The organism is Pseudoalteromonas sp. T1lg122 (genome assembly GCF_002964825.1).
In the GTDB taxonomy this organism is placed as follows: domain Bacteria; phylum Pseudomonadota; class Gammaproteobacteria; order Enterobacterales; family Alteromonadaceae; genus Pseudoalteromonas; species Pseudoalteromonas gelatinilytica.
Genome location: NZ_PQCG01000005.1, coordinates 1 through 57671 on the forward strand (window position 1 = coordinate 1; position 57671 = coordinate 57671).

Below are 57671 nucleotides of genomic sequence, written 5' to 3' on the forward strand. Positions count from 1 at the left end.
TGGCATTTGCCATGTGAAAGTAGGACATCGCCAGGCTCCAAATTAAAGAAAGCCCGATTCGAAAGAGTCGGGCTTTTTTGCGTTTTAGCTGTCAGCTTTCAGCCGTCAGACGTCAGCTGAAATACAGAGATATCAGAGGTCAGATATTAGATGTCAGAGTTAGCGAGTTGCTAGTTAGCAAGGGTAAAGTTGAACTGTGGGGTTGTTTAGTACAGAGTCACCCTCAGCAACAAACCCCGTAGGAGGCACTTCAGTGCCGAATCAGACCATAACAAACACATTCATGGCTAAAGCCATTCCTACGTGATGAGAATGTCAGGCGTCAGATAATAGATGTCAGTTGATCTACCGGGTTGTTAGGTAACAGAGTCACCTTCAGCAACAAAACCCCGTAGGAGGCACTTCAGTGCCGAATTCAGACCATAACAAACACATTCATGGCTAAAGCCATTTCTACAAGTACACTTTGCCTAGAACCTAGAACCTAGAACCTAGAACCTAGAACCTAGAACCTAGAACCTAGAACCTAGAGCCTCCGGCAGAGGAAGACGCAGCACCAAACACCCACACCGCGCGGCTGATCGCTGACGGCTGATAGCTCTGTGTCACTCACACTGCTGTATTTCTTTCACATCACCGCGGCCATCGCTTAAATAGCATTGTTCTAGTAAAGAGCAATAGCAGATCTCGGTTTTGATGCTATTACGTTGCTTGTTTACTTTGTCCCATTGAGTTTCATTAAATCCCGTTCGCTTGAAACCAAAAAGTTTAAGTTTGCTGCCAGATGCCAGTAACCGGTTATCACTGGCACTCGTCATAATCCAGCCAAATGCTTCGAAAATATTTATGTCGGGAGAATCATCTTGCAGAGTTTGTAGCTGTGTTTCATATGCTTGTGTATCAAAACAGCATGCAGAAATTACTTTATAGATATCTAAATATGATTGGTCGTTATAATGATACTTCACATACTTTACTATCGCAGGTCCTGAGCCTGAATTAGTGAGTACAAAGGTGATTTCAGATTGATTTTTTTCTTCATTAAAATTCCCCGTCATTACTTCGAGCCATGGCCAGGTTGCGGCTTTTACTTGTCGTTCTGCGGCGTTGGCTTGCAAGTAAGTGGCATAAAAGGAGGCTGCTGAAATTATAATGGCGCAGAGTGCGAGAAATAGGTTTAGCCGCTCGTTGGTAAACCATGCCTTGCGCTGGTTGCTAGCAGGCTGAGTGTTTTGCTGGGTGGTCTTTGTTTGCTCTTCAACGTTAGAGTTTTGCTCTGTTTTAACGGTTGAACAGCTTGCGTCCTGTTGCTGATTATCCATAATTTTTAATTGTTGTTTTTATAGACTAATAAAGATACAACTTTAATTGGATAGATAAAAGAGACAGGGAGCAAAACTCCCTGATTTGGTATTAACTATTTGAGATAAATACGGTGAGCTTTTCACCCACTCTTAAGCTATCTCTTGAAAGGTTATTCCATTGTTTGAGCTTAGTGATACTGACTTTGTATTGCTTTGCTATCTTCCAAAGGCTATCGCCAGATTTAACCTTATACTCGATTTGTTGATCAGCCAATTGCGGCAATATCAGTTTTTGACCAATACGAATGGTGTTTGTTTTTAGGTTATTGAAGGTTTTTAGTTGGCTAACTGTTACTTTATAGTTCTTTGCAATCACACTTAAGCTATCACCGCGTTTAACAGTGTAATGTTGCCACTGGCTATAATCATTGCTTTTTTGATTAGCTAATAGAGTTTGATAACTTGCCTGCTGATCTTTTGGGACCACAATATGTGGCGCATCAATCACCGCGGGATATCGGATAACGCCATGGTTCAGCTCTTCTAGCTCTTGCCATTTCGCTTTGTCTGCCAAGATCACTGCACCTCTCACTGGTAAGGTCGCAATAGCCTGCTCATTCTTAATGGCAGGGAATATCATTTTTTGGTGCTTTAATAATTGTGCTGCGGCCAGTAACTTAGGCACGTATTGTTTGGTTTGCGATGGTAGTTTTAAGCTAAAGAAGTCCGTCGACTTACCTTGTTTTTTATTACGAGCAATTGCCTGTAATACACGCCCTTCACCAATATTGTAGGCAGCAATAGCATGATACCAATCGCCATCAAAGCGTTTATAAAGGTATTCCATAAAATCCAAAGCTGCGCGGGTGCTGTCGATCACATCTTGGCGACCATCATACCAAGGGGTAATTTTTACTTTAAAGTATTTGGCGATTGAGGGGGTGAGTTGCCATAAACCCGATGCATGTTTGTGCGAATAGGCACTGGCATCAAAATCGCTCTCTATAAGCGGCATTAGAGCGAGTTCTATTGGTAAGTCACGGTTTTCTACTTCTGTGACGATATGATACAAATACGGCGCTGCACGGCGGCTTATTTCTTCCATGTAATTTGGATGAGTAAGGTACCAAGCAATGCGCTTTTGCACATCTGGGTGACTTGAATCGCTAAACTGTAGTTGAATGCGAATACGCTGCCATACGTCATCAAGTTCACTTGGTTTGAGCGGTGTCACCGCGTCTACTTGTGCTGTTTTAGCTTCTGCAACCACAGTGCCTGGATTGGCTTTGATGATGGGCTTCTTTTCGGGAAGTGACTCAGGGGCAGTCTGACAGCCTGTTACAATAAAAGAAACAACAACAAGGCCTAAAAATCGATTTAAAAACACGTATTAAAATACTCCGTTAACTTAGGTGCGGGTAAACTAAAGCGCCTAAGCTTAACATAGGGTGAGCTAAAAATGACCATTAGATTAACAGCTCGCTAACTTACTCACCCAATTGAAATTAAAACGAAATACTAACTTGTAACCCAGCATAACCATGGTTTTGCGCTTCCCAATAGCGGCTGTCTATTTCTCGGGCTCTGGCATAGATCTCTATTCTGAATGGCTTTGAGTCCACGCCCATACCCACACCAACATAGCCATCAATATTATTGTGGTCGTCATCATAGCGGTCTCTGTAGTCGTGGTCATCGCGGTCGTCGTATACAGCAAGCTCAATTAAATCTAAGCCCACTTCGCCATAGACAAAAAAGTTGCTGAAATAACCAAATTTGATGCCGCTATCTAAGGTGAGAAATGTCTCCCGATCACCTTTTTTAGTAAATACTTCTGCTGAGCCTAGTGCCGTTGTAAATGCTGCGCCGAAATTACTGTAGTTATTTTTAGCCATAACTTCGATGCCGGCTGAGGTGATTGAATCAGTACTATTATGCTCTGATTTAACAAACAGGTTCATATTAGGGCTGTCATAAATACCAGCAAAGCTTGTAGCAGGAATGAAGGCAAGTGATGAAAAGAGTGCTAAGGCAAGGTTTCGCATATTGGTTAGTCCATTAAACTTAATGGGTACATGATACCAAACGGCGCCTTAGCAAATTGTAAGTAAGTGTTCTAACTATGTAAGTTAGCCGAACACGCAGCGGAAGCAGGCTCCTTGTTGGCGTTTGATATATACCAGATCGCCGCCATGATTGAGCATGATCTGGCGCGATAAACTTAAGCCTATTCCTGAGCCTTGTTGCTTGGTGGTAAAAAATGGCACAAAAATCATCTCAATCACATGATCGCTGATACCTGTACCATTGTCGCTGACCTCTAAATACAGTTGTTGATTAGCATTTTGTGCAATGCTTACTTCAATGCACTTTGCTGACTCTGGACTATTTAACTGCTTAAGGACATCAAGGGCATTGGTAAGCAGGTTTATTATTACTTGTTCAACTTGGCCTCTATCTATCATTACTAACTGTTGGCTTTGCACCGATAAATTCAACGTAATATTAAGTTGCTTAGCTTGTTGTGAGTGCAGAGCAACAACTTGCTTGGCAAGATCTGCCAGAATATGTGGCTGTAAGTGTGGGGCGGGTAAGCTACTAACCTTTTTAAATTGCGCTATAAATTCCCCTAAATGCTCGGTTCGTGATGCGAGTGTTGTTAGGGCGAGTTGCAAGTCTTGTTTATCTTCCTGATCATCAAAACTAAGCTCAGTTGGCAGCAGTGCCGTACAAGTTTGTGCTAAAGAAGAAAGTGGCGTAATCGAATTAGCGATTTCATGGGTTAGTACTTTTGTAAGGCGCTTATAAGCTTGTTGCTCTTTTAATTGCAGCTGATCATGAATCGATTGCAAACTGATCACTTTACGAACTTTACCTTGGATTTCGGCAATACTGATCTGCACAGATAACGTATCGTGCTGCTCACCATTTTGCCATGGCACGGTATTACGGCTATTTTGCTTTGCGTCTTGGACTAGGTTGGCTATTACACCTAAATCATCGATGTGCTTTACAGCTTGTCCAAGTAAACGGCTGACCGCCGGATTGCTTTCAATAATAGTGCCTTGTTCGTCACATACTAATACTGCTAAATCGATATGAATTAATAGCGCTTGTAAGAACTGGGCTTGTTGCTCTGCATTAAAACGCGCAGCCTGAATTTGTTGTTTAACCTGCTCAAATTGCTGCTGCATAGGGTGTTGGTCGCCAAAGCCTAATGTGCTGTCTCCATTCGCTAAAGCGCGAAACACTATATCTGCACGCCTTGTTTGGCGTTTAAATAAATTAAAAATTTGCGCGGCACATACCAAATTTAAAATTACTAAAAGTGCCGAAATTGCAGAAAACCCGCTTTGTTCTATTTGCCAAAACAAAGTAATTGATAAACCTATTAATGCAGCTAATAGGCTGGCTAAGATAATAAAATTTCGCATAGATTAAAGTCCGTATTTTTCTAAACGACGATACATGGCTCCGCGTGTTAGGCCGAGCGCTTTTGCTGCATGACTCACGTTCCCTTGAAAATGCTTTAAAGCTGCACGAACGGTTCTCTGCTCGATGATTTCAAGATCAAAAGTGTCGTAGTCAGCGGCGCTTGAAGAGAGCTCATTTGTGCTAGTAGCAGCACTTGGTGAGCTTATCACTGAGCTTATATCGAGCTCTGAGCCTTCTGAGAGGATGACTGCTCGCTCAATTGCATGGGCAAGTTCACGGACATTGCCTGGCCAATGATACTGGCTTAAACGTGCCATATCAGATGCTGCAATCGAGAGCTCACGTTTGTATTTATGTGCAAAGTGCTGCAAGTAGTAGTTACACAGTAATGGAATGTCTTCACTGCGCTCACGCAGAGCTGGCAAACGGATCTCTACGGTATTAACACGGTACAGTAAGTCTTGCCTAAACTTGCCTTCAGTAACTGCTTGTTCGAGGTTTTCATTCGTTGCACAGATCAAGCGAATATCAATATCGATGACTTTAGAACCACCAACCGGTGTTATTTGCCTATTTTGTAGTGCCGCAAGTAGCTTAACTTGTTGGTTAAGCGGTAAATTACCTAGCTCGTCTAAAAATAAACTGCCACCATGGGCCAGCTCAAATCGGCCAATGCGATCTTCTTTCGCGCCAGTAAACGCCCCTTTTTTATGGCCAAATAGTTCGCTTTCAAACAGGCTTTCGGCCAGTGAGCCCATATCTAGACTAATGAAAGGCTGGTTTTGGCGCTGGCTTGCATTGTGGATTGCATGTGCAGTGAGCTCTTTACCTGTGCCACTTTCGCCACTGATCAATATGTTGGCATCGGTGTTGGCTGCTTTGTCGATTACCGAAAAAACCTGCTGCATGGCATCACTTTGGCCTAAAAATTCAAATGGTTGGTTGCCGATTGATTGCTGCAAGGCTTGTTTTTGTTTTGTGAGTTTACCAACTTGCTGTTTGTCTTTAGCGTGTGAAAATGCCGCCGCTACAGCACCGAGTAATTGCTCATTTTGCCAAGGCTTGGCAATAAAATCAGAGGCACCGGCCTTAATTGCTTCGACAGCTAGCTGAATATCGCTGTAGGCCGTCATAAGCAGTACCGCAATGTTAGCGTCTTGGCTCATGATCTTTTTTAGCCAGTAGAATCCTTCTTTGCCACTAATTGAGTCTTGCGTGAAGTTCATATCGAGTAACACAACATCTATAGCCTGATCCGCTTCATGCTGTGCGTTAATGATACCTTCGATATCAAAGGGGTTATCTGTGGTTTTTACAACCTGATAATGCTGCTTTAAAAGTAATCGTGCGGCGATGAGTACGTCGGGGTTATCATCGACGATAAGAATTGATCCTGCTTGTTTCATAGCTATTTATTATTATTCCTTTATGGGAACACTAAGACTAATTGAAAATAGTAAGAGTGTCCATTTATGGACGATATATGGGTTTTGAAGTGTTCTATAAGCGGACACTTGATTATATGCACTCGTATTGATTTTTGTATAAGTCCTTGTAATTTAATAAAAATAAAAGTTGGCACAAGAGTTGTTTTATCTATAGGTAATTAGCACCTAGATAACTTAAAGGCGTCAACATGGATAAGAAAATTACACGCTCAAATAACAAAGCATTTTTTAAGAAATCAGTCATTGCAGCGGCATGCTTAGCTGTTGCGGCTGCAGCTTATGGTTTCACGCAAACTGAGCAAACAGGTCGTAGTCAGCAAGTAACCGCGACAAGCTTAACGATTAGCACAGTACAACAAGGTGAGTTTGTTGATGCTTTAAGTCTTCGTGGTCAGGTTATGCCTCGCACTACTATTTACCTCGACACCATTGCCGGAGGCCAAGTCGAAGAGCGACTTGTTGAGCAGGGTGAGTTTGTTAAAAAAGGCCAACCACTTGTGCGTTTAAGCAATACCAATTTGCAGCTTGATGTAATGAGTCGTGAAGCACAGGTGACTGAGCAGCTTAACTTTTTACGTAACACGCAAATGAATATGGAAACCAGCCGTTTAAACTTACGTCGTGATTTGCTTGAAATCGATCTTAAAATTACGCATTTATCGCGTCGCTTAAAACAAACTCAGCCGCTAGTGAAAACGGGTGTGTTAGCACAAGAGCAATTATCTGAAATTCAAGAAGACTTAGCGTATTACAAAGCTCGAAAAGAACTAACCCTTGAGCGTCAAAAGCAAGAAAACAGCATTCGTGAAGTTCAAGTAGCCCAGTTAAAAGACAGTGCCGACATGTTAGAGAAAAACCTTCAGTTTGCGCGTAAGAACCTTGAAAACTTACTCGTAACAGCACCTGCCGATGGTTATTTAAGTGAACTTGATGTTGAAATTGGTGAATCAAAAGGCCGTGGTGCTCGCCTAGGGCAGATTGATATTCCTAATGAATATAAGCTAGTTGTGCGACTAGATGAGTTTTACCTGAGCCAAGTTCAAACAGGTATGCAAGTGCTTATTGAACACGAGCAAGGCGAAATTGCGGCAACAGTTAGCAAAATTGATAGCCGTGTTCAGCAATCACAGTTTCAGGTTGAAGTCGATTTACCCAATGGCACGAGCAACATAAAACGTGGGCAAAGCCTTGATGTACAGCTGATGCTAGGTGATAGCAAAGGCACTGCTTTATTACTTGAACGCGGCGCATTTTTTACCAGCTCAGGGGGTAACTGGGTTTATGTCATGGAAAAAGATGGCAATCGTGCAGTACGAAAAGACATTCGTCTTGGCAAAAAGAATCAAAACTATTATGAAGTGTTAAGTGGCCTAAGCGCCGGAGATCGCGTGATCACCTCTAGCTACAGCAACTTTGATAAAGCACAACAACTACAATTTTAAGGATAATAACAATGATTAAATTAACTAACTTATCACGCGTGTTCCGTACTCAAGATGTTGAAACAACAGCGCTTAATAACATTAACTTACATGTAAACGAAGGCGAGTTTCTTGCCATTATGGGGCCATCTGGCTGTGGTAAATCAACATTACTCTCTATTTTAGGTATGTTGGATTCGCCATCAGTAGGTAGTTTTGAATTTTTAGGTGCAGACATCGCAGGGTTTGGTGAAAAGCAATTAGCGGCACTTAGAAAAGCGTCGATTGGTTTTGTTTTCCAAAGCTTTAACTTAATTGATGAATTAACAGTATTTGAAAACGTTGAGCTGCCATTACAGTATCAAAATATCTCAAAAAGTGAACGTAAACAGCGAGTAGAAGAAATTTTAAAACGTGTTGCAATCGACCATAGAGCAGATCACTTACCGCAGCAGCTATCGGGTGGTCAGCAGCAACGTGTAGCAGTAGCCAGAGCTCTGGTGATTAATCCAAAACTAATCTTAGCGGATGAGCCTACGGGTAACCTTGATTCAAAAAATGGTGATGAAGTCATGGCGATGCTACGTGAGCTAAATCGTGAAGGTACCACGGTAATTGTGGTTACCCACTCAGAAAAAGAAGGCAATTATGCTGACCGTTTAGTGCGCTTACTTGATGGCCAAGTGATGGTTGATAAAGCTAACCGTGTTCAACAAACAGCAGAGGTGGCATAACATGATTTTAAGTTATTTGATCACCGCGTTGCGTGCGTTTAAAAACCAAAAGCAGCATTTTATTTTAAATGTTCTGGGTTTAAGTGTGGGCTTAGCTGCGGCAATTCTAGTTGCTTTGTTTGCAAAAAATGAGCTTTCGTACGATAGCCAACAGCCTCATGCTGAGCGTGTTTATCGCGTTGGCCAAGACTTCTCAAAACTCGGTTTATCTGTGGTGCCTATTTTTAATTATGTGCAGTCAAAGCAGGCCGAAGATTACAGCCAAGTTGAAGAAGTATTCGGATTAACGATGGTCGAGCTGACCCGTGAAGCCATGGTGGATGTGAGTTACCGCAACCAAGGCTATAAGTTAAATGCCTTATATGGTGCTACAGCAAATATTGAAAATTTCATTGATCTGAAAACGCTGGCGGGTGACTTAACAACAGCAATGAGTACACCAGATAGTCTTGCTTTAAGTGAATCAGAAGCACTGCGCATTTTTGGTCGCACCGATGTGATTGGTGAAACACTTACGCATGAACAAGGACAGTACACAGTGCGTGCCGTGTTTGCAGACTTAACAGACAACACTCACTTTGCCTTTAAAAACCTTGTTTATGTTAAGCATGATCCAAGCGATATAAACATCAACAGTAGTTATGTTTATATGCGTTTAGCAGAGGGCACCGATACAGATGCATTAGCTAAAACCTTAACAGAGCGCTTTTTTAGCGGTTCGATGCTGGAGCAAGTTAGTTTAGAGCTGCATCCATTACTTGATTTGCACTTAACGGCTAAATCACCGTTTGAGATGAAAGCAGGTGGTGCTAAACAAGTGGTGATGATCTGTGTTGGTTTAAGCGTGTTACTAATTCTTATTGCAGGTTTTAACTTCATCAATATGACCGTCGCTCAATCGACTAAACGTGCAAAAGAAGTGGGTGTGCGTAAAGCGCTTGGCGCAAGTAAAGGTCAGTTAGTAACGCAGTTTTTATCTGAATCTGTATTGGTATCAATGCTTTCAATGGTGATTGCATGTGCTTTAGTGGAGCTATTTTTACCAAGCTTTAACCAACTAGTAGACCGCGAATTGGGCGTGAATTATGCCTCTGAATTTGGCATTGCCATTATTGTGGTCGCAATTGCTGTGGGCATATTAGCTGGGCTTTATCCTGCATTCTTTATTTCGTCATTCAGTGCAAAACGCGTTTTAAGTGGAGACTTACAGCGTGGTAATACAGCAATATGGGTTCGTAAGAGCTTACTAACCTTACAGGCTTCGCTAGCAATAGGTTTAATCATTGCCTCTATTACCTTGTTAAAGCAATTAACATACTTACAAAGCTTACCTTTAGGCTATGAAACAACACAAAGATTGGTTATTTCAGAGCTACCTGTAGGCGAAGTATTCACAAAAGAAAAAAATGCCTTAGTTAACCGTATTAGTGCAATTCAAGGCGTACAGCAAACAACAGTCATTGATACCCGTTTAACCGTTTCAATCAATAATACACTTATGCCAACGTGGCCAAATGGTGAAGCGTCTGGCAGCTTAACGCCTGTAGTAGGTGCAAGCTACGATGTTGTAAAAACACTAGGATTAAAACTGGTTGCTGGTCGTGACTTTAGTCGTGAATTTGCTGGTGATTGGGCAAGCCGTGCAAATGAAGTAACAAGTACGGGTACTATTGTGACTGAATCTGTCGCAAGGCAAGCGGGTTACACTAACATGAGTGACATTATTGGTAAGGTAATTAAAGACTCGGGTCGTGGCGTAGATATGCGTGTTGTGGGTGTGGTTGAAGATGTAAAAGTAGGTAATGCTAAAGATGCCAACTCAAATATTATGTTCTTATGTGGCTTTAACTTTTTATCACCAGTATCAGAACTAATTTTAACGATTGATCAGCAAAACTTGCCTTACATTAAAGCTCAGATCGCTGAAGTATTAGCAAGCTCAGCCAATATCTATGAGCCAAAAATTAACTTACTCGCAGACAACTACAAAACTCTGTTAAAAGGTGATGAGCGAATTTCGAATGTGGTTTTAATCTTTACCGGTCTTGCTGTGTTCTTAACTTGTTTAGGTACCTTTGGTTTGGCTTCGTTTGCAACAGTGCGTCGTCAAAAAGAAGTGGCTGTTCGAAAAGTGCTAGGTGCATCTCGCATCAGTATCGTAAATATCATTGCTAAAGAGTTCTTAGTGCTGGTGGCGCTCAGTATTGCTATTGCGTATCCAGTGACTTACTTGTTGGTAGGTGATTGGTTAGCAAACTTTAATGACCGCATTGAACAAGCTGTATGGGTGTATTTAGTTGCCGCCGTCGCGGTGGCCGCCATTACTTGGGTTACCGTTGCAAGCTTAGCCTTTAAGGCCGCAAGCACCAGACCATCACTTATCTTAAGATATGAATAACAGTTAACTAACTCCCAACTATAAGCCCAGCAATACAGCTGGGCTTTTTTAGTTTTAAATGTGTCGCCATAAATGACAACCTACGTAGGACGTGCTTTAGCGCGTCGGTATGAGAGTTAAAGGTCTTTGACTTTCACCGCAGGGTTACCTGCTACTAGGGTATTTGCCGCGACATCTTTGGTAACTATTGCCCCTGCGCCAATCACGGCATTATCAGCAACTTTAATACCCGCAAGTATAATAGCGCCTGCACCAATCCATACATTGTTGCCGATGCTAATCGGCGCTGCAAAATTAGCTTTTGCTAAACGCTCGGTTGGGTTTACTGCATGCGATACCGCGAGTATTTGCACATTAGGGCCTATTAAGCAGTCATCACCTATCGTAATTTGCGCATCAGATAGCGGCGCATCGAGCATAGTACAGTTGATATTTATGAAGGTTCGATCACCTATTTTAATACCACTGCCATAATCACAATGAAAACCCGCTTCTATAACAACCAGCTCGCCACAGTGAGCAAACATGCCTTTTAGTCGTTTTAAATTGCCTTTACTTGGGCTTTTGGCAAATAAACGACAAACTTCATGGGCATTTTTTCGTTGTTCGAGTAAGGACTTGTCGAGGCTATTAAACTCTTTCATGGGGCATGTTCATGGTTATATTTGCCAATAGCTTAGCGTGTTGGTGATGAAGATCAAAATTAAACCTGTGTAGGTTAACGATCATTCACTTGCCATTTATATTGTTTCGTTTAAAATCTCAAAACTTTCGAAACGAAACTTATGTGGTTCACTTTATGACAAAACGAAACACTCAACAACGTCGCCATACTATCTTAAGCCAAGTGAATGAACTCGGTGAAGTTGCTGTTGAAGCGTTAGCAGAGCAGTTTCAAACCTCTGAAGTGACGATACGCAAAGATCTGACAGCCCTTGAAAAAAGTGGCTTGTTACTACGCCGTTACGGTGGCGCTATTGCATTGCCGCAAGAAATCGTTGCAAATAGCAACGAGAAAAGCGACTCGCTTCGCAAAATGGCAATCGCACAGGCAGCTGCAAAGCTTATTAAAGATCATAACCGCATCATCATTGATAGCGGCCGAACTACAGCGGCGATGATCCCTGAGCTTGCAAGTAAGCGCGGTTTAGTGGTGATGACAAATGCTATTAATGTCGCTAACCGACTGCTTTCATTAGAAAATGAGCCAACACTTTTGATGACCGGCGGAACTTGGGATCCACACTCAGAATCGTTTCAGGGCCAAGTTGCTGAGAATGTTCTACGCTCTTACGACTTTGACCAACTTTTTATTGGTGCCGATGGCATTGATATTGATAGAGGTACTACAACCTTCAATGAATTAGTTGGGCTTAGCCAGGTGATGGCTGAAGCTGCCCGAGAGGTAGTGGTGCTGGTTGAGTCAGAAAAAATTGGCCGAAGAATACCGAATTTAGAACTGCCTTGGCAGCGTGTAACCACAGTTATCACAGACAACAACCTAAGCGCAGATAAGCGCGAGGCGATAACAGCATGTGGTGTACAGCTGATCTGTGCAGAAATTGAATAACCCGTAATAAGACCGACAACACCTTATTACGCATCATTTTATGACAACACATCTCGCCCAAAGTAAAACACTTTGGCATGTGCAAAAGGAGAGATTATGTGTGGAATCGTTGGGGCTGTTGCAGAACGCCCAGTAAATAAAATTCTTGTTGAAGGCCTAAAACGCCTTGAATACCGTGGTTATGATTCGGCAGGTGTGGCTTTACTTAAAGGTACTGAGCTTAACACTGTAAAAGCAGTGGGTAAGGTTGCTAACCTTGAAGCGGCACTGAATGAAGCTGCTGTTAAAGGCACTACTGGTATTGCACATACTCGTTGGGCTACCCATGGTAGTGTAACCGAAGCGAATGCACACCCTCATATTTCGAACAGCGAAATTGCCCTCGTTCATAACGGTATTATCGAAAACCATGCCAGCCTACGCGATGCGCTTAAAGGCGACGGTTATGAGTTTTTATCAGAAACAGACACTGAAGTTATGGTGCACCTTATTCACCAACTTCGCCAACAACACGATACGCTTTTAGCTGCAGTACAGGCTGCTGTGAAGCAGTTTGAAGGTGCATTTGGTACGGTTGTATTTGATAAAGCGAACGACAACGAAATCATCGTAGCGCGCTCAGGTAGCCCACTGGTGATAGGTTTAGGTCTTGGCGAAAACTTTATTGCCTCTGACCAACTTGCTCTATTACCTGTTACACGTACCTTTATTTACCTTGAAGAAGGTGATGTTGCTCGTATTACCCGTGACAGTGTAGAAATCTTTGATGCAAATGGTGATGCAGTTGAGCGCGAAGTGATTGAATCAAACATTACGCAAGATGCATCAGGTAAAGGCGAATATCGTCACTACATGCTGAAAGAAATTTACGAGCAGCCACTTGCTGTACGTAACACCCTTGATGGCCGCCTAGTTAATGACACTGTCGCGATCGATGCCTTTGGCGAAAGCGCTCAGCAAATCTTTAAAGACGTAAAACACGTGCAAATTATTGCCTGTGGTACTTCATACCACTCAGGTATGGTTGCTCGTTACTGGCTTGAACAGTTTGCTGGTGTGAGCTGTAACGTTGAGATTGCTTCTGAGTTCCGTTACCGCGAATCATTTGTACATGAAAATAGCTTACTTGTGACCATTTCACAGTCTGGTGAAACAGCTGATACGCTTGCTGCACTGCGTCTTGCAAAACAGCAAGGTTACATGGCGTCAATGACCATTTGTAACGTGCCGGGTTCATCATTAGTACGTGAATCTGATTTAGCCTTTATGACTAAAGCGGGTGCTGAAATTGGTGTTGCATCAACTAAAGCCTTCACCACACAGCTTGTTGGCTTATTAATGCTTACGGCATCTATTGCCCAAGAAAAAGGCCTAGATCAAAGTGCGATTGTGAATGCAATCAAAACACTTCCTAACAAGTTAGAAGAAGCACTACTGCTTGCAGAGGGCATTGAAGATTTAGCTGAAGAGTTTGCTGATAAGCACCACTCACTATTCTTAGGTCGTGGTTCACAATACCCAATCGCGATGGAAGGTGCGCTTAAGCTGAAAGAGATTTCATACATTCACGCCGAAGCATATGCAGCGGGTGAGCTTAAGCATGGTCCTCTTGCGTTGATTGATGCAGACATGCCAATCATTGTTGTAGCACCAAACAACGAGTTACTTGAAAAGCTTAAATCAAACGTAGAAGAAGTACGTGCCCGTGGCGGTATTATCTATGTATTCGCAGACAAAGACTCAGCGTTTGAATCTGACGAAACAATGCGTGTAATCAACGTAAACCATGTGGATGACGTGATTGCTCCGGTTGTATATACAATTCCGCTACAGCTGCTTTCATACTATGTTGCGGTTATTAAAGGCACCGACGTAGACCAACCTCGAAACCTAGCAAAATCGGTAACGGTTGAGTAAGTTAAAGCATCGAGAGCCGGCTAATTAGCCGGCTTTTTTGTGCCTGTAATTTGCTTAATTACTGTTCATTGATGCAATTTGTATTGCAATTTATTAGGATGGTTAAACACTCTGGCTAAGGATAATAACAATGAAAAAGCGCAGTGTTTTAACCTCTATAGGATTGTCTGTATTAGTGCTCAGCTCGGGGATTACTTATGGGCAATCTTTTGATCTCATCATCAAAAACGCGATGTTGCTCGATGGTCGTGGTGGCAAAGCGGTTCGCGCAGATGTTGGTATTGAAAGCGGCAAGATCACTAAAATTGGTGATATGGCGGCTGACAAAGCTCAACAAGTTATAGATGCCAATGGCAAGGTTGTAGCACCGGGTTTTATCGATTTACATTCCCATGCTGAGCGCTCAATTGCAGAGCTGCCTCGGCTCGATAATTTAGTGCAACAGGGGATTACCACTATTTTGGGCGGTAACTGTGGTTTTTCTCCTGTCGACTTTAAACAATTTTTTGCACAAACCGAGCATTCACCTCTAGGGCCTAACTTAGCCTTATTAATTGGCCATAATGATGTTCGTAAGGCTGTTATGGGTGAAGAGCAACGACTTGCCACTGCTGATGAGCTAAAAGCAATGCAAGCACTGGTCGATAAAGCGATGCAGCAGGGGGCGTTCGGTTTATCGACTGGGCTTAAATATGTTCCAGGTGTGTACTCAAACTTTGCTGAGGTAAAGGTGCTTGCCGAAACCGCTCATGCTCAGCATGGGTTTTTTGCCTCTCATATGCGGGATGAAGGCGCAGAGATTGTCACGGCGATGAATGAAGTGCTCGATGTTGCAAAAGAGACCGGTATTCCTGTGCATATTTCTCATCATAAGCTGATTGGTCATCCAAATTGGGGTGAGAGTAAGCACACTATTCAGATGATCCGTGATGCTCGTAAAGCGGGTTTAGATGTCACCCTCGATCAGTATCCTTACACGGCTTCTTCTACGCGATTTGCTATTTTATTTCCTGCATGGTCATTGGCTGGTGGTCAAGCTGAAGTCGAAAAGCGTCTACACGATCCAGAGTTAAGGCAAAAAATAAAACAAGGCTTGATCAAAAATATCCGAGAAGACAGAGGCGGTGGTGACCCCGCAAGGCTGCAAATAGCGCATTATGCGGCAAACCCTGCATGGGATGGGCTAACCTTTGCTGAAGTTTTAAAACGTGAAGGGCGAGCGCAAAGTATTGATGAAGCCGCTGAACTTGCCATGGAAATTCAAGCAAATGGCGGTGCTCAGGGGATCTTCCACGCTATTAATGAAGATGATGTTAAGTACATCATGGCTTACCCAATTACTGCAATCGCCACCGATGCGGGTGGTTCAGAACTTGGTAAGGGCAACCCCCATCCACGTGGATACGGCACCTTCCCCAGAGTACTTGGTCATTATGTGCGTGAACAAGGGGTAATTTCGTTACCTGATGCAATACGTAAAATGACCAGTTTACCTGCAGCAAGAATGGGCCTCACTGACCGAGGAGTGATAGCAAAAGGCTATGCTGCTGATATTGTCATACTCGACCCTGCAACGGTTGCTGATAAATCAACGTTTAGCGCACCACATAAGTACGCAGAAGGAATTGAGTTCGTCATTATTAATGGCCAAGTCATTAAATCACCGGATGGCATGACGGGTAAAAGCGCCGGGCAAATATTGCGTCATACGCTTTAGTTTATTAATCATTGAATGATAATAAAGCCGGCTATTTCGCCGGCTTTTTTGTGTTTAAAAAAAGTTATAAGTGAATGAAACACCGTATGTTCTTGGGGGAGCATACATGACATCACTGAAACTCAGTTCAGACGTTGCTTTATCTGCTTTACTAACCTCAATTTCTTCATCGAGCAGGTTTTTAGTCCATAACATGACTTCCCATGTGCCATCTGTAGAAACAATACCTATCTGGCTATTCACTAGGTTACTGGTACCAAGTTCGGTGGCTGATAAGTTACGCGCATCGCTTTGAACTTTACCGCGGTACGAATAATCAACCCCAGCAAACAGATCCCAATTTTCAGTGAGCGTGTTTTCATAGTTTAGGCTGACGCTGTTCGTCCATTTTGCGGCTCCCGGAAGTTGGTTACCTGTACAGTCGTCAATGGCATGGCAGTTTTCAAATTCATCAAAGGTTGCATCAGCATAGCCAATAGCCGCATTCACAGCTAATTGCTTCGTTACTCGATAGCTCAATTCAGCTTCAACACCTTGACTGGTTGCCGATGGGCCATTAACGACTCTGTTGGTGCCATTATCGTCAATAACGCGGGTTTGAATATCTGAGTAGTCTAAGTAAAAAGCAGCCATATTTAGACGCATGCGGTGATCAAATAAATCACTTTTAAGGCCTAATTCGTAACTGACAACGGCTTCACGGTCAAAACTCATCTGTGGGTTTAAAGGGTCGCCACCAATTGATTGTAGAGATTGTGGACGGAAGCTATACCCCCCTTCTTTATAGCCTTTTGATACTTTACCGTAAACGTGGTTGTTGTCGTTTATTGTGCCATTTAAGCCGACAGTCCATGATAAAAAGTCATCTTTAAGGGTCTGATTTGTGGCTGGAATATCAATGTAATTGAGCAAGTACACACCCGGCAAAGATGTTTCCCAGCCGCGTTGATAAAAGCTCATTTGTTTTTCTACATCTGAGTATCGTAAACCTAAAAAGCCGTTAATTGCTTGAGTGAAATCATAATTAACATTTGCAAAAATGGCGCTGCTTTTGGTTTGTAATGTGCCGCCATTGATAGGGCCGCTACCCGGTTGTAAGTTAAGGCTCTGTGGGTACGGCTCTGGTAAACCTGTTGGAATGCCATAAATCCCAGTACCACTTAAAAAGTTTTGGTCATTTACAGCTTCATTATCTAAATAGAAAAAACCAGCTACATAGCGTAATGACTGATCCGTTGGGGATAATATCTGAAACTCTTGCGTGAATTGTTCGTTATTTTCGGTTTCGGTACTGAATACGATATCAACGGGAGTTGAGTCCATGTCTGTACCAATGGTTGAGTCGTACACCTTTTTAGCCGTGATGGATTTAAACTCAAACCCAGAATCAAATTGGTAACTGAGCGTTGTATCTAAGCCCCAGTTTTCTCGGCTTACAAAGTAGCGCTCAGGGTTTACAAACACTTCATGAATATCATCGGTAATAAAATCCTCTGGTGTCATGCCACTTGGGTAAAGACCTAAATAGCCAAGACCTAATTCATAGTCAGTGAGTTTATTAGCAAGAGGAATACTCTTGTCTTTTAAATATTCAGCGCTGATATCAAGGGTTAGTTTATCTGTTGGGGTGTAACGAACTTGCGCGCGACCACCATGACGGTCCTGTGTTGAAAACTCGCTGCCATCGGCACTATTTTCAACATAACCGTCTCGAGAAACATCAAACAAAGAAATACTCGCGGCGAGTACGTTTTCGATCAGAGGGCCTGTTAAATACAGGTTCGTTTTACGAAGACCATAATTGCCTAAGTCGACTTTTACTTTACCTTCCACCATATCTGAAGGCTTTTTGGTTGTGATATTAATAACCCCTAAATTGGTATTTTGACCAAATAAAGTGCCTTGTGGGCCACGCAAAACTTCCACTCGCTCAATATTACTGAGTTCTTGGTTGAATCCTGTTGCTCGCGAATACACCACACCATCGACGTACATGCCCATGCCTGGGCTGGTGCCCGAGTTAAATACGCCATTAGGGCTTGATGGAATACCACGCATGTTGATAGTGGTTGTAAATGGAGAAGTGGTGACCATGCTCAAGTTAGGAACAGACTGCTGAATATCTTGAATATTTTGAATATTTCCGCGGTCCATTTGCTTGCTGCCAAGCACTGATATTGCCAGCGGCACTTCTTGCAAGTTTTCACCGCGCTTTTGCGCTGTCACAATGATTTTTTCGAGTGCTAATTGTTCTTGTTGTGCGGTATCTTGAGTTTCAGCTGCTAGGCTCACGATAGGCAACAAGGTTAATAAACTGGTTATTGTTTTTGCCAGTTTGTGCTTTTTAAAATGACCCACCAAGCTCTCCTTTTGAAGCAATTAATTATTATTTTTTTCTGGTAAGTTAATCTTTTAAGCGATAAGTTTTGTTAGTGCTTCCGGCTTTGCAAAATAAGAGAAATTAGTTTTAAAGTTTTTACTGATTTGCAAATTCGGAATATTAAAAAGCCCGTATTTAGCTGCTTTGGCAGCTGTGAGATTAAAATAAAAAGAATAATAAAAGTGTATCACTATGGCATTAAATGCGTTTTTATCTAGCCCTTTGACAATTCAGCCGTTCTCTCTTTTTATCGGCGCATGTATGTGTTTTAGCTTTGGTTTGTCGTTTTTTTTGTGGCGTGCAGGGCCCGGCTCTGCGGGGGCAAAAAATACCATGGCCTTGGTTAGTTTATTGATTTCAATGTTGGCTTTAGCTGTCATCATGCAAGCTGAGATACCAGCCCTCAGAGGGCAAGTGTATTACCTCGTCAGTATTCAAATGCTGACGGGTCCTTTGCTGTATTTTTATGTGTTGTTTCAAACAAGGCCTAATTTCACTCTTCAAGCGACACACTTATGGCATTTGAGTCCGGTACTCATTTTTACACTCATTTGGCATTGGCAAATGCCCGTTGAGCTTAATCACAGTTTGGCTTTACCTTGTTTTAGTAATGAGTTATGCGATGTGTATCGACAAAATCGTTACCTTCATAAGGTGGCTGCTTGGGTCAGCAATTTAGCTTATGGCTTTATCATCATTGGGATTCTTAAATCTTACCAAGTGCAAATTAAAAGACGTTTTTCTAATATCGAAGAGATCAATTTACGCTGGGTCACCATGATTTGCTGGTGCTATATAATCGGTACTCTATTGGCTATTCTATTTGAAGCTGGTCAGTTCTTAGGAAATGAATTTAATAGTGGTCATATGCATGAACTTGCGATGCTGGTGACAACCGTTCTAATTGCTCATTACGGGGTGAGACAAGTAACAATCCACGCTGAAGATAATGAAGAGCCTCGAAACCAGCCAGTAGAAAGCGTATCGAGCAGCAATAAAAAGTACCAAACAAGCAGCTTAACTGAAGTAGATGCTGCTTCACTTTGGCAGCAACTGCAGCAATTGATGGTGACTGAACAGCCATACTTAGAGGCGGGTTTAAAGGTGAGTGATTTAGCTAAGCGTTTAGATGTCTCAGTGAGTCATGTATCCGAAACCATTAACGGTCATGCAGGGTTATCGTTTTACGATTTTATTAATAAGCAGCGAATAGAAGCCGCTATTCGCATCTTAGAAGATCCTAATAAAGCCCATTTATCAGCGACTGAAGTTGGCTTTGAGGCTGGTTTTAACTCGGCTTCAACCTTTTACAGCCACTTTAAAAACTATCAAGGTTGTACGCCTAAACAATATCGCAGCAATCAAAGTGCGGCTACTGTGAGTTTAAAAAGCTAAACCCACAGTGTGGGTTTAGCGCTTAATTAAAGGTTTTGATCACTTTGCTTGATTAAGTAGCTATAAAATTGCACCGCTTTAGTTAAGTTCTCGATGCTAATTTTTTCATTTGTACCATGGAAACCGGTTAGCTCTTGTGAAGTGAGCGTCATGGGTAAGAAGCGATAGCTATCGTCAGCAACTTGTTGGTAGCGACGACTGTCTGTCCCCCCTACTGTTAACCCGGGTACAACTACCAGATCGCCATGAATGCTTTGTGCAGCATTAGCAAGTAGTTTAAATGCAGGGCTTTCGCTGCTTGATACGGGTGATGGTTCAAATTGTTCAACAATGCCAATCTCAATACGAGGGTCATCAATCACTGCATTTACGTAGGCAATGATACTCTCGACGGAATCGCGTGGGTGAATTCGAAAGTTAACTTTTGCTTTAGCTTCGATGGGTAATACGTTTGATTTCTCACTGCCCGATAACATAGTCGGTGCTGTGGTTGTGCGGAGCATGGCATTAGCAGAGCTCATTTCACTCATTTTATTTTCGATAAGTGAGCCAAATAACCATTGGTTGGCAAATAACACACGGCTTGAAAAAGGCATATGACGAGCCATTTTATCGTAAATTTGCGCCGAAATACCTTCAAGACCACCGGGCACTGGGGAATTTTTTAAGTTTACAATGGCTTGCGCTAAGATACTCACTGCCGTTTCTGAGGGAGGCATTGAGCTGTGACCACCCTTGGCATGTGCGATTAGCTCAAGGGTTAAATAGCCTTTTTCGGTGACGTTAATACTTGCCACTTTTGGCTCTACACCAGGGATCATACCATCAAGTACAAATGAGCCTTCATCGAGTGACCATTCAAGGGCAATAGCTGCATCAGCAAAGTAATCAGCAATTGCTGCAGCACCATATTTACTACCAATTTCTTCATCATGCGTTAGCGCAATATAAACATCTCGCTTGGGGCGGTAGTCTTGTGCAAGTAAATGAGTGATCGCTTCCATGAGAGTAATTGCTGAGCCTTTATCATCAAGTGTTCCGCGCCCCCAAACATGTTCACTATCAATGGTGCCAGCAAAGGGAGGGTGGCTCCATAATGACTCTGTGCCGGCAATGACCGGAACGACATCATAATGAGCAGATAATAAAATCGCTTTGTTATGCGCCTCGCTACCACGCCAATGAAAGAGCAAGGTGTAATCATTAAACTTTTTTAACTCAAGTTGTTGGTGAACATCGGGGTATGTTTGCGCTAGCCAAGATATAAATGCGCTAAACTGCTGGTAATCAATATCAGAACGATGCTCTTTTGAAATCGTTTTAAATTGCACCGCTTGAGATAAGTGTTCAGCAATCTGCTGACTGTTTACAGCAATATTTGCTTTAGGGATTGGGGTGATTGCTGCGGGTTTGAATTGCCAAGTGCGAAATAACACAATCGCAGTTAGCAGTAGCAAAGCCGCTACAAAGCAGATGAGTATTTTTTTTATTGTCATGATTTATTTCACTATTTAGAAAAGTACTGAGTGAGTGAAACGTAAAAATGGCTGGTTTACTTCCGGTTTTGCAAACTGAGAATAAATTCTATAAAAAACTACTTTGGTTGTTGGTTGTTGGTTGTTGGTTGTTGGTTGTTGGTTGGAGGTTAAGTCTCAGAAAATGGTGCTCTTTTTTTCTTTGTTTGTACCTGCAATTCTGTTAGCTTAAAAAATTACCAATTTTTCTTAAGGATAAGTCGTGCGACTATTTAAGTTATTCTGTATTAGTGGTTTTTTACTCTGTACTAGTCTTGTAATGGCTGAACCAGCTGCAGATGATGCCGTTACACATTACAGCCAACATACGCATACTATCGAATCAAGTAATCTTAGTGAGCAACGCACTGTCGTTGTGCAATTACCTAAAAGCTATCAAACACATCCAAACAAAAAGTATCCCGTTATTTACCGTTTAGATGGGGCCGGTAATTTACCCTTAATTAATGCTGTGCTAGAGCGCTTACAAGAAAATGATCAAGCGCCAGAGGTGATTGTAGTTGCGATTGAAAGCACTAATCGACTTAGAGATTTTTATCCGTCAGTGAACAAAGAACCACAAGGGCCTGTTGGCGAAGGCGGTGGTGCAGCAAAGTTTTTAGCTTTCGTAGAGCAAGAACTGATGCCTTTGGTTAATAAACAGTATCGTACTCATGATTATAGAGTTATTGCCGGAGCCTCAGCTGCGGGTGTACTTGCTCTTTACGCTATGCAGGCTGAGCCTGAGTTATTTCAAGCGCACATTGCTTATAGCCCTGCGGTATGGTGGAACTATGGCGCCCCGGCTAAGAGTCTAAATACCTTTGTTACTAAAGCCAAAAGTATTAACAGCTATGTATATATGAATATCGGCGAAGAAGCCGGCATTATGCGCGAAAGATACGATGATATGCAGCAAACATTGCAAAATAGTAAGGTGCAAAATCTGCGCTTTAAGAGCGATGCCTTTGCAGGCGTTTCGCATAACCTAACCTCAGCCGCTGGGGCATTTAATGCGTACCATGGCTTATTTTTATCTAAAGATATGCCTTTGAGTGCATTGGGCGATGATGTTTCATCAATTGATGCCTATTATCAACGTTTATCTCAGCAATGGGGCGAGCAAATAGCGCCACCAGACCGCGCTGTTAGGTTGCTGGGTTACAGCTTAACGGATAACCAGCAATTTGAGCGGGCTATTGAGGTGTTTAAGTACAATATCAAAAACTACCCTAAATCAGTGTATGCACTATCAGCTTTGTCATATGGCTATGAAATGCAAGGTAATACTCGCCAAGCATTAATTCAAATCGAGGCTGCAATCGCTGTTGCAGATGACTCGTATCCCTACCCAGATTACTTAAAAGAAACAAAAACGAGGTTACAAGGGCAGCTATAGTTAAGCTGCCTTAAACAAATCAATGGTCTTGGTGATAATAGCTTAGGGTTTGTAGGGCAAGCGCAAATACATCTGCGCTGTTATCACCATTAACGTTTTTAACCACAGTCACCGCGCGTTGATGATCAACACACATAATGGTCATGGTAATGCCACCCATACTACCGCCAGAATGCATTACAGCGTGTGGCAGGTCGGCCATCAAGGCTTGTAGTTCAGTATTATGTTGGTATTTTTCTCTTTGTTGATAGTTTTTGAAACCTGTCATCCAACCGATACCAAAATCGACCTGTTCACCATTATTGAGAGTGGCTGGGGTAAACATTTCATCCACGGTGGTTGCTTTTAGATAATTGCCCTGCGTGTGAGCTACTGCAAACTTGACGATATCACTTGGCGTTGCAATAAAGCCACCGCCTGCCCATTTATAGCTGTGATCGGTCTGCGGTGAGTTAATTAAACGGCCCTGATCAACGCTATAAGGTCTTGCTCGATGTGGGATCAGGGTAAACTGCTCATCAAAATATGTGTCGTTTAACTTGAGTGGCGCGAAGACTTCTTGTTCGATAATTTGTCGAAAGTTGCGTTTCGGATCAGCGCCTTCCATCGCAGCGCTAACTAATGTCCAAGCAAATGTTGAATACTGCTGTTTGGTGCCCGGCTCAAACAGTAGGGGATCATTTTTAAACATGGCTAAAGCGCTATCAATATCGCCATACCATTTGTTGAGTAAAAATTCATTGGCGCCTTTTTTGTAATGGCGGATCCCTGCGGTATGTGACGCGAGTTGGCGCAGTGTTAAAGCTGCATGTTTTTCTGGCCAGTTAGTTACATAGTCGGTTACAGGTTTGTCTAAGTTAATCAACCCCTTGTCGTAAAGGCGCATCATAGCGGCAGTGGCAATAAGTTTAGAGACACTGCCAATGCGAACCTTATGCTCGGGACTCATTAAAACTTGATTTTCGATATCGGCAAAACCATAACCCTTTGCCGCAATTATTCCTGATTTATCGGCCACTGCGACAGTAATGCCCGGCACCGTTTTCGCACTCACCGCCGATTGAAAGGCGGCATCAATCGCTTGTGGTAGTTCAGCTGCACTAGTGACATGGGTAGCCATCAATAGAGGTAGGCTGATGAGCGAGCGAGCTATACGGTGTTTGAGCATGGCGGCATCCTTTTTGAGTAACTTTGCAGTCACTCTTGTTATTATTTTTAAGGCTTTTTTAGATTGCTCAAATTTTCTCTAGATGACAACCCATAGGCGCTTAATTGCACATTTTTCACGTTGTGATGAACATTTAAAAAGAGCGTAAATAATAACGATTGATTATTTTTTAGTTGCTTTCACTTTTTAAGGTGTTTACAATCGCCGCGATTTTAACCATTCACACACTGTAGAGGAGTAAACAATATGACTTATACAACTTGTTCCTTTGCAGGTCGTTTTCTTGCCTAGCTCGAAGCTATTTTTTTATTAGCTTTTCAAAGCTAAGCCTGATCAATTAATCAAAGACCTGCCAAATCATTTTTCGTTAGCATTTTTCTATTGCAGAGAAAGGAATTGGTATTATGGGCAAGTCCGTCCAAAAACTTACTGATAACGTTAGCCTTATTGCGTCTAAAGAGTCGTGGATTGAAGGTCTAGCAATACAACAATTAATTAAAACTTCTGAATTACCTGGTATGCACGCTGTAGCGGGTATGCCCGATTTACACCCAGGTCGAGGTTACCCCATTGGGGCTGCCTTTTTTACAGAAGGTAGAATTTACCCCGCTTTAGTGGGGAATGATATTGGCTGCGGTATGTCGCTTTGGCAAACCAATACTAAGTTAGCCAAGTTAAATGTAGATAAGCTCGCAAAACGCTTAAGCGATGTTGAACAGCCGCTAGATGAAAGTTGGCACACATTAATTAGCGAGCGAAAACATGAACTAGCTATCACACAAACTGGTTTTGATAGCGCCCTTGGCACCATAGGTGGTGGCAATCATTTCGCTGAATTTCAGGCGATTGAAGAGGTGTTTGATCAACAAGCCTTGCTTGCTTTAGGCCTACAACCTAAACAATTGCAGCTATTGGTGCATTCTGGCTCTAGAGGGTTAGGGCAAGCTATTTTAGTTAAGCATATTGCAGAGCATAACCATGATGGCCTTGAGGTAGAAAGTGGTGCCTTTACAGGTTATATGGCCAAACATGACGAAGCACTGCGTTGGGCTCAGTTAAACCGAGAACTGATCGCACGGCGTTTTTTACAAGCTATTCGCGCTGGTGGCGAACAGGTTTTAGATGTGAATCATAACCTTGTAAGTCAATCACAGATTGCAGGACAAGCAGGCTGGTTACATCGAAAAGGCGCCACACCCAGCGATCAAGGGGCTGTGATGATCCCGGGCTCTCGCGGTGATTACAGTTACTTAGTTAAGCCAACGGCTGAGCAAAACGTAAACTTACGCTCCCTTGCACATGGCGCTGGTCGCAAATGGAAGCGTGGAGAATGCCAAGGCCGTTTGAGTCACAAGTTTAAAAAGGAAGATTTATATCGCACTGCGTTTGGTAGCAGGGTGATCTGTAATGATAAAACGCTGCTTTATGATGAAGCACCACAAGCTTACAAAGACTGCCAAACAGTTATTGATGACCTTGTTGATGCTGGGCTGGTTACTGTAATTGCCAAATTAAAGCCTGTGCTTACCTTTAAAACACAAGGAACGTGCGGATGATCTTAGTGCAATTATCGTCAGGGGCGGGTCCTTTAGAGTGCTGTAAAGCGGTGGCTATGGCTGTTAAGCGCCTTGAATGTGATGCTAAAGCGTTAGCTATTAAGATGAATACTCTTGCTGTAGAGCAAGCTGAGCTTTCAGGCTGCTACAAATCGGTATTGCTTGAATTAACCGGTGCTGAGCCGCAAATTTTAAAACAGTTTGCGCAGCAATGGCATGGCTCGATGTTGTGGGTTTGTCAAAGCCCATTCAGAGCGAGGCATAAGCGTAAAAACTGGTACTTTGGCGGTCAACTATTTGAAATAGCAGAGCAAAAATTTGATAGCGAGATCCGCTTTCAGCAATGCCGCGCAAGTGGCGCGGGAGGCCAACATGTAAACACCACTGATTCGGCTGTTCGTGCTACCCATGTTGCGACAGGAATTACTGTTCGCGTAGAGAGTGAACGAAGTCAGCATGCGAATAAGCGTTTAGCCCGAGTTTTGCTAATGCAAAAACTGGCAGAGCAAACTCAGCAGGCTGCAAGCCAGCAGCAAAAGTCGCGGTGGCAACAACACAATGAGCTGCAACGGGGTAATCCGATTCGTACGTTTAAGGGCCCTGAGTTTAGCCAGACTCACAAAGGAAAAGGACATGGAAAACTGTTGATACCCAAACCACCTCAAGATGCGAGTTTCAGTTGGAATTAAAAGCGATTTAGGCAAGGCATTGATTGCAAGTAATAGTGGTTCTATTGTTAAGATCAATAACGCAGTATAAATCGCTTTTAAACCAACCCGTTGGGCGCTTCACAGGCACTTACTCTCATCGTTGTTACTTCTTAAAAGGGACTGCCATTCTTGCAAAGTAACGCCTTGATATTAAGCACCTGTGAAACGCTGAATTCTGCATTTTGAGGTGGCTTGGGTATCTATGTAGCCGTAACCAGTGGCGTAGCCCAACGGCAGAAAAGGTATTCAACCAATACAATGGCATTAAAGCCCGCTCTGCAGGCACAAGCCCACGAGCAAGGCACACGGTAACAACTGCTGATATTAATTGGGCAGATATAATTTTTGTGATGGAACATAAGCATAAACAACGCCTTAAAGCGCAGTTTAGCCGTTTATTGCAGCACAAGCCGATTCAGGTACTCGATATACCCGACGAGTACCAATATATGGATGAGGCACTCATTGAAACTTTAAAGCAGTCAGTCGATCACTATTTCGACCACACTGCATAATAAATAAAACGAGGATAGAACGATGTAATTCCATCAAGGCACAGCAATCCAAACACTTATAGTGACACTACTATGAGTACGTACTGCTGTGTCTATTTCTTTGAAAGTTAATGAATCTAGCTACTAATTAGAGTAGATATGGAGAAATATGATGAGAATTAAATATCCTCGTACCCCACACCTTCCATGGTCATTAGGGGCTACGAATGACGACGTAAAGCAACGAGATTTAAGCCATTTTGTCGGCAAACAAGTTGTGGTCACGGAAAAAATGGATGGTGAAAATACCACCTTATACAATGACTACATTCATGCAAGATCGATTGATAGCCGCTTTCATCCATCGCGCGCTTGGGTAAAAGCACTGCAAGTACAAGTAGGTTATAAAATACCAATCAGATGGCGTATTTGTGGTGAGAACCTTTATGCAAGGCATTCAATCTCATACAACAATTTGCCAAGTTATTTTATGGCTTTTTCTGTGTGGAATGAGCTCAATCAGTGTTTAAGTTGACAAGACACTAAGCAGTTTCTTGCAAGCTTGGGGCTAACAACACCAAAGGAGCTGTATGTTGGTCTTTGGTGTGAGCAAACAATTAAAGCTATTTCGATAGATACAGTGAACCAAGAAGGCTATGTGGTGCGACTTGCTGAAGGTTTTCATTACAAAGATTTTGCAAGTGCGGTAGCTAAGTGGGTTAGAAATAACCATGTAACCACCGAGCAGCATTGGATGTTCGCAGACGTTATTGCAAATGGTTTACAAAAATCGGCAGGGGGCAAGCATGGAAAAAGTTGAAAACTGGTTAGCCAGCCTTGAGCTGCAAAATACTCCTAGTTTTGCCGAATGTGTAATGAATCTAGGGAGCTTTTTTCCGTTATTAAATGAATTTGAACAAACAGAGCAGGATTCAATTTGGCATGCAGAAGGTAATGTCGCAATACATACTGATTTAGTGCTTAAAGCACTTTATGAGTTGCTTGCTGCTGAGGCTTCTCATATCACAGGTAAAAAGCGACAAGCATTGATTTTATCTGCCTTACTGCATGATATAGCCAAGCCATTGACCACCCGAAAAAAGGAGATTCAAGGTCAGTTAAGGGTTGTAGCTCCGTTACACGAAGAAATTGGTGCAAGTTATTTAGCAACGAAGTTGATAGAGCTTCCGCTTGAGCACAGTGTGATCATGGTAATTATGGGCTTGGTGGGTTTTCATCAAGTGCCAAAACGCCTTGTGATTAAAAATCAAGAGTTTAGTGATTATTTCAAGTTATCACTAAATGCAGATTTAGAACTTCTCTATTGGCTTGAATTAGCCGATATGCGCGGTCGAGTTTGCAATGACTTGGCAGTACAGCTTGATTTGTTAGAGCAGTATCGCATGTTTGCACAAGATTATGAGTTATGGGGGGTAACTAATCCCACAACTACATATTTAGCGCGGATACAGGTTAAGCCTACTAAGTCAGAGCAAACATTGTTGGATGGTTATGCCATAAAACAGTTAGCTGATGGCGACATTAAGCTTGTCGAAGAAGCCATTGCGAAAAACTATAAAACCTGTCAGCAGTACAGTCATTGCTACATTATGTGTGGTATCAGCGGCAGTGGAAAATCAACTTGGATCGCAAATAACTTAGTCGATTTTGAAGTCATCTCACTTGATGACATTAGGGCTGAAATTAACGGTAAACGTAGCTGCCAAAAAAGTCGCGGGCAAGTTTTGCAATTTGCTAAGCAACGCTTTAAAAAGGCACTAGCTGAAAAAAGAAACCTAGTGTGGGATGCCACAAGCACTCGTAAAGACTTTAGAGAACCATTGATTGAGTTAGCTATTAATTACGGGGCATTAGTCACATTAGTGGTATTTCAATTAAGCGCTAAAAGCTTAAAACAATACAACCACAATAGAACGTTTAGCGTTAGTGATGACGTGCAGCAAAATCAGCTTAAAAAGTTTGAATGGCCTTGGCAAAGCCAAACACATAGACAATTAGTGATTGGCGAAGCAGGGCAGCTACTTTATCAATTTGGTCGTTTTTAATTGTTACAAAATAGGCTCGCATTGCGAGCCTATTCTTTGTTTTTTATGCGCTTATTTAAAAAATAATCTAGATAGAATAGGCCAACACTAATCGTAGGAACGAGCACCCATACAGGGAGTTTTATCAGGCTTCTTAATATCATTATTGGCATTAAGATAATAAATGAAAACGTACCCAGCCCTCCATCATCATAGGAAGTGCCACTCTCCCATGTTAATGAAATCAATCCCGCTATTAATATCAGGCTTGCTAAAATTGCGGGTAAACGCAAAGTAATGAGCTTTTTCATATAATTCCTTTTTAATTTAAAATAACAAAACTATTCGCTCTCGTATCGCATAAGTGTCGTTTTAAACAACTGATTTAAAGCATCAAAATCGACGACTTTCTTCTTTACGTTAGCTGTGTAGTTTTCATGCCGTGTTATCTCTGCTTCGATAAACTCATTAATTACAGGCACAGCTGGCGCGTATTCTTTTTCTAAGCTTACCTTTTTTCGGGCGAGCAAATCTGAAATCGCAGCATCCAATGCAAGGTTCTCTTTGACAAGCTCCCTTAGTTTATCAAACTCAATCGGAGCAGGTTCATCGTATTTTTCGAGCCACATAATCGCCAGTAGTGGTCGTAATACGTAAAAGTATTTCTTCAGCGGAACACGCTCATTTTTTAGATACTCTCTAAAGTTACCTTTTGCCATATGCAGGTAATGATAAATGCCTTTATGAGATGACACTATCTGTGGCATTAGTCGCTTTGCATGTGCAGCAAAAAAGCCATCATCAACATACACTATGGGTGATTGTAACCACTCAATAAACGCGGGATTTGATTTGCTGAATAGTTTGAGTGCTTTACGAATATCCCAACCATTTATATCGATTTCATCGACGATTGGGTATTCAATTACATCTCTTTGCTCCTCAACATCAATTGCTACATACCAATCTTTAGCATGCGCATAAATAAAGCGCACATCATAATCACTGTTAGGACTTGCAAATCCCCATGCTCGGCTACCCGACTCAATAGCAAATAACACTTTAACGTTATGTTCTGCTTCTGCCGCTTTTATGCGTCGCATTATTTCAGCTCTTACACTGTCATCGATTGCTGAGTGTGCTGTTGTGTTATTCATTTTGTTTCCTTACTAATTTGCTCCGTGAAGTAATCACGTAGTTGCTTTATTTCTGCTTCGCGAACTGCTTTTCCGATGGCTATGCCGCTTTTACCTTGGCGTATTGCTTGTTGCACAAGTGCTTTTTTATCTAGCTTGTTTAGTTGTTTTACTAAATCCAGTGCAAGTGTTCGTTGCGCATAAGGCCGATGTATAAAACTTGGTCCCCGTCCTTGCGCATCACACTGACACACATCCAAAAACTGCAAAAACCGCGCAGGCTTATTTTGCGCATTTAGCTTGTCGACAAGTAATTTATGTAATGTTTTTGGTGTTAGCTGTGCGATTTTGTGACAACGCGTATGATTGTCACTGGTTAATGCTGCCAGCTCATAAAACCGTTTAGGCACTTTTAAACGCTGACAAAACGCCTTGATCGCTGCTACGCCGCGTTGTTCATGGCCATGTAAATTACCGTTTAGCTCAAAGCTCGTCGCCTTGCCAAAATCATGCGTTAATGCGGCAAAGCGAGTTTCTACATCAAAATTTAGCTGAGCCGCTCTTTGCAAAACTAACAGTGTATGGGTGTAAACATCGCCCTCAGGGTGGTGTTCTTTTGGTTGGGGAACACCACTCATTGCATCTATTTCTGGAAACACACCTAAACCATACAGCGTCTTGAAGTAAAGCTCAGGGTGAGGTTCAGCAAGTGCTTTTTCGGTTTCTTTCCAAACCCGTTCTGGCGTTAAATAGGCTAATTCACCTTGTTGGTGTATTTGCATCATTAATGCCTTGGTTTCCGGATGTATACTAAAGCTTTCACCAAAACGAGCTAAAAATCGAGCCACTCTCAGTACACGTAACGGATCTTCAGCAAATGCTGCTGATGTATGTCTAAGTACCTTGTTATTTAAATCTTGTTGGCCGTTAAATGGGTCTATAAGCTCGCCATCGGCACTCATCGCCATTGCATTGATAGTTAAGTCTCGTCGCGCAAGGTCGTCTTCTAGAGTTACGCTGGTACTGGCATTCACCGTGAATCCTTTGTAGCCACGACCTTGCTTTCGTTCAGTGCGAGCGAGGGCATATTCTTGCTTGGTGGTTGGATGTAAAAATACTGGAAAATCACTACCAACAGTTTCAAAGCCTAGGGCTAACATGGTTTCTGGTGTTTCACCCACAACAACAAAGTCTTGATCAGCTGCCGCTCTGTTTAGCAATTTGTCGCGAACTGCACCGCCGACTAAATAAACATGTTTTAATGTGCTTTCCATTGCCGATCATCCTAATTAGGTATCAGTTAATGATACCTGCCAAAGGTTATCATCAAGCTGAGTAAACGTTATCTCTACATGCAAAAGCGTTTTTATGACCTCTGCATTGGTTAAGCTGTGCAAGCTTGGTTCATTGGTTTTGAACTCGCCTTTACCGGCCAAAGCTAATGGCAAAAGCAGCTGATCTGCCAGATGTTCTTCTACTGCCGCTGCTGATTGGGTAAATTGTGTAACTTGTTCTACGGCTTTCAGAGCCACCTTTTGTGCTGCAACGCCATGTTGACCAATAACTTCAAAAATACTGTTATGAGTGTCTGATGTTATATGTAGCTGCAAGCTGTTTCCTGCTCCAATACTTTCTACTTGAGTGATCGTGGTTTCAGCGTTTGTCCAACCAAGGTTTTGTTTTACAGTGCTAATTTCACGCTTCGCAACATGCCCCGGTAACTTGTTAACAAGTACTTTAATCGACTTTTTGGCATCTTTAGTTGGCGGTGCAAAATGCGCAAAGGGCTTTAATGTTTCACACGGGTAAACGGTTAACTGCCATTTGCCACCACCGGCAGGGTAAAAGCCATACTTGGTAACTGTAAGCTCACAATACACCCCCATTTTTGCTAAAGCTGGCAAATAACAGTGCTCAAAAAAGCACAGTGAAGGTGACATGCCATTATGTGTGCCACCCTCAAAGGTTATGGTAGAGGGCTGCTTTGCTGTCGCTAATGCCAGTAATACAGTTTGGCATACAAGCGTTGTACTGCCTGCTGTGCCAATCGCAAAGTGATAATCCCCCGCTTTTATTTGTTTAGGCGCAAAGCGAATATGGTTTGAGCCCAGTTCAACTCCAGCTGTTTCGGCATCACAGATTTGTTGTGCTGCTAACACACAGGTTAGGTGCTGGCGTAACAGGCCAGGCTTTTTTCGCTTGGCCCGAATATTAACAACTTCAATAGCTTGTTTGGTTAACATTGATAAGGTGAGGGCGGTGCGAAGTACTTGCCCTCCGCCTTCACCTTGTGCACCATCAATTATTAAATAGTTCATTATCATCCTTTTACGCAGACTATTTGCTTTAGCGTATGTACAACCTCAACCAAGTCTTGCTGTGCAGCCATAACCTTTTCAATATCCTTGTACGCATGCGGAATTTCATCAATCACCGCGGCATCTTTGCGGCATTCTACCCCTTGGGTTGCCGCTATTTGATCTTGAATATTAAAGACCTTTTTAGCTTTTGTACGAGACATGACTCGGCCGGCTCCATGACTACAGCTATTAAAGCTATCTGGGTTTCCTAAGCCGCGAACAATAAAAGAGCGCGCTCCCATACTTCCGGGAATGATCCCCATTTCACCTTTTTGTGCACGTACAGCTCCTTTGCGTGTTACAAAACAATCTTTGCCAAAGTGATGCTCACGCGAGATATAGTTATGATGACAGTTAACAGCAAGCTCCGCGGTTTCAAAAGCGATAGGTATTTGCTTTTTAAGCGCTTTGATAGCGTTAAACATCATGATCTCTCTGTTTTTAGCTGCAAAATCTTGCGCCCATTCTACAGCCTCAACATAGTCATCAAAGTATTCGCTTCCTTCTTTCAGATACGCAAGATCCATATCAGGTAAGTTGATTTGATGACGCTCCATCTCTTTTTTAGCCAACTCGATAAAGTAAGTGCCTATGCGGTTACCAACTCCTCGGCTGCCTGAGTGCAGCATGATCCAAACTGCATTGTTTTCATCTAGGCTAGTTCTAAAAAATGATTGCCTGTGCCCATCGTGCCTAGGTGATTTACATGATTACTGTTTTTAATTGCAGGGTGCTTAACGCAGATTTTTTCAAACCGCTTCTCAAGCTTTTGCCACTCACCAGCAACAACATCAGGAATATTATGCCAAGCACCTCTGTCGCGAGCCCCTCTACCTCGGCCCGTTCGACCATGTGGTACCGCAGCTTCAAACGCATGACGAATTGCCGCCAGATTATCGGGCAGTTGCGAAGCCGTTAACGTTGTTTTAGTTGCAACCATGCCGCAACCAATATCAACACCTACCGCTGCGGGGATCACTGCATCTACAGAGGGAATGACGCTACCTATTGTGGCGCCTTTGCCCATGTGAACATCTGGCATGACCGCGATATGAGAATGAACTAGCGACATTTGCGCAATATTATTTAATTGAGCAATAGCTGCATCTTCAAACGGTACGCCTTTTGTCCATGCCTTTATAGGTACCTGTCCTTGTTGTTCGATTGTGTTGTAGTTATTACACATAATTTGATTCCTTACTCGTCCTAGCCTGTTAGGCTATTTTTACGACCCCGTTCATTAGCCCTTCAAGGCCGCCATAAACGGTTAAGTTATTTATTTTCTCTGCGACTTTCTCTAATGCCTCTAACTCTTTAAGGCGCATTAGCGTCGGGTTGTTCTCAATTACTTTCGCGGTGTTGTGTAAGCTGCGTGTTGCTGATGTTTCTTCACGTCGCTTTATTACATTTGCCTCAGCTGCTTTTTGCGCTTCGACTACTTGATTTAAAATGGCTTTCATCTCGCCCGGTAAAATAATGTCTTTTACACCAACGCCAGATAGAGCAATACCAATCTCCTTAAGTTGTTCAATCACCAGCTCTTTCACTGTTTCATTGATATACAACTTATCTAATAAGATATCATCGAGCGTTTTTGTACCAACCGCTTCTCTGAGTGCTAGTTGTAGAGTTTTGTAGATGAATTCATCCAATTTATCTACGCTCTTTGCTGCAAGCTCAGCATCCATCAGCTTGATATTGGCAGTTAAATTAATGCGCAGGCTAACTCGGTCTTTGCTGAGAATTTCTTGCCCAGATACTTCTACGCTTTGTGTTCTACAGTCATAACATTTCACTTCAATATCATGGTTAAATTGCCAATAGGCATGAATACCAGGCTGCAACTTCCCAATAAAATGGCCGTTAATGTAAAGTAAGCCTACATGCTCTTTCGCGACTTTAAACTCGGCGATCGGTTTGATTGCGACTGTTTTTTCGCTTCTAATTAAGCGAGTTGCGCTATTTGCACCAGCTCGATTAACTAAATTTAATAATTGCTCAGGCACCGCTTGAGTGCTGTTGAGAGTAATTCTTTCAAGTTTTATAGCCCCTGCATCTTGCCAAATATATAAGTGCTCACCAGGAGCGACGATCCCTTGTAGTAAATCATCAACATACAACATACCTAGTTCGTTGTTCTCAAGTTTCCAATGACTTATATGCTGTTGCAAGATTGGATTATTGCGGTACAAACGTTCAGTATTTCGCTCTGAGAAATACAGTGAGTTAATATCAAAGGTGACAAACTCAAGCTGCTTCTGAAAATCCCAATAACGATGCTTTCCTGGCGTTAACACGTCTGTTAGTTGCTGGTCTTTAAAAACGAGCACTCTTTGGTTCTCTGCTACTAATTGTGTTTTTCTTAACATGTTCTATTTCCTTATTGATAGTTAGCAAGTGTGTATTTGTTAACTGAAAAAGGCTTTGGGCGTCGCAATAACAGGGAGCATCCGGCTTGCTGTTATCGTTCATGCTTAAGCGTTTATCAGTCAGCGCAAACAACGACTTACTAACATTTAAAGTTACGATTTTGACTAAGGCGGGATTTGAACCCGCAACATCCAAATTGGTTTTGGTGCTCTACCTGTTTGAGCTACTTATAGTATTAAGATGGGAATCGAACCCATGACCGACGAAATCATTTCGCTGCTCTACCTCTGAGCTACATTAATAGTTTTGTGATTAGGCATACGTGTTCACAGTGTGTAACGCACCAGGGTGATATTTGAATCACTCCTAATTAATCACACTTCTCTATTCCAAGAGCTGTGCCACAACTAAAAAAGAGTGTTTTTTATTTCTTAACACACTGATTTTTATGTTTTTTGTTCTATTTTTGTAGTTTGTGTTGGGTGATGAGGTACTTGACGATAGTGTTATTTGGTATTTAAATGGATACAGTTTCTATCTATAAGGATATATTTTGAAAAGTACGATTGTGGTGAGTATTCTCGGAACTCAATTAGACTATGTGGGTAAGCGCGTAGACCGTTGGGCAAGATGGCGACCCAATGTCAGCTTATGTAGTCAAGAAGAGTTCATCGTTAGTAAGCTGTATATGATGCATGATACTCATAGCTCTCGTTTAGCGAATAATGTTGCAGTAGATATTGAGTCGATTTCCCCAGAAACCACGGTATGCCTTGAAAATATTAACTTTATAGACCCTTGGGATTTTGAAGAGGTTTACGCCAAGCTCTATGATTGGTGTCATCAACAGCGTTTTGATACTGATCAGCACGATTACTTTTTTCATATCACGACTGGCACCCATGTTGTGCAGATATGTATTTTCTTATTAACCGAGAGTGGTCATTTTCCTGGGCGTTTAATTCAAACATCACCCGATAAGCATAATCAAAATAAAGCGACAGGTAAGATTCAAATTATTGATTTGGACTTATCTAAGTATGATCAACTTGCCACTCGTTTTGATAAAGAGCATTTAGAAGGTAATGCATTTTTAAAAGGCGGTATTCAAACTAAAAACAGTGCATTCAATAAGTTGATTGCGCAGATTGAAGTTGTGGCAATTCGTTCAGATGATCCTATCCTTCTAACGGGCCCTACGGGAGCTGGTAAAAGCCAGTTGGCAACGCGAATTTATAAACTGAAAAAGAAGCGCGCCATTTTAAAAGGTGAGCTTGTGTCGGTTAACTGTGCCACGTTACGTGGTGAAAATGCTATGGCTGCTTTGTTTGGCCACACAAAAGGGGCCTTTACTGGTGCTCAAAGAGAGCGAAGCGGTTACTTGCTCACTGCAAATAATGGTGTGCTGTTTTTAGATGAAATTGGCGAGCTGGGTTTAGAAGAGCAAGCAATGCTGTTACACGCCATTGAAAATAAGACCTTTCATCCAGTTGGCAGTGATCAAACTGTTGCGAGTGATTTTCAACTCATAGCTGGCACTAACAAAGATTTAAAAGCCGAAGTTGAAAAAGGACTGTTTCGTGAAGATTTATTAGCACGTATCAATTTGTGGAGCTATCAGTTACCGGCATTAAAAGACAGAAAAGAAGATATACCTGCCAATATTGACTATGAAATGGGTTTATTTGAGCAAAAAACTGGGCAGCGAATTCAATTCAATAAAGAAGCAAAGCAGCTGTTTGAGCAGTTTGCTATGTCGAAGCAAGCAGTGTGGCGTGGAAACTTTCGTGATTTAAGCTCTGCAATTACTCGTTTATGTACTTTGGCGAACTCTTCGCGTATCACTGTGACGGATGTCAGTGACGAAATCGCACGGTTACAAGACTCATGGCAATCTAATGTGCACCCGAAAGCGCCTAATCGCCTTGTTCACTATTTGTCAGAAGAGCAAATAGCGAATTTAGATCAGTTTGATATTGCTCAGTTAAATTATGTGCTTAGTATCTGTGAGCAGCATTCAAGCATGGCCTCAGCTGGGCGTGAGTTATTTGATGTGAGTCGTACCAAAAAAGCACAAGCCAATGACTCTACTCGATTACAAAAATACTTACGTAAATTCAATTTAGCATGGTCTGACTTAGCTTAAATTATTTGTATATACAAGTTAAAAGGTAGTTCTTTTAATTAAAAATAAACCCCGCATTGCTGCGGGGTTTTTTGCTTTTTAACAACCAGTTAAGAATTAAAAGTCAGTCGGTGCTGGTGGCACGGTGAGTGGCTTTTTCGGATTGTCTTTTAGCTCTTTTAAAAGCTCTTCTACGGCACGTTCAATCGATGGATCTTTACCTTGGTAGATTAGCTCTGGGCGATCAACCACCTTGATATCTGGGGTGACACCTTCGTTTTCGATGATCCAGTTGCCATTGTTATCTAAAACGCGGAATGTTGCCGCGATAACTTGGCCGCCATCGACAAGACTTGGGTTACCTGAAATACCAATTAATCCACCCCAAGTACGGGTACCAATAAGCTTACCTAACCCCGCTTGGCGGAAGTAGTAAGGAATAGCATCACCGCCAGAACTTGAGTAACCATTGATCAGCATGGCTTTTGGACCATCATGAGCAAATTGTGGTGTTTTCGTTGGCTCAACACCGCGGCGCTTCCAATAGTTAAGCGGTTTACGGGCAAGCCAGGTGATCATGTGCTCAGGAATAAAGCCGCCGCCATTGTATCGGTCATCAATAATCATGGCGTCTTTGGTGGTTTGCGGCATGTAGTTTTTGAACATGGCGCGGTTACCTTCGTAGGCTGTATTTGGTAAGTGAACATAACCAATTCGACCATTTGATAGCTTATCAACGTAGGCTGCACGAGAGTTAACCCAGTCTAAATAACGCAAACCTTGCTCGCTGGCGACAGGCTTAACGGTAACTTGCCATGCACCTTTGCTGCGCGGTTTACTATTAAGAACTAGCTCGACTTGCTCACCTTGAGTGTTCTCTAGTAATTCGTAGAAGTTAGCGACGTCTTTTACTGAGCGGCCATTTACGGCAATGATGTAGTCGCCGTTATGTGCTTTTACCCCTGTTGTGCCAAGTGGTGAGCGGAAGTCTTCATGCCAGTTTTCTCCTTGGAAGATTTGCTCAATTTTTACGTATCCAGATGGGTCGCTGGCTAGTTTTGCACCCAATAAACCATGCTTTTTACGCTCTGCTTTTGGCATATCACCCGACTGCACATAAATGTGGCCTGAGTTTATTTCACCTGCGATTTCACTGAGAATGTAATCTAGGTCACTACGGTGTGAGATAGCATCAGCCATAGGTTGATACTTGGCTAAAATTGCGTCCCAATCTTGGCCGTGATGGTTTTCATCGTAGAACCAATCACGTAATGTACGCCAGCCTTCAACATACATTTGCTGCCATTCAATTTGTGGCTCAATTTTTAAGGTCATGTTACTAAGATCTAGCTTATTCGCTGCTAGGTCTTGTTTTGCTTTAGGCTCAATTAAGCTGTAATCGTTACCCGCATGCACTAACAGGTGCTCACCGTTGCTCGAAATAGTGTAGCTGCTTACCCCTTTAGCCACAGTTTCAAGCTCGCTGTCGTGAGCTGTGCCTATTAATTGTAGGCCGCCATTAGCTAGTGTTAGCACGCCACCTTTTACTGCCGTTAAACCGCGATAATCTCCAGCTGGCGCATTTAAAGCGGTAACGCGCTGCATAAAGTCGCTGCTTTGCAGGGTATTTTTCGCTTTCTTGTCGTCATCTTTTTGTTTATCGCTGACGATCGCTGTTTCGTCACTTTGTAGTGCGATAAGTGGTTTGATGCTGTCATTTACGGCAGCGGCATAAATACGCGTTGCACGATTAAACATGTAGTCAAACTCGTAGCTACTAAAGGCTAAGTTAAAGTCGCGCTCAGAACTAAAGTACAGATATTGACCATCTGGAGAGAAAGTTGGGTTTTGCTCATTGGTCATTTCATCCGTTAAGCGAGTCACTTTCTTTTTATCAATATTGTAGTGCCACAGTGATGCATAGCGGTTTTCATTGTTTTTTACATACACAATGTCTTCGCTATTTGGTGACCAAGTATACTGGCGAATACCTTCTTCATCGTAGATGCTGGTATCAATTTTGTGTTGTTTACCCGATTTTGCGTCTATCCACCAGAGTGTGTGGTTTTTATCTGCAAATAACAGTTTTGAGCTATCAGGTGACCAAATTGGTGTAAAGCGCCAAATAGTGCCGTTGCTGGTTAGCTGCTTAGTGGCATTGTTGTCGCTGCGATCTTTTAAGTAAATTTCGTATTCGCCGCTTTCATCGCTCATATAAGCAATATAACGACCATTTGGCGACCAACTTGCGTCAATCTCGCGGCCTTTTGCTGTGTAAGATAGGTTACGTGTTGGGCCTTGTTTAACCGGTACGCTAAATAGCTCACCGCGGGCAGTAAAGAGTGCACGTTTACCATCATGAGAAATCGACATTGAGTCGATAAAGTCACTCACATTTTTTGTGTACGGCATTGCGTATTGACGCACACCAGCAATGTTAATACTTAGCTTGCTACTTTTTTGAGTTTTTGGGTCAAAGCGATAAAGGTAACCACCATTTTCATAAACAACAGCATTTGGGCCAGCTGATGGCCACAGTACGTCAAAGTCTTTATGGTTGGTTAGTTTTTTCGGCTCAGCGCCTTTTTGGTATTGATACAGGTTAAGGGTGTAATCACGATCAGATACAAAGTAAATATTATCGCCAACCCAGGTTGGTTGCTGATCGGTAGCGCGGTTACTGGTTAGCTGCTCTGAGGTATTGCTTTTTAAATCGTAAACCCAGACATCTTGCGCACGACCGCCACGGGTGCGCTTCCAAGTACGAAATTCACGGTCAATTGGCGTGTAAACATATTTACTACCATCTGGCGAAAGCATGCCGCCGCCGGTTTCTGGAATAGCCAGAGCCTGCTCAAGGCCACCGTCAGCAGGCACCATGTATGGACGACCCATACGTTTACCCCACGGTGTGCGGTTAGCACGAAATACCACATTTTTGCCATCCGCTGTCCAATCGAGAACACGATAATCAAAACCGCCGCGTGGTGGCATTGGGCCAACATCGTTGTAGTAAGTCAGTTGTTTTAAGCCAGAACCATCGCTGTTAATTACATAAATTTGGCGGCTGCCATTGTACTCTGCTGCAAAGGCAATGCGTTTACCGTCAGGTGAAAACTTAGGGAAGGTTTCAAAGCCAATATGGTCGGTTAAGCGTTTGCTCTCGCCTGTTTGCGTATTAGCAATGTAAATATCACCACCGTACACAAAGGTAACGCTTTGGTTATGAATATCTGGAAAGCGCAGTAAGCGCGTGTCTTTAGTTTCGTAAGCTGATGCCCAAGGTGCCAGTGTCGCAGCCATGGCCAGTGCCAACGTTGTTAGTTTTTTCATGGGATTACATCCTATTTTGGGAACTGTTACATCATAACAATTCAGTTTTAAATAGCGATGCAGTTGCGATGAACGCAGTGTTACAAAATGTGTCTAGAAATCAATCGATGAAATAGGGGCGTGAATTTAGAGGGAGTGTCGGCTAAAGCAAGCTTTAGCCGACAAATCATTATTTGTAGAATACTTCTACAGTGCCTTTTACCTTTAATAGTAAAGGTTGGCCGCGGCGATCAAGGGCTTTTGGAGAAGCGACTTTGATCCAGCCTTCGCTGATATTATATTCTTCAACGTCAAAACGCTCTTTGCCGTTAAGTTTTACACCAATTTCATGCTCGAAAACTTCTTCCACATAAAATTTACTACGTGGATTGATAGAAAGTTGGTTTGGTAATTCTGGTTTTTGTGTATCAGTCATAATTGCGATCTGCATTGAATAAATTGTGCGCCATTGTAGGCAATACCTCGCATTGGCTCAAGTATCTGTATGGCAAATTTATGCTTTACTCGCAGGCTTGTTCTGAATGCTCAACACACATAGCTATAGCTTCACTCTTTTTGTCGTAATCGAAGGTGAGGCAGTAATCAAAACGCATGGTTAGCTCAAGTGTTTGATCATCAGTACGTTCAGGCCATTGCCAATCTCTCACTATTTGCCTTGCTGCTTTTCTAACATCTTTACTAAAGCGCTTAGGTGCTGAGTTCTCGATATTAAGGTTTTTCACAACACCATCGGGAGTAACTGCAAAGTTAACAATCGCACAGCCACTACCTTGCTGATTAAGTAGTCCCGTTGGGTATTGTACATAAGGAATATGATCAAGACGTTGCCATGTTGGCTTACCTGTGGAGGTGTCGAGTACCTGTGCTTGAATATCAACAAAAGGGTTTCGGCCTGATAAATCAGGGTTAGCGAATGAACTTATAGATGTGCATACGAGCGTTAATGCGAAAAGTGATTTATACATAGTTTTCCCTAACTTGTTTGTTTTTTAGTCATTTATTAATACTAGTGATGAACTTGCATGATGTAAACATTAAAAAGATAGGTAAAAATTCTGTGCAAATGATTTGTTATACTATATCAATATGCTCATTTGTGTTATTTTATAACAAAACATTTCCCTTAATTACTACAATCAGACCTTATGAAGTACTCAACACTAAGTTTAGCCTTAGCTGCGGCGTTTGCAGCGAATACATACGCAGCTGATAACAGCGATATCGAAACAATCACCATTGAACATAAGCAAGCGTTTCGTGGTGATATTCCAACAAAAGATTTACCGCAATCGATCACCACATTAAGTAAAGACATGATGACTGATAACGGTATCACTAAGTTTCGTGATGCACTGGATTTTTCTGCCAGCATTACTCGCAAGAATAATGGTGGCGCGCTGTGGGATAGCTATTCAATTCGTGGTTTGTCGGGTAACGAAAATATGCCGTCTGGGTATTTAGTTAACGGCTTTAGTGGTGGACGCGGCTTTGCAGGCCCGCGTGATGTATCAAACATTGAATACATCGAAGTATTAAAAGGACCGGGCTCAGCACTCTATGGCCGTTCAGAGCCGGGTGGTACCGTAAACATTATTACTAAAAAGCCCCAGTTTTATCAGCAAGGGCAACTTCAAGCTGAGTTCGGTAGCGATGATCACAAGCGTATTCAAGGTGATTACACTAACGGTCTAAGCGATGATTTAGCGTTTCGTATCAATGGCGCATGGCAAGATAGTGACAGCTTTAGAGACTATGTTCACCACGACAAATTCGTGATTACGCCTTCGCTTTATTATCAAATCAACGATAACTCATCGCTGACCTATGAGTTTGAGTATGTTGACCAACAGCAAATGTATGACCGCGGTATTGTGGTGTTAAATGGTGATTTTGATACCGTGCCTGAGTCACGCTTTTTAGGTAACCCAAATGATGCACCAACCAAAGTGCACTCACGCGGCCATCAATTAAATTACAGCAACGATCTAAACCAAGCTTGGAGCTTGTTATTAGGTGCTAGTTACCGTACTGCAACGCTAACGGGTTATTCGTCAGATGCTGAGCTTTCACCATCGCGTCAGTCATTATTTGATGATGGCAGAACTTTAACTCGCCAACACAGATACCGTGATTATGAGTCTGATGATTTATCGCTGCGCTTTGAATTAAGCGGTCATTTTGATGTTGCTGGTATCACCAACCATGTAATGATTGGTGTTGATGGTTACGACTATGAGCTACGCACGGGGCTTTATCGCTACCGTGGTGGTAATGGCACTTACACCATTGATATTTATGAGCCAGAGTACAGCACCACTGAAGGCCCTGAAGTAAGCATGCAGTACGAAAATAACGAACAGCAAAATGCGTACGGTATTTACCTGCAAGACCAACTAGATCTAACCGATAACTTAAAAGTGATGTTAGGTCTGCGTTTTGATGAAATTGAGCAAGACATCTTTGAAACTAAGTCTGGTGTGGCATCAAACAGCAAAGAAAACCGCATTAGTCCACGTTTTGGTGTGGTTTACGCACTTAATGACGACATTAACCTTTACTCAAGCTATTCAGAAGGCTTTTTACCACTGAGCGGCACCGATGCCGAAGGTAATCCATTCGGTTTTGAAGAAAGCGACTCGTTTGAGGTAGGTGTTAAATTTAGCTATGCCAACATTAGCGGTACGCTTGCTTACTTTGATGCAAGCAAGAGCAACATGCTGGTGGCAGATCCAGTAAATGTGGGTTATTCAACACCTGTAGGTAAAGCAAATAGCACAGGTTTTGAGTTAGATTTAACAGGTTCACTGGGTGACAATACCGAGTACACCCTATCTTATGCCTATGTGGATGCAGAGACTGCGACAGATAGTCTAAATGTTGATTGGTTAGTGCCAATTCCTAAGGGCAGTCCACTTGTGAACGTACCAAAGAATAACCTTTCGATTGGCTTAAACCATGATCTAAGTGTATTCGCACAAGACATAAAGATTGGTGGTCATTATCAATATGTGTCTGACCGTTTGGGTGACCCAGCTGATCTTACCTTCCGATTACCGAGTTACCAAACTGTTGGTTTATTTGCTAAATGGCGAGCGACTGAACGTACAACGGTATCACTGAATGTTGATAACGTGTTTGATGAGCAATATATCGCCAGTTCTTACAATGCATTGTGGGCCTACCCAGGTGCGCCGACACAATTTAAACTTGGCGTAAGTTATGACTTCTGAACAAGTTAAAAGCCGTATACACAGTATCGACATCATGCGTGGTGTCGTTATTCTGCTGATGTTACTTGATCATGTGCGAGAGCGGTTTTTCTTGCACATGCAGGTGGCCGATCCCATGGTGGTTGATACCACTTCGCCGGGGCTTTTTTGGAGCCGCTTTGCGGCGCACTTTTGTGCGCCAACCTTTATCTTCTTAACCGGTTTATCGGCGTGGCTTTATAGTAACCCAGCAAGTGGCATGGCGCGTTCAGCACGAAGCTTTTTAATCAAGCGAGGACTTTTTTTAATCGCCCTCGAAGTGACCCTGATTTGTTTTTCGTGGATGGGTTACTACCACACCATTTGGCTACAAGTGATGTGGGCGATTGGCCTTTGTATGCTGGTGTTAGCAGCATTGATTAAGCTGCCACGCAACCTATTGCTGGTGCTTGGTTTAGTTATTGTATTTGGTCACAACTTACTGACTCCAATCAGCTTTACGCCCGATGAGTTTGGTTACTCGCTGTGGACGATTTTGCATGACCGAGGCTATCTATCACAAGGTGGTTTAATCGACGTCAAAATTAGCTATCCAGTGCTGCCTTGGATTGGCGTAATTTTGTTGGGTTACTGTGCAGGTCCTTTATATGCGCACACCCAATCGGCAGATTCGCGTAAACGAGCATTACTGCTGTTAGCCCTGTTATGTGTGGGATTATTTGCGCTGCTGCGTGGTTTTAATATTTATGGTGAAACCTTGCCGTGGCAAACGTTTAGCACTACAACCGAAACCATGATGTCGGTGTTTAACGTGACTAAGTACCCACCGTCACTGAGCTTTTTGCTGATCACGTTAGCGGGCATGTTTGTTGGCTTATGGTTATTTGAAAGACCGCTCAACCGCGTTACTAATGCGCTGAGAGTGTATGGTTCTGTGCCTATGTTCTTTTATATTTTCCACCTCTATGTACTGCTATTTATGTATCAAATAGGCATGCTGATCTGGGGGGCAAATCAAGGGCAATATTTAGGAGTCAGTGATATATCCGGTATTTGGTTTATTACTTTGTTGTTGGCAGTAGGGCTTTATTGGCCAACCAAGACGTTTAGTGAATACAAGCGTAAGGCTAACAAGCCTTGGTTAAAGTATTTATAACGAAAAATGCCGATATGCTAAGCATATCGGCATTACCTACTTACTATCCTAATTAACTAGTCCTTAGTTAATTCGAGATTTTTTACGACGAAGTGCCATCAGTGGTGCAACAGCTAGTAGTAACCAGCCGAATGAACCGCTTGATGATTTCTTGTCTTTTTCAATCTCAGCTTCTGGAATCACTGCCTCAGGGAAAGTACAGCTACCATCATCAGTATTGGCGCTTTCATCATAGTTAGATGCTGAGCTGTCAGTACAGCCGAGCTCTTCACCATCAGACATCACCGATAATACAAATGAACTCATTGCTGCATCAGTTGGGTTAACACTGTCGCTAACTTTTACTGTTACATCAATGTCACCATGGAAGTTCGCCGCTGGCGTGATAGTCACTGTGCTACCTGATGTGTGACCAGAGACTTCAAAAGTGAAGTTTTCACCTAACACGTCGATTTGGTTGCTCACTTGGTTTTCGTCAGCATAAAGCACGTCAAAACTAATCGATTCGTTCTCTGCCACTGACATATCCGTTAAGGCTGCCATTTCTAGGTTACCGATAACTTCAAGATCAAGGGTGATGGTTTCATCATCTGCGCCAACTAAACCATTTGTAAGAGATAGTTGATGCGTTTGATTCGCCGCTTGCTCACCAATGTATGCTTGGAATTTCACGTCAAACTTAGAAATTTCAGGGCCCGTGTAGTCAAGACAGACAACTAGTTTGTCGTGCAGTACTTCGTCCATATTGTTGAAACCGTACTTGTTACCAATGTTTAAATCGATAGGAATATCACCACTGATAAAGCCACGACCATCGGCAGCTTTCAAGCCGATAGAACCTTGTGCATCAACTAAGCTTAGGTTGTCATAAGCAAATAGTAGCTCGTATTCACCTGGCTCATAGTCAATGCCCATGCGCATGAACATTTCAACGTCAACAGATTGGCCTTCAGTTCTTGAACGCTGGATATTATCCCACTCAAGTACTAACCACTCACGCGATACTGTGTAAGTTGGTGTGATACCTGCGTTGGCGTCATAGTTACCGTAACCACCGTCAACACGCTCTGGGATCATGTTGTCACCAACCCAGAAAGGTGCGATTAGGTAAGGCGGCGGTGGCGGCTGAGTGTAACCCTCAGGCAGTTCAACGTGGAATGGCGTTGTACGGCCTTGCGAACCAAATGTGACTAAGCCAGCTGGGTTAAGTTTAATTGAGTCAAAGTGGTACTTATTAAAGAATGGGAATGATACATCAAGATTAGTGTTCATGATTTCTTTAAATGTGTACTCGAACTCGTTGTAGTAACGACCTTCAACACCTTCTAGTGTACGCCAGCCAAGCTCACGCAGTTCTAGGTAGTAAGGATCTGGTGAATGCGCCGATGTTAATGAACACATTTCGTCAGTGATGTTGGTGGTAATGTTATAATTACGCTCAACATTTTTAGTCGTTTCTTGTACGCCAACCAGTGCTAGTGCATTGCTATCTAGCATAGGTGTTACTGGCGTTGAGTTAGATGCGACAATGCTGTCAGGAACAATGTCTACGCCCACAGGGAACTCAGTGTTTAGAGCAAACTGACGAGCTTCATCTTCGTTATTCGCAATAACACTGATTTCGAAGTCAACTAAGTCACCTACATATGCCTTGTTTTTGTTAGCAGTAAAGGTCACGTCTTTATCAACTTGCTCGATGATCACTGGTACGAAACCTAGGTTGCCAGCATCTTCAGGGTTGCTACCAATATCAAAGCCACCGAAGTAGATATCGCCCACTTCCATATCAGGTAGGTTATAAGCAAGGTCAAGTTCAAGCTCGTCATAACCTGGTACGCTGCTTGGGCCTGTTACAGTGAGTGAGCCATTGTCTTCAGTGGTCACCGCTGTAGCAAACGATACTTCGATACCTTCATCAACTTCGCCATATGATAAAGTTTGTAGGCTCATGTATAACGTGAAGTACTCACCGGCTTCAGGATCAACAATGTTACAGAAGTTAGTTAGGGTGTAGCTAGTTGACATACATAGCGTTTCTTCATAAGACGCGATGCCATCACCGTTACTATCTTTACCCATGAAAACAAGTACACGTGATGTGTCGTTCATGACGCTTGCGCTTAGCATTTTTGCGTCTTCTGGCACAGTCGTCCACTGAATGTGGTTGTTGTTTACAGCGTCGCCTTCACCCTCAACCTCTACGCTATCGAATGGGTCGCCAGGTGTGGTGTCGTTGAATAGGTGTACTGTTTCAACTTGGCCTTTTACTAAGCCGTACGATTGTGTGGTTAGGTTGCTGATTTCATCAGTATTGAATGGACCAACCTTCATCGTTGCAGAACGGCGGTGTGAATCAATTTGAATATACTCAGGTAAACCAGTATCACCAGTGAAAGTCCATACCGGCATTTCTAAAATAGGTGATTCAGGGTTGCTTGAGGTCATCACGATTTGACCTTGGTTACCCGTGTAATCAACAATTTCTTGTGGTGTTGCTTGTTGGCTTGCTTCAACCGTAACAACAATGCTTTGTGTTTCACCTGCTTTGATATCAAAGTTGCTTGGCTCAACACTAATTTTGCTATTACCAATCCAGTTTTCTGTATGAAGTGTCCAGCTCGCGTCTTCTGTCGCCGTAAAGGTTCTGATAAACGTACACTTAAAGCCACAGTCATTATCAACCATGTAAGCTGTGTTTAGCGCTTTTTCGCGACCACCTAGGCTTGGATTTGCAGCTGCCATGTTGGCAATGCTTTCATCAAGTAGTAGGCCTGCTTTATCAGCGCGCTCAACTTGCATTTTACCCGAACCCATTTCAGCAAGGGCAGCATCAAAGCCATCATCGGTGTAGTTGTTTAGGTACTGTGCTAAAGCAACTTGATTGTTTGCAGTTAACATCAATGCTGATTGAATTTGCATTGGTGTCCAATCAGGGTGAGATTGTTTTAACAATGCTGCCGCGCCTGCAACGTGTGGGCTTGCCATTGATGTACCAGACATTGATTGCCAGTCTGACGTCGCAGGGTTGCTGGTAAACGGTTGATCGTCTGATGATGGCGCATAGATATCAACACCCGGTGCAGCAACGTCTACAAGTAAGGTGTCAAAGCCAAAGTATGATGGACCACGGCCAGAGAAGTAAGCAATGCGGTCTTTATCTACGGTATCTACGGTGCCTTCGGTTGCTTCAATGGTACCCATGTGGCTGTCGCCAGTGCTTAACCATTCTAATAAGCTTTTACCATCGACGTTTTTAATGTGAATGGTCGGAATTGGGTATGTAACCGATGGAATTGTGTAGTTATCGTAAAATGATACATGGTTATAAATAATTAAACCTTCTGCACCACCTGCTTTTACGTTTAACGATTTTGAGTAAAGTGGGTAAGAGCTGCGCTTACATACAACAATCACGTCTTGCGCACTTTCATCGATAGCGGTTGTAGGATCATCCACTAAATCAAATGTACCTTCAGGGAATGGCTTGTCACAGTTGGCAAGTGCATAGCTTGAGCTTTCATTTGGATTTTCAAAATCAGTTGCAGGGAAAATCAAACCGGTTAACTCGTTAAAGTTAACGCCTGCGCCTGTGAATGGACCCGGTGCAGAAGTATCGCCACCAGTTAGGTTTTTAAGTTGTTTGTTACCAAAGTTTACTTTGGTTGAAGGGGTATGAGCTGCAACGGTGGTTACCCAAGGTGATGAGTGGTCAGCCGTTGAATATTCAGGGCCACTGTTACCTGCCGCTACCGCCACAAATACACCGCTTTCGGCCGCATTCATGAATGCTTGCTCAATTGGGTCGCTCCATGGATCTTCTTCAAGACCACCTAACGACGCATTCAGTACGTCAACATTATCAATCGCAGCTTGTTCAACGGCTGCTAAGATAGCGCTTGTTGGACAGCCCGCATAAGGGTCACCAGAACCACCCGGCCAACATACTTGGTATGAAATGATATTGGCGTGGGGTGCCATACCTGATACTTGCGGGAAAGTTACATTGGTTTCTAAACCAGATGATTGACTTTCATACTCAGTCAGTTTGTAAGGAATATCGTAAAGGATATTACCTGCTGCTGTACCGGCAACGTGTGAGCCATGGCTATGGTAGTCTTCACCATTTTCAGGGCGAGTCTCTTCAAATACAGAATCCACATAAGCTGCGGTGATCTCAGGGTAAGAATAAACACCAATTAGCTTGTCGTTACACAGATCAGCAAATTCAGCAGTTGCACAGTCACCTAGGTACTTGTCGCCTAGAGGATTGGTGTGAGTGTAACCATCGCCGCCTACAGCTGCGAATGATGGATGATCGGTGTTGATACCCGTATCAATGATACCGACAACCGTGCCTTCACCTTTGTTGCTGCTAGGGTTGCTAGCACTTGCGCTCCAAAGTGCAGAAGCACCTGTTTGCTCAATAGTATTAAACGTATTTAGGCTGTAGATTTTTGAGCGAGTGATCTTCTTAACACCTGCCACTTTAGCAAGGCGCTTTGCTTCATCTTGTGTCATTTTGGTGGTGAAACCGTTTAATGTCACATTGAATGTGCGCTCAACATTGAGGCTCAAGCCTTGCTGGCTCATCGCAGTACTCAGTACTGACTGGCGCTTACTTGCTAGGTGGTTAGCGTAAGTTGCGATAGCAGGCTGCGCCATATTAAGCGTTGAGCGCTTAGTTGCTTGTTGCGTCTGCATTACCACATCTTTAGTGCTCGCAAGCCCTTTAACACCACCTTGGTAAGTCGAAATAGGTGCATCGTCCAGTTGCACGATATAAGTTTGAATACCACTAATATCTTTCTCTGGTGTGAAAACGCGGCTTTGTTTTTTAACTGTGTTGTTAACCTTGTCTTCCCACACAAATTCATTGGTAACGGTTTGCTTTGGCGCATAGCCTGCAGGCTTTTCTGGCCATGCTTGGTCATTTAGCGCAGCAGCAGACGTACCTACACCTAAGTAAAGTGCAGATGCGACCATCACTGATACTTTTTTCATATTGAACATGTGATCTAACTTCCCTCGAAGGATTATAATTATGAGCTCGCGCTAGCGGCGAACGGTTGTAATCAGTAGGGATAGTGTTGAGTTGTGACTATAACATCAATGAAATGTAAACAATTGGCACACACTGTTACAGCTTGGTACATTTTTACCGAAAAACTGCTTATCGAAACAGAATACTTGCTCTTGCTCCGCTTAAGGTTTGCGCGTTATCTAAGCTAAATTTTGCGTTGTTCCACAGGCATAGCTGCTTAACGATTGATAAGCCAAGGCCAACACCTTGATAGCCTGTTTGGTGCACCGAAGCGGTTTTAGAAAATGGCTGCATGAGGCTGGCGCGCATTTTTTCAGGGATCCCCGGGCCATCATCTTCAATCACTAACAAAATGCCGTTTTCGTATTGTGAAACCTTGATATGGATTTGCGTTTTAGCAAAGCGAACCGCATTCCCGAGTAAGTTTTGCAATAAGCGTTGAAAGCTTTGTTTATCAACGCAAATTGCTGTTAATTCGCAGTCAAGACGAATAGCCAAAGGGCTATAGCTTTGAAACTTAGTAATGCAGGGCTGTAATAGTTCATTTGGGCAGTAGTCTTTCACTAACAAAGTGGGTTCGCATTGTTCAAGCTCGGCATAAGTTAAAAACTCTTCGACTAAAAGCTCAAGTTCAATAATGTCTTGCAACACACTGTGTCGGTAAGCGTTGTTATCAACGACTGCTTCGAGGGCGAATTTAGCCCGCGATATAGGCGTTAAAAAGTCATGGGAAACAGCATTGATTAATTCGCGTTGACTTTGATTCCGGTTATGAAGCGCTAATGCCATGTTATCAAAGGTATCGCCAATGCTTTTTAGCAAGCTAAAACGTGTGAAGTGCACTTGTGCTGTAAAGTCGGCATTAGACATTTTACTACTGGCTTTACGTAGCTTATTTAAGTCAAACAGTAGTGGGCCCGTAAAAATCACCACCGCTAAGGCAAGGCTAGAGTAAAACAGTAGGCTCACTAAAGACTGATAACCCTGATCAGCAGGTTGGCTGTATGGGCCTATGCTTAATAGGGTCTGTCTATCATCTGCAAGTTTATGAAAGTAAACATTGTTATTGGCATCGTTAACACTAATTACCTGACCTGCTAAAAGTGATGCCTGTAATTGTTCACCAAGGTAAAAGTTCGCCAGAGGTGTGTGTTTAATAGCAGGGTTATTGGGCGCAAGACTCAAGATGTTTTCTGCTAACTGCTGCTCTGTACTGTAACTCGGTGGGTTTGGAAAATAAGTTTCCAATAACCAAGCGGCACTTCCTAGACAAACGGCTAGGGTTAAATACAAATAACAAAACAGGCGTAGCAAACTGCATTAACCCCACGCTTGTGGAGAAAAAATGTATCCTTTACCCCAAACAGTGACGATTTTTTGTGCCGGCACCGCTTCGTCACCGAGCTTTTTGCGTAAGCGACTAATGCGGCCATCGATGGTGCGGCTTTGACCATCGTATTTACGACCAATGGTGCCATCAAATAATTGGTCTCGACTGACCAACTGGCCCGGTGATTTAGCAAGCTGGATCAAAATTTCGAACTCTGCACTGGTCAGTTCAAGTGGCTGGCTATGCAGGTAAGCTTCGCGCTGAATAGTATTAATACTCAACGAGCCAAAGCGAATATTATGGGCGTTGTGAGTGGTGCTTGTTGGTTTTATAGCTTGGCTGCGGCGAATCGTGTTATTTATTCGCGCTAATAAAATGGACGGGGAAACAGGTTTGGTTAGGTAATCATCGGCGCCTAGCTCAAGGCCAGTAATATGATCGACTTGGCTCTGCCTTGCGGTCATAAAAATAATTGGCGTATCTTGGTATTGTTTTAGTTCTTTAAAGATCTCAAAGCCATCTTCCGAGCCTAATCCGATATCGAGCAAAATTAAGTCGTATTTCTTACTACTTGCTTGGTAACAGGCATGGCAACCACTATCAAAGTGTTCAATGATATATCCATGATTGCTTAAATAATTAGAGACTAGCTGGGCAAGTTTTAAATCATCTTCAATATATAAAATAGTATGCTGGCTCATCAAAAAATACTCCATGCGATATCACGTCGGCGTTTTTTAACATGCTGGTGGAATAAACTAATTTCAGTGCTTTCTAGTGGTTCTAGCTGCTCGCTGAGTAGCTCTAACACAATGTTGCGATTGTTTTGCACTGTGATTGCAAAGTTCTGCCCTTGATTTGGCTTTTGGCAGAACAGCCTAATTTCTTGATCGGTAACGCGAATACACACTGTTTCGCTGACTTCGGTATACCAATTAATGGAGACATCCATCACGCAGTCTTGCTCTACCGTTACACAGTTTTCTGGTGTTGCTTCAATGTAGCCTGCTTGTGCAAATGTGCTGCCAACAAACGAAAGGCTGCAAATGAATAAGAGTGAAAAAAGCCGAGAGCGCAACATCATCAGTAATTCCACGCCAAGCCAGCATAAAAAGACAATAAGTTACGGTCATCAATAAGGGGGCTATCGGCGATACCTGAAGATAAGCGTTGGTATTTTACATCGCTTATGAATTGCCATTGTTGATTAAATTGATATTGATAGCTGGCTTTTAGATTGTATTTTTGACTGGAGTGGCCTAAAAAAGGGCTAAACCCGGCTCGTATCTCTTTTGCAGCACTGCCATAGTAGTAATCCACTAAACCGGCACTTAAATGCTGTATTTCAGCGCCGAGTAAAACTAGATGCTGATCAAACAAAAACAAGCGCTGTGCAGACAATGCGCCTTGTAACCCTTTGTGATAGTTGGTGAGCTCCATTGACCAATACGCGCTAAAACGCCAGCTTTGCCAGTCAACAATCGCTTCAATACCGCTCATGGCCGACAGTTTACGTTTTGATATTTTAGTAATATCACCGCGGCGTTTTATCACCACTGGTGCTTCAATGCTTGAACCGGGTGGTGGCGGTGTCATTGAAGGGCGGCCACTGGTTGTTCTAATTGCAGTTAGTGCTGCTGAGTGTTTGGCAAAATACAGCCCATCTTCATTGAGTTGGGTGAATAACGACACTTGATAGTGATCGCCCCACACGGGTGTCCAAGCAAACTGAGTATTTGCAAATGAAAAGTCACCGGCAAATACTTCTATACGCGGTAGGGCATAAAGAGGAATGTCGTCTTTTTTATAAACTGGGTTGTCGAGTTGACCATAGCCTAGGCTTAAACCAAGGCTTACTCCTTCATCAGCTAAATACGCAGAGTCAGTGCTGCTTGCCATTGCTGAAAGGCAAAGCGCACTAATTAAAAATAAAGATCGTAGCCCAAGCGAGCAACTACCTAGAACAGTCACAAATAAACAACCTAAATGAAAAATCTCGTTAACATTAAGTTGTTATTAATGGCTTGAACAATGAAATAATGTACCAAATTGTAGCAAGGTCTGGTTTTTGTAATCTAAATTAGTTAAGGAAATTGCTTGATAAATAAGCATATTTCACTACTTTTGCTTGGTTATTTTGAGCGGTGTTGTTATCTCTTTAGTTAGAAAAAGTTATTAACAATAAAATGGTGTTAAAACCTGCGCTTAGCGGTACAAAATGGGCCTAAATACACGTCATTACTGGCATAGCGCTTTATTAAGTTGCTATTTGGATGAGTTTTTGCGATATTATTTATATTATAATATTAACAGGAAGCTAATAAGATGACTCTGCCTAGTTCTCAATCTGCAAATGCTATTCGCATACTTGCTGTCGATGCCGTTCAACAAGCTAACTCTGGCCACCCTGGTGCGCCGATGGGTATGGCTGATATTGCAGCGGTATTGTGGCAAAACTTTCACCGCCATAACCCATTAAACCCAGACTGGTCTAACCGTGACCGCTTTGTGTTATCAAATGGCCATGGTTCAATGCTTCAATATGCATTGTTACACCTTAGCGGTTACGACGTAAGCATTGAAGATATTAAGCAATTCCGTCAGCTTCACTCTAAAACACCGGGTCACCCAGAATATGGTTACACTCCGGGTGTTGAAACAACGACAGGCCCATTAGGTTCTGGTATTGCTAACGCAGTTGGTATGGCAATCGCTGAAAAAACCTTAGCGGCACAATTCAATAAGCCACAATTTGATATTGTTGATCACTTCACTTACTGCTTTATGGGTGATGGCTGTCTAATGGAAGGTATCTCGCACGAAGCATGTTCGCTGGCAGGTACGTTAGGTCTAGGCAAGCTAATCGCATTTTGGGATGACAATGGCATCTCTATCGATGGTGAAGTAGAAGGTTGGTTCACCGACGATACGCCTGCACGTTTTGAAGCTTACGGCTGGCAAGTTATTCGTGATGTTGATGGTCACGATATGAATGCAATTGCGGGTGCAATCGAAGCGGCACAAAGCAACACCACGCAACCAACATTAATCTGTTGTAAAACAGTGATTGGTTTTGGCTCGCCAAATAAATCAGGTAGCCACGACTGTCACGGTGCACCACTGGGTCACGACGAAATCGCCGCTGTACGTGAGCAGCTAAACTGGCCACACCCAGCATTTGAAGTTCCACAAGAGGTTTATAACGAGTGGAATACCCAAGCAAAAGGCCAAGAGCTTGAAGGTGCATGGCAGCAAAAGTTTGCAGCTTATAGCAAAGCACATCCTGAACTTGCAAAAGAATATACACGTCGTGTTCTTGAAAAAGCATTGCCAGCTAACTTCGCTGAATTAGCTGATGAGTACATTGCTAAATGCCAAGCCGACATGCAAAACATTGCAACACGTAAAGCATCACAAAATGCGATCACCTTCTTTGCTAACCAGCTTCCTGAACTAATGGGTGGCTCTGCCGACCTTGCTGGTTCTAACTTAACCTTATGGCCAGAAGCAAAAGGTTTACAAGATGCTGCTGATGGTAACTACGTGTTCTATGGCGTACGTGAGTTTGGTATGAGCGCAATCATGAATGGTATTGCATTACATGGTGGTTTCATTCCATTTGGCGCAACCTTCTTAATGTTTATGGAATACGCACGTAATGCTGTACGTATGGCAGCATTAATGAAAGCACAGAGCATTTTTGTGTATACCCATGATTCAATCGGTCAAGGTGAAGATGGCCCAACTCACCAACCAATCGAGCAAATCGCTAACCTTCGCATGACACCAAATATGACTGCATGGCGTCCGTGTGATGAAACTGAAACTGCGGTAGCTTGGCGCCAAGCGTTATTAAAAGAAACCGGTCCAAGTTCACTGATCTTCAGCCGTCAGGGTACAAAAGCGATGGCACGTGATGCACAGCAAGTTGCTGACATTGCTAAAGGGGGTTATGTACTTGTTGATAGCGAACAAGCTGCAGAGCTTATTCTTATTGCAACGGGTTCTGAGGTTGAACTAGCGGTGAATGCTGCTGCTGAATTAACAGCACAAGGCAAGCAAGTTCGCGTTGTATCTATGCCATCAACGAATCAGTTTGACAGCCAAGACAAAGCATACCGTCAAAGCGTGCTACCAGCGGGTACACCAAAGATTGCTGTTGAAGCTGCGCACCGTGACTTCTGGTTCAAGTATGTTGGCCAAGATGGTGATGTGCTAGGCATGGACACATTTGGTGAGTCAGCACCAGGCGCAGTACTGCTTGAGCACTTTGGATTCACAGTGGCAAACCTAGTTGCAAAAGCAAACGCATTACTTGCTGAATAATGTGACTGGCGAAAATTATCGTAATCGCAACACGATAAACCTACATTTGTGATGATGTGTAGGTAAGAATACCAATTCGCAATAATACTTAATCATTTTGAGGGATTAAACCTGTTGCTATCTGCGTTAAAAATTTCTGATTTAGAATAACTAAATAACGAAATTTTTGCCTTGCTATCAACGAGGTTTTATTGCCTCAAAATAGACTACTTAATTAAGCAAATTGGTATAAAAAAGCCCGCAAACTTTGGTTTGCGGGCTTTTTGCTGCTTAAACAATCGGTTTAAACTAGTTCGTTTAAGATTGACTCTAGTTTCTCTTGGTCAATTGCGAATTGACGAATACCTTGGCTTAGCTTTTCAGTTGCCATAGCATCTTCATTCATTTCCCAGCGGAAAGCCTGCTCAGTCATGGCTGCTGGCGCTTCAGCTTTTTCTGTTGCTGGTAATAGTTTTTGAGTTAAAGGTGCATTAGTTGCGGCTAGTTCAGCAAGTAACTTAGGGCTGATAGTTAAACGGTCACAGCCTGCTAATTCTTGGATCTCACCGATGTTACGGAAGCTTGCGCCCATTACAATCGTGTCGTAGCCGTGCTTTTTGAAGTAGTTGTAGATATGCGTGACTGACTTAACGCCCGGATCGTTAGCACCGTCGAAATCAGCACTTGCATCTTGTGCTTTGTACCAGTCAAGAATACGACCAACGAATGGTGAAATTAGGTAAGCACCTACTTCGGCACAAGCGCGTGCTTGAGCAAATGCAAATACCAGCGTTAGGTTACAACGGATACCTTGCGCTTCAAGTACTTTAGCCGCTTGAATACCTTCCCATGTTGAAGCAATTTTGATTAACACGCGCGATGTGTCGATACCTTGCTCTTTATATAGAGCAACAAGCTCAAGTGCTTTATCAATGGTTGCTTGAGTATCAAATGATAAACGCGCATCCACTTCTGTTGAAACTAAACCCGGCACTTGCTCCATTAATTTAGAGCCAATTAATACCGCTAGCTTGTCAGCTGCTTTTGTTACAACTTCAGCTGCGTCACTGCTTTGTGCTTTTGCCCATGATACGGCTTCGGCAGCAAGTGGGCGATATTTCTCAATTTGAATCGCGTTTAAGATTAGTGATGGGTTTGTTGTTGCATCTTGCGGTTTATATTCGTTGATTGCTTCAAAATCACCCGTGTCAGCAACAACGGTTGTCACTGCTTTAAGTTGTTCTAATTGACTAGACATAGTTATCCCATTCTTATCATACAAAAGTTAATGTAGTGGCTTTAACCTATTATTTGTGCTGAAAAAACAATCTAATCTTCCAGAGGAATTGCGCAATAAATCGCCCGCCAGCAGCAAATAATCCTGTTAATAATATTTTTATAATACCTTTACAATCTGGTATTGTTGATATTATCATACAAATAAAGATAATGACTAACAATGTTAGTAAGCAATTAGTGAAAGGTAATTATGTCTCGTTATACGTTGGGATTAGACTACGGGTCAGACTCGGTAAGAGCATTACTCGTTGATGTTGCGACTGGTGAAGAACTTGCCAGCCATTTAGTAAACTACCCGCGCTGGGCACAAGGCTTATATTGTGACCCAAGTAAGGATCAGTTTCGTCAGCATCCACAAGACTATATTGATAGCCTTGTAGAAGTAGTAAATGGTCTATGGTCACAAGTTCCAGCGGGTACTGCAGACAAAGTAGTGGGTATGAGCTTTGATACAACTGGCTCAACGCCTGTAGCAATTAATAGCCAAGGTACACCACTGGCATTAACTGAAGAATTTGCAGAAAATCCAAATGCGATGTTCATTTTGTGGAAAGACCATACGTCTATTAAAGAAGCAAATGAAATCACTGCAGCTGCCACTAACAACGATGTGAACTACCTTTCACATATGGGCGGTATCTACTCTTCTGAGTGGTACTGGGCCAAAGCATTACATATTTTCCGCGTTGATAGCAGTGTAAAAGCAGCCACTTATTCATGGGTTGAACACTGCGATTGGATGACCGCGCTAATGTGCGGCACAACTCATCCTGAAGTATTAAAGCTAGGGCGTTGTGCAACGGGCCACAAACAAATGTGGAACGAGCAGTGGGGCGGTTTCCCACCAAACAGCTTCTTCAGCAATATCGATCCACTATTAGATGGTGTTGTTGATACGTTAAATGCAACCACAGAGCCAAGCGACCAAGTTGCTGGCAACTTAACTGCTGAGTGGGCCGAGAAGCTTGGTTTACCACAAGGTATTGTTGTTGGTTACGGTGCATTTGACTGTCACATGGGGGCAGTAGCAGCCAATGTTCGCCCTGGTGTTCTAACTAAAGTAATGGGTACCTCAACGTGTGACATCACAGTAACGTCTCAAGAGCAGCTTGGTGATACTTGCGTTAAAGGTATTTGTGGTCAAGTTGACGGCTCAGTGATCCCTGGAATGGTTGGCTTAGAAGCAGGTCAATCTGCGTTTGGTGATTTATACGCATGGTTCAAGAACCTAGTACTTTGGCCAACTCGCCAACTTACAAATCTATCTGACGCTGAGCAAGCGTTAGTTAACAAGCTAGAAGACTCAATCTTAGTTGAGTTATCAAAAGCGGCAGCTGCATTGCCTGTAACAAGTAACGATGTAACGGCGCTTGATTGGGTAAATGGTCGTCGTACGCCAGAT

At 42.8% G+C, this 57671-nt stretch carries 44 protein-coding genes and 1 tRNA gene (1 of these 45 running past the window's edge); 19 read left to right on the forward strand and 26 right to left on the reverse strand.

From position 1 onward, the window contains the following. Positions 1-605: 605 nt before the first annotated feature. The 5 genes from C2M33_RS04295 to C2M33_RS04315 form a co-directional block, all read right to left on the reverse strand. Positions 606-1322, reverse strand: coding sequence for a hypothetical protein (locus tag C2M33_RS04295; RefSeq protein WP_105173829.1), 717 nt, complete (start codon positions 1320-1322; stop codon positions 606-608). A 91-nt stretch (positions 1323-1413) separates the two neighbouring features. Next, positions 1414-2691, reverse strand: coding sequence for a LysM peptidoglycan-binding domain-containing protein (locus C2M33_RS04300; protein ID WP_105173830.1), 1278 nt, complete (start codon positions 2689-2691; stop codon positions 1414-1416). A gap of 118 nt (positions 2692-2809) precedes the next feature. Next, entirely contained in the window at positions 2810-3349 is a 540-nt protein-coding gene (locus C2M33_RS04305) for a hypothetical protein (protein WP_105173831.1), read from the reverse strand. Positions 3350-3433: 84 nt separating this feature from the next. Beyond that, the gene (locus C2M33_RS04310; RefSeq protein ID WP_105173832.1) at positions 3434-4738 is read right to left on the reverse strand and encodes a sensor histidine kinase; all 1305 of its coding nucleotides are present in this window, start codon (positions 4736-4738) and stop codon (positions 3434-3436) included. A 3-nt stretch (positions 4739-4741) separates the two neighbouring features. Continuing rightward, positions 4742-6145, reverse strand: coding sequence for a sigma-54-dependent transcriptional regulator (locus C2M33_RS04315; protein ID WP_105173833.1), 1404 nt, complete (start codon positions 6143-6145; stop codon positions 4742-4744). A 230-nt stretch (positions 6146-6375) separates the two neighbouring features. Between C2M33_RS04315 and C2M33_RS04320 the strand changes: the two genes are divergently transcribed. The 3 genes from C2M33_RS04320 to C2M33_RS04330 are packed head-to-tail and all read left to right on the forward strand — an operon-like array spanning position 6376 to position 10740. Next, positions 6376-7629 carry an efflux RND transporter periplasmic adaptor subunit gene (locus C2M33_RS04320; protein WP_054552245.1) on the forward strand — a complete coding sequence of 418 codons (1254 nt, stop codon included), beginning with the start codon at positions 6376-6378 and terminating at the stop codon, positions 7627-7629. A gap of 11 nt (positions 7630-7640) precedes the next feature. Beyond that, a complete protein-coding gene (locus C2M33_RS04325; RefSeq protein ID WP_105173834.1) occupies positions 7641-8342 on the forward strand; it encodes an ABC transporter ATP-binding protein in 702 nt (233 codons plus the stop codon). 1 nt (position 8343) lies between these two features. After that, positions 8344-10740 carry an ABC transporter permease gene (locus tag C2M33_RS04330; RefSeq protein ID WP_105173835.1) on the forward strand — a complete coding sequence of 799 codons (2397 nt, stop codon included), beginning with the start codon at positions 8344-8346 and terminating at the stop codon, positions 10738-10740. Positions 10741-10856: 116 nt separating this feature from the next. On the opposite strand, the gene C2M33_RS04335 is transcribed toward C2M33_RS04330, so the two are convergent. Further along, a complete protein-coding gene (locus C2M33_RS04335) occupies positions 10857-11384 on the reverse strand; it encodes a sugar O-acetyltransferase (RefSeq protein WP_105173836.1) in 528 nt (175 codons plus the stop codon). A gap of 155 nt (positions 11385-11539) precedes the next feature. Here C2M33_RS04335 and C2M33_RS04340 point away from each other — a divergent pair, with 155 nt between their 5' ends. The 3 genes from C2M33_RS04340 to C2M33_RS04350 all read left to right on the forward strand — a co-directional run bounded on the left by C2M33_RS04340 (position 11540) and on the right by C2M33_RS04350 (position 15944). Then, entirely contained in the window at positions 11540-12310 is a 771-nt protein-coding gene (locus C2M33_RS04340) for a DeoR/GlpR family DNA-binding transcription regulator (protein WP_054552250.1), read from the forward strand. A gap of 96 nt (positions 12311-12406) precedes the next feature. Continuing rightward, a complete protein-coding gene (gene glmS, locus C2M33_RS04345; RefSeq protein ID WP_105173837.1) occupies positions 12407-14227 on the forward strand; it encodes a glutamine--fructose-6-phosphate transaminase (isomerizing) in 1821 nt (606 codons plus the stop codon). A gap of 130 nt (positions 14228-14357) precedes the next feature. Beyond that, on the forward strand, positions 14358-15944 hold the full coding sequence (locus C2M33_RS04350; RefSeq protein WP_105173838.1) for an N-acyl-D-amino-acid deacylase family protein: 1587 nt from the start codon (positions 14358-14360) through the stop codon (positions 15942-15944). Between the two features lie 54 nt (positions 15945-15998). On the opposite strand, the gene C2M33_RS04355 is transcribed toward C2M33_RS04350, so the two are convergent. Beyond that, positions 15999-18302, reverse strand: a complete 2304-nt coding sequence (locus C2M33_RS04355) for a TonB-dependent receptor (RefSeq protein WP_105173839.1) — start codon at positions 18300-18302, stop codon at positions 15999-16001. Between the two features lie 214 nt (positions 18303-18516). Between C2M33_RS04355 and C2M33_RS04360 the strand changes: the two genes are divergently transcribed. Beyond that, entirely contained in the window at positions 18517-19719 is a 1203-nt protein-coding gene (locus C2M33_RS04360) for a helix-turn-helix domain-containing protein (protein WP_105173840.1), read from the forward strand. Between the two features lie 26 nt (positions 19720-19745). Here the strand turns inward: C2M33_RS04360 and C2M33_RS04365 are convergent, their stop codons facing one another. Next, positions 19746-21215 carry a M20 family peptidase gene (locus C2M33_RS04365; RefSeq protein WP_105173841.1) on the reverse strand — a complete coding sequence of 490 codons (1470 nt, stop codon included), beginning with the start codon at positions 21213-21215 and terminating at the stop codon, positions 19746-19748. 298 nt (positions 21216-21513) lie between these two features. Between C2M33_RS04365 and C2M33_RS04370 the strand changes: the two genes are divergently transcribed. After that, entirely contained in the window at positions 21514-22632 is a 1119-nt protein-coding gene (locus C2M33_RS04370) for an alpha/beta hydrolase (RefSeq protein WP_105173842.1), read from the forward strand. 19 nt (positions 22633-22651) lie between these two features. On the opposite strand, the gene C2M33_RS04375 is transcribed toward C2M33_RS04370, so the two are convergent. Then, complete coding sequence (locus C2M33_RS04375) at positions 22652-23800, reverse strand: serine hydrolase domain-containing protein (protein ID WP_105173843.1); 1149 nt, start codon at positions 23798-23800, stop codon at positions 22652-22654. A gap of 404 nt (positions 23801-24204) precedes the next feature. Here C2M33_RS04375 and C2M33_RS04380 point away from each other — a divergent pair, with 404 nt between their 5' ends. The 6 genes from C2M33_RS04380 to C2M33_RS04400 all read left to right on the forward strand — a co-directional run bounded on the left by C2M33_RS04380 (position 24205) and on the right by C2M33_RS04400 (position 28626). Further along, entirely contained in the window at positions 24205-25356 is a 1152-nt protein-coding gene (locus tag C2M33_RS04380) for an RNA ligase RtcB family protein (RefSeq protein WP_105173844.1), read from the forward strand. Further along, positions 25353-26045, forward strand: a complete 693-nt coding sequence (gene prfH, locus C2M33_RS04385) for a peptide chain release factor H (protein WP_105173845.1) — start codon at positions 25353-25355, stop codon at positions 26043-26045. The genes C2M33_RS04380 and prfH overlap by 4 nt, the downstream gene beginning before the upstream one ends. A 203-nt stretch (positions 26046-26248) precedes the next feature. Next, positions 26249-26581 carry a low molecular weight protein tyrosine phosphatase family protein gene (locus tag C2M33_RS04390; protein ID WP_054563017.1) on the forward strand — a complete coding sequence of 111 codons (333 nt, stop codon included), beginning with the start codon at positions 26249-26251 and terminating at the stop codon, positions 26579-26581. 148 nt (positions 26582-26729) lie between these two features. Continuing rightward, complete coding sequence (locus C2M33_RS21280; protein WP_233999103.1) at positions 26730-27095, forward strand: RNA ligase family protein; 366 nt, start codon at positions 26730-26732, stop codon at positions 27093-27095. Positions 27096-27122: 27 nt separating this feature from the next. Further along, positions 27123-27380, forward strand: coding sequence for a hypothetical protein (locus C2M33_RS21285; RefSeq protein WP_233999104.1), 258 nt, complete (start codon positions 27123-27125; stop codon positions 27378-27380). Beyond that, a complete protein-coding gene (locus C2M33_RS04400) occupies positions 27367-28626 on the forward strand; it encodes an AAA family ATPase (protein WP_158685561.1) in 1260 nt (419 codons plus the stop codon). Before C2M33_RS21285 ends, C2M33_RS04400 begins: the two co-directional genes overlap by 14 nt. Before the next feature lie 29 nt (positions 28627-28655). Here C2M33_RS04400 and C2M33_RS04405 read toward each other — a convergent pair whose 3' ends face one another. From C2M33_RS04405 to C2M33_RS21090, 8 genes are all read right to left on the reverse strand, one after another. Beyond that, on the reverse strand, positions 28656-28916 hold the full coding sequence (locus tag C2M33_RS04405; RefSeq protein ID WP_105173847.1) for a hypothetical protein: 261 nt from the start codon (positions 28914-28916) through the stop codon (positions 28656-28658). A 30-nt stretch (positions 28917-28946) separates the two neighbouring features. Further along, entirely contained in the window at positions 28947-29762 is an 816-nt protein-coding gene (locus C2M33_RS04410; RefSeq protein WP_105173848.1) for a nucleotidyltransferase domain-containing protein, read from the reverse strand. Next, on the reverse strand, positions 29759-31015 hold the full coding sequence (locus C2M33_RS04415; protein ID WP_105173849.1) for a multifunctional CCA addition/repair protein: 1257 nt from the start codon (positions 31013-31015) through the stop codon (positions 29759-29761). The genes C2M33_RS04410 and C2M33_RS04415 overlap by 4 nt, the downstream gene beginning before the upstream one ends. A gap of 15 nt (positions 31016-31030) precedes the next feature. Further along, the gene (gene rtcA, locus C2M33_RS04420; protein WP_158685562.1) at positions 31031-32059 is read right to left on the reverse strand and encodes an RNA 3'-terminal phosphate cyclase; all 1029 of its coding nucleotides are present in this window, start codon (positions 32057-32059) and stop codon (positions 31031-31033) included. A 2-nt stretch (positions 32060-32061) separates the two neighbouring features. Next, on the reverse strand, positions 32062-32730 hold the full coding sequence (locus C2M33_RS21460; RefSeq protein ID WP_325050835.1) for an RtcB family protein: 669 nt from the start codon (positions 32728-32730) through the stop codon (positions 32062-32064). 23 nt (positions 32731-32753) lie between these two features. Next, positions 32754-33287, reverse strand: coding sequence for an RtcB family protein (locus tag C2M33_RS21465; RefSeq protein ID WP_325050836.1), 534 nt, complete (start codon positions 33285-33287; stop codon positions 32754-32756). Between the two features lie 28 nt (positions 33288-33315). Continuing rightward, a complete protein-coding gene (locus C2M33_RS04430) occupies positions 33316-34470 on the reverse strand; it encodes a slipin family protein (RefSeq protein ID WP_105173851.1) in 1155 nt (384 codons plus the stop codon). 233 nt (positions 34471-34703) lie between these two features. After that, positions 34704-34774 (reverse strand) — tRNA-Ser (locus tag C2M33_RS21090). A 250-nt stretch (positions 34775-35024) separates the two neighbouring features. On the opposite strand from C2M33_RS21090, the gene rtcR reads away from it, so the two are divergent. Continuing rightward, positions 35025-36617, forward strand: a complete 1593-nt coding sequence (gene rtcR, locus C2M33_RS04440) for an RNA repair transcriptional activator RtcR (RefSeq protein WP_233999105.1) — start codon at positions 35025-35027, stop codon at positions 36615-36617. Positions 36618-36713: 96 nt separating this feature from the next. Here the strand turns inward: rtcR and C2M33_RS04445 are convergent, their stop codons facing one another. The 3 genes from C2M33_RS04445 to C2M33_RS04455 form a co-directional block, all read right to left on the reverse strand. Further along, the gene (locus C2M33_RS04445) at positions 36714-39929 is read right to left on the reverse strand and encodes a S41 family peptidase (RefSeq protein ID WP_105173853.1); all 3216 of its coding nucleotides are present in this window, start codon (positions 39927-39929) and stop codon (positions 36714-36716) included. A 169-nt stretch (positions 39930-40098) separates the two neighbouring features. Continuing rightward, the gene (locus tag C2M33_RS04450; protein ID WP_171037140.1) at positions 40099-40344 is read right to left on the reverse strand and encodes a DUF3297 family protein; all 246 of its coding nucleotides are present in this window, start codon (positions 40342-40344) and stop codon (positions 40099-40101) included. Positions 40345-40429: 85 nt separating this feature from the next. After that, positions 40430-40894, reverse strand: coding sequence for an energy transducer TonB family protein (locus tag C2M33_RS04455; protein ID WP_063700813.1), 465 nt, complete (start codon positions 40892-40894; stop codon positions 40430-40432). A gap of 180 nt (positions 40895-41074) precedes the next feature. Here C2M33_RS04455 and C2M33_RS04460 point away from each other — a divergent pair, with 180 nt between their 5' ends. Both C2M33_RS04460 and C2M33_RS04465 read left to right on the forward strand, forming a co-directional pair. Next, positions 41075-43159, forward strand: a complete 2085-nt coding sequence (locus C2M33_RS04460) for a TonB-dependent siderophore receptor (RefSeq protein ID WP_105173854.1) — start codon at positions 41075-41077, stop codon at positions 43157-43159. Beyond that, on the forward strand, positions 43149-44294 hold the full coding sequence (locus tag C2M33_RS04465; protein ID WP_105173855.1) for a DUF1624 domain-containing protein: 1146 nt from the start codon (positions 43149-43151) through the stop codon (positions 44292-44294). Before C2M33_RS04460 ends, C2M33_RS04465 begins: the two co-directional genes overlap by 11 nt. A 63-nt stretch (positions 44295-44357) precedes the next feature. Here C2M33_RS04465 and C2M33_RS21470 read toward each other — a convergent pair whose 3' ends face one another. The 5 genes from C2M33_RS21470 to C2M33_RS04490 form a co-directional block, all read right to left on the reverse strand. Further along, positions 44358-49304, reverse strand: coding sequence for a S8 family serine peptidase (locus C2M33_RS21470; RefSeq protein ID WP_105173856.1), 4947 nt, complete (start codon positions 49302-49304; stop codon positions 44358-44360). 160 nt (positions 49305-49464) lie between these two features. Next, positions 49465-50583, reverse strand: coding sequence for an ATP-binding protein (locus C2M33_RS04475; RefSeq protein ID WP_063700826.1), 1119 nt, complete (start codon positions 50581-50583; stop codon positions 49465-49467). 72 nt (positions 50584-50655) lie between these two features. Next, complete coding sequence (locus C2M33_RS04480) at positions 50656-51366, reverse strand: response regulator transcription factor (protein ID WP_063700827.1); 711 nt, start codon at positions 51364-51366, stop codon at positions 50656-50658. Next, positions 51366-51749 (reverse strand): DUF3019 domain-containing protein, encoded by a 384-nt coding sequence (locus C2M33_RS04485; protein ID WP_063700828.1) that lies wholly within the window; start codon positions 51747-51749, stop codon positions 51366-51368. Before C2M33_RS04485 ends, C2M33_RS04480 begins: the two co-directional genes overlap by 1 nt. Continuing rightward, positions 51749-52636, reverse strand: a complete 888-nt coding sequence (locus tag C2M33_RS04490; RefSeq protein ID WP_105173857.1) for a MipA/OmpV family protein — start codon at positions 52634-52636, stop codon at positions 51749-51751. The genes C2M33_RS04485 and C2M33_RS04490 overlap by 1 nt, the downstream gene beginning before the upstream one ends. A gap of 354 nt (positions 52637-52990) precedes the next feature. On the opposite strand from C2M33_RS04490, the gene tkt reads away from it, so the two are divergent. Continuing rightward, positions 52991-54991, forward strand: coding sequence for a transketolase (tkt, locus tag C2M33_RS04495; RefSeq protein WP_054552267.1), 2001 nt, complete (start codon positions 52991-52993; stop codon positions 54989-54991). Positions 54992-55274: 283 nt separating this feature from the next. On the opposite strand, the gene tal is transcribed toward tkt, so the two are convergent. After that, entirely contained in the window at positions 55275-56228 is a 954-nt protein-coding gene (gene tal, locus C2M33_RS04500; protein ID WP_105173858.1) for a transaldolase, read from the reverse strand. A gap of 231 nt (positions 56229-56459) precedes the next feature. Here tal and C2M33_RS04505 point away from each other — a divergent pair, with 231 nt between their 5' ends. Next, a protein-coding gene (locus C2M33_RS04505; protein WP_063700831.1) for a ribulokinase crosses the window boundary here: on the forward strand, positions 56460-57671 show its 5' portion. The gene runs 441 nt beyond the window's last position; 1212 of the gene's 1653 nt are visible here — the first part of the coding sequence; its start codon is at positions 56460-56462; its stop codon lies off the right edge, out of view.

What these genes read in the sequence shown, in the direction of transcription:
- C2M33_RS04405 (WP_105173847.1), bottom strand. Translation starts at nt 28,916, where the DNA reads ATGAAAAAGCTCATTACTTTGCGTTTACCCGCAATTTTAGCAAGCCTG.
- tkt (WP_054552267.1), top strand. Translation starts at nt 52,991, where the DNA reads ATGACTCTGCCTAGTTCTCAATCTGCAAATGCTATTCGCATACTTGCT.
- C2M33_RS04295 (WP_105173829.1), bottom strand. Translation starts at nt 1,322, where the DNA reads ATGGATAATCAGCAACAGGACGCAAGCTGTTCAACCGTTAAAACAGAG.
- C2M33_RS04460 (WP_105173854.1), top strand. Translation starts at nt 41,075, where the DNA reads ATGAAGTACTCAACACTAAGTTTAGCCTTAGCTGCGGCGTTTGCAGCG.
- C2M33_RS04325 (WP_105173834.1), top strand. Translation starts at nt 7,641, where the DNA reads ATGATTAAATTAACTAACTTATCACGCGTGTTCCGTACTCAAGATGTT.
- C2M33_RS04370 (WP_105173842.1), top strand. Translation starts at nt 21,514, where the DNA reads ATGGCTGAACCAGCTGCAGATGATGCCGTTACACATTACAGCCAACAT.
- C2M33_RS04310 (WP_105173832.1), bottom strand. Translation starts at nt 4,738, where the DNA reads ATGCGAAATTTTATTATCTTAGCCAGCCTATTAGCTGCATTAATAGGT.
- C2M33_RS04415 (WP_105173849.1), bottom strand. Translation starts at nt 31,015, where the DNA reads ATGGAAAGCACATTAAAACATGTTTATTTAGTCGGCGGTGCAGTTCGC.
- C2M33_RS04485 (WP_063700828.1), bottom strand. Translation starts at nt 51,749, where the DNA reads ATGATGTTGCGCTCTCGGCTTTTTTCACTCTTATTCATTTGCAGCCTT.
- glmS (WP_105173837.1), top strand. Translation starts at nt 12,407, where the DNA reads ATGTGTGGAATCGTTGGGGCTGTTGCAGAACGCCCAGTAAATAAAATT.
- C2M33_RS04315 (WP_105173833.1), bottom strand. Translation starts at nt 6,145, where the DNA reads ATGAAACAAGCAGGATCAATTCTTATCGTCGATGATAACCCCGACGTA.
- prfH (WP_105173845.1), top strand. Translation starts at nt 25,353, where the DNA reads ATGATCTTAGTGCAATTATCGTCAGGGGCGGGTCCTTTAGAGTGCTGT.
- C2M33_RS04430 (WP_105173851.1), bottom strand. Translation starts at nt 34,470, where the DNA reads ATGTTAAGAAAAACACAATTAGTAGCAGAGAACCAAAGAGTGCTCGTT.
- C2M33_RS21465 (WP_325050836.1), bottom strand. Translation starts at nt 33,287, where the DNA reads ATGTGTAATAACTACAACACAATCGAACAACAAGGACAGGTACCTATA.
- C2M33_RS04410 (WP_105173848.1), bottom strand. Translation starts at nt 29,762, where the DNA reads ATGAATAACACAACAGCACACTCAGCAATCGATGACAGTGTAAGAGCT.
- C2M33_RS04480 (WP_063700827.1), bottom strand. Translation starts at nt 51,366, where the DNA reads ATGAGCCAGCATACTATTTTATATATTGAAGATGATTTAAAACTTGCC.
- C2M33_RS21460 (WP_325050835.1), bottom strand. Translation starts at nt 32,730, where the DNA reads ATGCTGCACTCAGGCAGCCGAGGAGTTGGTAACCGCATAGGCACTTAC.
- C2M33_RS04320 (WP_054552245.1), top strand. Translation starts at nt 6,376, where the DNA reads ATGGATAAGAAAATTACACGCTCAAATAACAAAGCATTTTTTAAGAAA.
- C2M33_RS04330 (WP_105173835.1), top strand. Translation starts at nt 8,344, where the DNA reads ATGATTTTAAGTTATTTGATCACCGCGTTGCGTGCGTTTAAAAACCAA.
- C2M33_RS04305 (WP_105173831.1), bottom strand. Translation starts at nt 3,349, where the DNA reads ATGCGAAACCTTGCCTTAGCACTCTTTTCATCACTTGCCTTCATTCCT.
- C2M33_RS04450 (WP_171037140.1), bottom strand. Translation starts at nt 40,344, where the DNA reads ATGACTGATACACAAAAACCAGAATTACCAAACCAACTTTCTATCAAT.
- C2M33_RS04455 (WP_063700813.1), bottom strand. Translation starts at nt 40,894, where the DNA reads ATGTATAAATCACTTTTCGCATTAACGCTCGTATGCACATCTATAAGT.
- C2M33_RS21280 (WP_233999103.1), top strand. Translation starts at nt 26,730, where the DNA reads ATGATGAGAATTAAATATCCTCGTACCCCACACCTTCCATGGTCATTA.
- C2M33_RS04380 (WP_105173844.1), top strand. Translation starts at nt 24,205, where the DNA reads ATGGGCAAGTCCGTCCAAAAACTTACTGATAACGTTAGCCTTATTGCG.
- C2M33_RS04360 (WP_105173840.1), top strand. Translation starts at nt 18,517, where the DNA reads ATGGCATTAAATGCGTTTTTATCTAGCCCTTTGACAATTCAGCCGTTC.
- C2M33_RS04350 (WP_105173838.1), top strand. Translation starts at nt 14,358, where the DNA reads ATGAAAAAGCGCAGTGTTTTAACCTCTATAGGATTGTCTGTATTAGTG.
- C2M33_RS04400 (WP_158685561.1), top strand. Translation starts at nt 27,367, where the DNA reads ATGGAAAAAGTTGAAAACTGGTTAGCCAGCCTTGAGCTGCAAAATACT.
- C2M33_RS04375 (WP_105173843.1), bottom strand. Translation starts at nt 23,800, where the DNA reads ATGCTCAAACACCGTATAGCTCGCTCGCTCATCAGCCTACCTCTATTG.
- C2M33_RS21470 (WP_105173856.1), bottom strand. Translation starts at nt 49,304, where the DNA reads ATGTTCAATATGAAAAAAGTATCAGTGATGGTCGCATCTGCACTTTAC.
- C2M33_RS04335 (WP_105173836.1), bottom strand. Translation starts at nt 11,384, where the DNA reads ATGAAAGAGTTTAATAGCCTCGACAAGTCCTTACTCGAACAACGAAAA.
- C2M33_RS04365 (WP_105173841.1), bottom strand. Translation starts at nt 21,215, where the DNA reads ATGACAATAAAAAAAATACTCATCTGCTTTGTAGCGGCTTTGCTACTG.
- C2M33_RS04445 (WP_105173853.1), bottom strand. Translation starts at nt 39,929, where the DNA reads ATGAAAAAACTAACAACGTTGGCACTGGCCATGGCTGCGACACTGGCA.
- rtcA (WP_158685562.1), bottom strand. Translation starts at nt 32,059, where the DNA reads ATGAACTATTTAATAATTGATGGTGCACAAGGTGAAGGCGGAGGGCAA.
- tal (WP_105173858.1), bottom strand. Translation starts at nt 56,228, where the DNA reads ATGTCTAGTCAATTAGAACAACTTAAAGCAGTGACAACCGTTGTTGCT.
- C2M33_RS04340 (WP_054552250.1), top strand. Translation starts at nt 11,540, where the DNA reads ATGACAAAACGAAACACTCAACAACGTCGCCATACTATCTTAAGCCAA.
- C2M33_RS04465 (WP_105173855.1), top strand. Translation starts at nt 43,149, where the DNA reads ATGACTTCTGAACAAGTTAAAAGCCGTATACACAGTATCGACATCATG.